Origin of the sequence: Actinomycetospora flava (assembly GCF_037400335.1) — a bacterium.
Taxonomy (GTDB): Bacteria; Actinomycetota; Actinomycetes; order Mycobacteriales; family Pseudonocardiaceae; genus Actinomycetospora; species Actinomycetospora flava.
In genome coordinates, this window is record NZ_JBBEGM010000018.1 from 57,100 (window position 1) to 110,883 (window position 53,784).

Here is a 53,784-nt window from a genome sequence, read left to right on the forward strand (position 1 = left end):
GACACCGCCGCCGAGCAGGCCCTCCTCGACGACCTCGGCCCCTGGAGCGACGGCGGCGCGCTGGTCAACTTCCTCGCCGGGGCGCACGTCTCCGCGTCCGACGTGCGCGCCGCGTTCGACACCGCCACGTGGGACCGCCTCGTCGCGGTCAAGACGACCCGGGACCCGGCCAACGTCTTCCGGATCAACCACAACGTCCCCCCGCGCACCCTCGAGGAGAGCCCGTGACCGAGACCCCTCTCGGCACCGTCGTCGCGATCGACGACCGCACCGTCCTGGTCACCGGCCAGGAGCTCGACGTCGCCCACGAGCAGCCCGACGTGGGCCACGCGCTCGTGCACCGCGCCGGCGACGTCCTCGTGCTCGTCGACACGGGGGTCACCGAGGCGTTCCGCGCGGCGCTCAAGGGCGCCGTCGACCGCGTCGGGCCGTGGTCGCGGCTGCTCCTGCTCACCACGCACGGGCACACCGACCACGTCGGCAACAACGACCTCGTCGACGAGCTCGCGGCCGAGCGCGGGGTGCCCGCGGAGCACTGGGCCCCGGCGCGCGACCTCGAGCAGATGCGCGACCCGGTGAGCTACTGGGAGCACGCCTTCGCCGGCATCAGCGGCGTCGCCCCGCTGCCCGCGCCCCCGGCGCTGTCGGCGAGGAAGGTGGTCTCGCTCTTCCAGCCGATGCACCCCTTCGGGGCCACGACCCGGGCCTACGAGGAGCGCCCGCTCGAGCGCCTGTCGCTGGGCTCGGTGCGGATGACCGGCTGGTCGTTCGCCGACGGCGCGGTCCGGGTGCTGCGCAGCCAGGGCCACACCGCGGGCCACGTGGTGGTGCACCTGCGCGACAGCGCGCTGGTCCACCTCGGCGACGAGGCCAACGGCGGCTGCGGGGCGATGCCGGACGCCGACCAGCTCAAGCTGCACTCGGTGCTCGGGGCCGTCGCCACGGCGGTCGGCGAGGGCGCGGTCACCACCGTGACCCAGGCCCACGACGCCACGGTCCGGCGCGGTCCCGACGCCGTCGCGCACCTCGACGAGATGCTCGACCAGGCCGTCGCGCTGCAGCAGGCCGCGCTCGAGGTGACCGACGCCCGCGAGCCCGTCGACCCCAAGCGCTTCGTCGACGACATCACGGCACGGCTCGCCGAGATCGGGGGTGGCGGGCCGAACCCGAACCCCGTCTTCACCGGGATGATGTCGGTCAACCTGCTCGCGGCGATCGGGCTGCACCCGGCCCGCGGGGAGGGCGACCGGGCTTGGTCCCGCCCGGAGCAGGAGAACCCCGCGCCGGTCGCCGGGATGCCGCACGGTCTCGCGCTCCTGCCCGCGGCCGCCGCGATGGCCGGCTGGAAGCTGCGCGGGCGCGACCGGTGAGCGCGGCCAGGACGGAGCCGGCTGGGGTGGACGCGAAACGGTGGCTCGTGCTGGTCGCCATGACCGGCTCGCTGTCGATGATCATGCTCGACCAGACGGTCGTGTCGGTGGCGCTGCCGACGATGGGCCGCGAGCTGTCGCTGAGCCCGGGCGCGCAGCAGTGGGTGGTCAACGCCTACGTGCTCGCCCTCGCCGCGCTGGTCGCCCTCGGGGGCAAGGCCGCGGACCTGCTCGGCCCGCGGCGGGCGTTCCGCTCCGGGGTGACGCTGTTCTTCCTGGCCTCGGTGGGGTGCGGGCTCGCGCCGGCGGGTCCCGCCGGCGAGGCGACGATCATCGCGTGCCGGACGCTGCAGGGGGCGGGCGCGGCGCTGATGGTGCCGGTGTCCGCGGCGATCGTCATCGCCGCGTTCGGGCCGAGCGAGCGCGGCCGCGCGATGGCGATCTACGCCGGCATCAGCCAGGTGTTCGTGGCGCTCGGGCCGCTGATCGGCGGGCTGCTCACCGAGTACGTGTCCTGGCGCGCGGTGTTCTTCCTCAACGTGCCGGTCGGCATCGCGACGCTCGTGCTCGTGGCGATCGCGCCGGTCCCGGCCGAGCGGGTCCCCGGCACCACCGTGCGCCCGCTCGACGTCGTGCTGGTCGTCGCGGGCCTCGCCGTCACCACGTTCGCGATCCAGGCCGCGGGTGCCGTCGGGCTGTCGGCCGGGGTGCTGGTGCTGCTCGTCGCCGGGGTGGCGGCCACCGCGTGGTTCGTCGTCCGGCAGGTGCGCGCGTCGGACCCGCTCATCCACGTGCGGCTGTTCGGCGACCGCGCCTTCACGGGGGACTCCGCCGTCATGGCGTTCGTCCAGTTCGGGCTGCTCGGGATCGTGCTCTACAGCTCGATCTACCTGCAGGAGCTGCTGGCGTTCGGGCCGATGCAGGCCGGGCTCGCGGTGCTGCCGCTGATCCTGCCGCTGACCGTGGCCGCCCAGGTCGGCGGCCGCTGGTACGACCGTTCCGGCGTGCGCGGCCCCGTCCTCACGGGGCTCGTCCTCTGCGCGGTCGGCACGGTCGTGTGGCTGCTCGCGCTGCCGGGCCTCGACTACGCCCTGCAGACCCCCGGCATGGCGCTGGTCGGCCTCGGTCTCGGCCTGACGCTCTCGCCGACCAACACCGATGCGCTCTCCCGCGTCGGCGCCACCGAGCGCACCCAGGCCTCCGGCGTCGTGCAGACCGTGCGCCAGCTCGGCGGCACGCTGGGGATCGCGGTCATCGGCGCGGTGGTGATCGCCGCGGACGACGACCTGCCGGGCCGGACCGCGGCGCCGTCCGGGATCGCCGCCGGGTTCTGGGTCGCGGCGGGCGCGTTCGCCCTCGCGGCCGTGGTCGGGGGCCTGCTCCTGGCCCGTCGGTCGCCCCGACCTACCGGAACGGTCAAGTTACCCGCTGGTACGAACCCGTCCGTCGGACCCGGGTGAGACATCGCCGACCATGGCAGGATCGCGCCCCGGGGCAGGTGAGAGCCTTCCCCGGGACAGAGTTACTGACACTGGTCGTCGGCAGGAAGGTCTCCACGTGGCGCGCGAATTCGCCCGGGTCGGAGTGGTCGGTCTCGGCACGATGGGAGCCGGCATCGTCGAGGTGTTCGCCCGGGGCGGCATCGAGGTCGTGGCGGTGGAGGTCGACGAGGCGTCGGCCGGCAAGGGCCGCGAGACCCTCGAGGCGTCGACCCAGCGGGCCGTCGACCGCTCGAAGCTGGCCGCCGACGACCGCGAGGCGCTGCTGGGGCGGGTGCGGATCAGCACCGACCTGGACGACCTCGCCGACGTCGACCTCGTCGTGGAGGCCGTGCCCGAGCGCCTCGAGCTCAAGGCCGAGGTCTTCGCGGCGCTGAGCAAGGTCTGCGGCCCCGAGACGATCTTCGCGTCGAACACCTCGTCGCTGTCGATCACCGAGCTCTCGGTGCGCACCGAGCGCCCGCAGCAGGTCGTCGGGATGCACTTCTTCAACCCGGCGCCGGTGCAGGCGCTGGTCGAGGTCGTGCGCACGGTCGTCACCGACCCCGAGGTGCTCTCCGACGTCACCGGCCTCGCGGTCAAGCTCGGCAAGAGCCCGGTGGTGTGCGGCGACCGCGCCGGCTTCATCGCCAACAACCTGCTCTTCACCTACCTCAACCAGGCCGTCGGGATGTTCGAGTCCCACTACGCCGGGCGCGAGGACCTCGACGCCGCCATGCGCTACGGCTGCGGCTACCCGATGGGCCCGCTGGCCCTCATGGACCTCATCGGCCTCGACACGGCCTACGAGATCCTCGACACGATGTACCGGCAGTCGCGCAACCAGCGGCACGCGCCGGCCCCGATCCTCAAGCAGATGATCACCGCCGGGCTGCTCGGCCGGAAGTCCGGGCGCGGCTTCTACACCTACGCCGCCCCCGGGTCGCCCGAGGTCGTCGCGGACTCGCTGACCCCGCCGCCGCCCGGCGAGGAGGGCGGCGACCAGCGCCCGGTCTCCACCGTCGGCGTCGTCGGCACCGGCACGATGGCCACGGGCATCGCCGAGGTGTTCGCGAAGAGCGGCTACCAGGTGATCGTCCGCGCCCGCACGGAGGCCAAGGGCGAGGGCGTCGTCGCCGGCATCCGCAAGTCGCTGGAGAAGGCCGTCGTCAAGGGCAAGCTCACCGAGGGCGCCCGCGACGAGACCCTCGCCCGCGTCCGCCCCACCACGACGTTCGACGACCTCGCCGACTGCGACCTCGTCGTCGAGGCCGTCGCCGAGGACCTCGAGGTCAAGCAGGCCGTGTTCGGCGCGCTCGACGACGTCGTCAAGAAGGGCGCGATCCTCGCGACGACGACCTCGTCGCTGCCGGTGGTCGAGTGCGCGGCGGCCACGCAGCGTCCCGACGACGTCGTCGGCATGCACTTCTTCAACCCCGCCTCGGTGATGAAGCTGGTGGAGATCGTCAGCCCGATCACCACCGCGCCGGACGTGACGTCGACGGTGCGCGCCGTGACGGCGAAGATCGGCAAGCACCCGGTGCTCTGCGGGGACCGCGCGGGCTTCATCGTCAACGCGCTGCTCTTCCCGTACCTCAACGACGCGACCGCGATGCTCGAGGCGAACTACGCCACGGCCGACGACATCGACTCGGCCATGAAGAACGGCTGTGGCCTGCCGATGGGGCCGTTCGCGCTGCTCGACGTCGTCGGGCTGGACGTGTCGCTGGCGATCGAGCGCTCGCTGTACATGGAATTCCGCGTCCCGGGCTTCGCCCCGGCGCCGCTGCTCGAGCACCTGGTCACCGCCGGGCGTCTCGGCCGCAAGACCGGCCAGGGTTTCCGGGACTACTCGAAGAAGTAGGCGTGGTCCGCCGCTCCCGTCGCTCCCAGCCCCCCGCGGCGCCTCCGCCGCTGCGGGGCGGCTGGGTGCGCGACGAGGACGGCTGGCGCGTGCGCTCGATCAGCGGCTCCGCGGCGACCAAGACCTACGTCTGCCCGGGCTGCCACCAGGACATCCCGCCGGGCACGCCGCACGTGGTGGCGTGGCCTGCCGACGAGATGGAGGGGACGGGCGAGCGCAGGCACTGGCACACCGGCTGCTGGCGCCGGCGGCGCTGACTACCGGGAGGGCGCCGCGCTGCGCTGCTCGGGCGCGCTGGCGCCGCCGAGGTCCCCCGACTCCGTGTCGTGCCCGTTGCTGGTCGCCGGCGGGTCCGGCAGCACCGGGCGGCCGTCGCCGGCCTTCTCGTCGGGGAAGGAGTCGACGGTGGGCAGCGCGCCGAGCGCCTGGCGCAGCGAGGACAGCTGCTGGCCGACCCGGTCGCGCAGGCGCTTCATGTCGGCGACCTCGGCATCGGCCTCGCGCAGGCGCCGGCGGGCCTCCTCGGCGGCGTCCTGGACGTGCTTGTCGGCCCGCTCCTTCGACGCCTTCTCGTCGGCCTCGAGCTGGCGCATCGCTTCGCGGCGCCGAGCGGCCATCGCGACCGCGAAGTCGTTCTCGACCTGCTCGCGCGACGCGCGGCCCTCGGTGTCGAGACGGTCGCGCTCCTGCTCGGCCTCCCGGCGCAGGCGGGCGGCCTCGGTGCGCGCGGCGTCCATGACGCCGTGGTGCTCGTCCTCCATCGCGTGGCGCCGGCGCTCGTTGTCGGCGAGCCCGTCGTCGTAGCGGTGGCGGGCCTGGTCGGCCTCGGCCTCGGCGCGCTCGTGGATCTCCCGGGCCTGGGCGCGGGCCTCCTCCAGCGTGCCGCGCGCCTGCTCCTCGGCCTGCTCGACGGTGCGACGCGCCCGCTGCTCGGCCTCGGCGGCCGTCTTGCGGGCGTGCTCGTCGGCGCCGTTCATGGTGCGCCGCGCGTACTCGTCGGCCTCCTCGCGGATGCGCCGGGCCGCGTCGGCTGCCTCGTCGCGCATCGAGCGGGTCTCGTCCTGGGCGAGGCGCAGCATGCGCTGCAGGCGCTCGGAGAGGCCCTCCATGGTGTCCGGCGGGGCCGAGAGCCGGTCGACCTGCGCGCGCAGATCCTCGACGTGCGCGCGGTGGTGGTCGAGCGCCCGGGCGAGCTCGGTGGCCTGGGCCACGGCGGCGTCGCGGTCGGCGGTGAGGATCCGCAGGTCCGCCTCGACGCGGTCGAGGTGCTCCTCGACCTGCCCGCGGTCGTACCCGCGGCGCACGACGTCGAAGCCGGTCCCCAGCGGCAACAGCTCGTGCTCGTCGGACGGCATGCCGGTCACGGTACCGGCGTGACGCAGGGTGCTCCACGGACGGGTGAGTGTGTCGCGCTCACCCGTCCGTGGATCGTAGCGCTGTTGATCAGACGCCCCGGAAGCGGTTGATGGCGTCCAGGTGCTGGGCGCGCTTCTCGGTGTTCGTGACGCCCAGGCCCTCCTCCGGGGCGAGGCCGAGCACGCCGACCTTGCCCTGGTGGCTGTTGTGGTGCACGTCGTTGGCGGCCTCGCCGGTCTGCTCCAGGGAGTAGACCCGCGAGACGGTCGGGTGGATCGCGCCCTGGGCCACCAGGCGGTTCGCCAGGTAGGCCTCCTTGTAGTTCGCGAAGTGCGACCCGATGATCCGCTTGAGGTTCATCCAGAGGTAGCGGTTGTCGTACTGGTGCATGAACCCGGAGGTCGAGGCGCAGGTGACGATCGTGCCGCCGCGCTTGGCGACGTAGACCGAGGCGCCGAAGGTCTCGCGGCCCGGGTGCTCGAAGACGATGTCCGGGTCGTCGCCGCCGGTGAGCTCACGGATCTTCTGGCCGAACCGCTTCCACTCGCGCGGGTCCTGGGTCTCGGGGTCGGACCAGAACTTGTAGCCCTCGGCGGAGCGGTCGATGATCAGCTCGGCGCCCATCTTGCGGGCGATCTCGGCCTTCTCGGGGCTGGAGACCACGCAGACCGGGGTGGCGCCGCCGTTGAGGGCGAACTGGGTGGCGTAGGAGCCCAGGCCGCCGGAGGCGCCCCAGATGAGCACGACGTCGCCCTGGGTCATGTTGGCGCCGTTGGCGCTGACCAGCTGGCGGTACGCGGTGGAGTTCACCAGCCCGGGGGAGGCGGCCTCCTCCCAGGTCAGGTGGTCGGGCTTGGGCATGAGCTGGTTGGTCTTCACCAGCGCCAGCTCGGCGAGCCCGCCGAAGTTGGTCTCGAAGCCCCAGATGCGCTGCTCGGGGTCCATCATCGTGTCGTCGTGGCCGTCGGGGGCCTCGAGCTCGACCGAGAGGCAGTGCGCGACGACCTTGTCGCCGGGCTTCCAGGTGTGCACGCCCTCGCCGGTCTTGATCACGACGCCGGCCAGGTCGGAGCCGACCACGTGGTAGGGCAGGTCGTGGCGCTTGGCCAGCGGCGAGATCTTGCCGTAGCGCTTGAGGAAGCTGAACGTCGACACCGGCTCGAAGATCGAGGTCCACACGGTGTTGTAGTTGATGGCGCTGGCCATCACGGCCACCAGCGCCTCGCCGGGCGCCACCTCGGGGGTGGGCACGTCGTCGAGGTGCAGCGACTTGCGCGGGTCCTTCTCGTTCGAGGCCATCCCTTCGAACATGTCGGCCTCGTCGGCGTGGACGGTGATGCCCCGGTACGACTCGGGCACCTTCAGTCCGGCCACGGCGGCGGTGTCGTCGGCGAGGATGGCGTCGCGGATGTCCTGCACGTTCTGCCTCCGGGTGTGGTGCGGTGGCGCGAGGCTACCGACCGGTAACGGTCCTGGGGACCGGGGTGTGAGGGGGTCGGCGTCCTAGTGGCCGTCGGCGGGCTCGACGAGCTCGACGAGGACGCCACCGGCGTCCTTGGGGTGCACGAAGTTCACGCGCGAGCCCGCGGTGCCGCGGCGCGGGGCGTCGTAGAGCAGGCGCAGGCCCTTGCCGCGCAGGACCTCGGCGCTCTGCTCGACGTCCGTGACGCGGTAGGCCACCTGCTGCAGGCCGGGGCCGTTGCGGTCGATGAACTTGGCGATCGTCGACGTCTCGTCGACGGGGGCGAGGAGCTGCACCGCCGGTCCGCTCTCGTCGCCCGGGGCGTGGAGCATCGCCTCCCGGACCCCCTGCTCCTCGTTGACCTCCTGGTGGGTGGCCACGAGTCCCAGGTTCTCGGCGTACCAGGTGATCGCGGCGTCGAGGTCGGGTACGGCGATCCCCACGTGGTCGATCGTGGTGATCCCGCTCGCGGCCAGGTCGTCGGAAGCCCCGTTCGATGCCATGGCGGGCAGGGTAACCATCTGAATCGAAGTGTCCGCTGCGTGACGCATGGCACGCTCGGTTTCCCAAGCACCCACTCGGGGGGCCCGCCATCGGTAGCCTGCCGCGCCGTGGACCTGGAGAAGCTGGTCGCCGACGCGCGGGACGGGACGCCCCGGGCGGTGTCGCGGCTCGTCTCGCTGGTGGAGGACGGGAGTCCGCGGCTGCGCGAGCTCGCGGCGGCCCTGGCGCCGCACACGGGTCACGCGCGGGTGGTGGGGCTGACCGGTTCGCCCGGGGTCGGCAAGTCGACGACGACGTCCGCGCTGGTCAGCGCCCTGCGCGCCGACGGCAGGCGTGTCGGCGTCCTCGCCGTCGACCCGAGCTCGCCGTTCTCGGGCGGGGCGCTGCTCGGCGACCGGGTCCGGATGAGCGAGCACGCGACCGACCCGGGCGTGTTCATCCGATCGATGGCCACCCGCGGCCACCTCGGCGGTCTCGCCGCCGCGACGCCGCAGGCGCTGCGGGTGCTGGACGCCGCCGGCTGCGACGTGATCCTGATCGAGACGGTGGGGGTGGGCCAGTCGGAGGTCGAGGTCGTCGCCCTGGCCGACACGACGGTCGTGCTCCTCGCCCCCGGGATGGGCGACGGTGTCCAGGCGGCGAAGGCGGGGATCCTCGAGGTCGGCGACGTGTTCGTGGTGAACAAGGCCGACCGGGACGGCGCCGACGCCACGGTGCGGGAGCTGCAGCACATGGTGTCGCTGAATCGCCGGGAGATGTCGGGCCCGGCGTGGCGCCCGCCGGTGGTCCGGACGGTGGCCTCCTCGGGGCAGGGGGTCGACGACCTCGTCGGCGCCCTCGACGACCACCGCGCCTGGCTCGCCGACCACGACCGCCTCGCCGAGGGTGCCCGCCGCCGGGCGCGCGCCGAGATCGAGGCGATCGCCCTGGCCGACCTGCGGGCGCGGATCCGGGAGCTGTCCGGCGACGCGGCGCTGGGCGAGCTGGCCGAACGCGTCGTCGCGGGCGAGCTCGACCCCTACGCCGCCGCCGACGAGGTCGTGTCCTCGGTGCGGGGCTGAGCTACCTCAGGACCCCGGCGGCGGGCAGCGCCACGGAGAGCCAGGGGATGACGACGGCGACGGTCGGCACGACGACGACCGCGAGCGCGGCGAGGTAGGTGCCGGTCGCGAGGGTGCGGCTGCCGCAGGGGTGGGAGCGCACGCGCTCCAGGCGGGCGTTGACCTCGCGGTCCCCGGTGGCGCCGAACGCCTCGAGGGCGCCGGCCATCGCGGTGTCCGAGCAGCGGGCGCGCGCGGCGTCGTCGGCGAGCATCTCCAGCAGCATCCCGACCGCGTCGCGCGCCTGGCGGCTGCGCGCGAGCACGGGGAAGGCCTGGTGCAGGGCGACGAAGCCCTCGCGGACGAGGTCGTGGCGCGCGTCGAGGTGCGCCTGCTCGTGGGCGAGGACGGCGCGCAGCTCCTCGGGGTCGAGGGTGTCGAGGGCGGCCCCGGTGACGACGACCCGCGGCGCCCGGCCCGGCACGCAGTAGGCGAACGGGACGGCGCCGTCGAGCACCCGCAGCACCGACTTCGCCCCGGACCCGCCGCCGATCAGCGCGCTGCGCTCGGCGCGGTCGAGCAGGTCGACCATGTCCCGGTGGCGCGCCCGGCGCCGGCGGGTGCGCACCGCGAGCAGCACCAGCACGCCGAGCAGCCGCAGGACGATGAGCCCGGCGAGCACGGCGGCGATCGCCACGGCGACGACCATCGGCGTGCCCCGGCGCTCCTCGGGGCCCAGCGCGCGCAGGAGCTCCTCGGGCGCGGCGAGGGCGCTGCCGACGGCGGCCAGCACGGCGGCCAGCGCGATCGCCTGCCACAGCACGATGGCGGCGCGGGGCACGCGCTGGGGCCAGCGGGCGCGGGCGAGCATCGAGGGGACGGGGCCCGCCAGCACGAGGGCCAGCGCGGCCAGCCACACCGACGCCATGGGGTCAGTCTGGCGGCGCTGGACACGAAGCGCAGCGGAGCTGGACCATCAGTTCCGGTCCGAGATCACGACTCGGGGGCGCCTTCCTCGCCGTCGATCCGGGGGTGGGGGACCTCCGGGACGACGGGTGCGGCCGCGGGGGGCGCGGCCTGGAGCGCCGCGCGCAGGGCGGCCGCCTCCTCGGGGCCCACCTGGTCGACGAACGCCACCAGGGCGGCCGTGCGGTCCTCGCCGACGTCGCCCAGCGCGTCGAGCATGATCGATGCGGCCAGCTGCTCGCGGGTCGACGCCGCCGAGTAGCGGTAGGCCTTGCCGTCCCTCTCCTGGCTGACCACGCCCTTCTTGGCCAGGCGGCCGAGGACGGTCATCACCGTGGTGTAGGCCAGCTCGCGCTCGAGCCGGTCGTGCACCTCGCGGACGGTCAGGGGCGCCGGAGCGGCCCACAGCTGCGCCATCACCGCGCGCTCGAGCTCTCCCAGGGCCACGTCCCTCATCCTAGCGACCTTCCCCCTTGCCAACGCAAGCCGTCGTACTACGCTTGGTCGTAGATACGACGCTGCGTCGTAGGTGGGAGGGTCGTCGTGACCGCACTGGAGCTGTCCCGACTGCAGTTCGCGGTCGTGACCGTGTACCACTACCTGTTCGTCCCGCTGTCGATCTCGCTGGCGACGCTGACGGCGCTGCTGCAGACGCTGGCGTACCGCAGCACGAAGCGGCGCGGAGCTGCTGCGCCGGAGGCGGACGGCGGCACCGGCGATGTGCGGTGGCAGCGGTTGACGCTGGTCGCGGGCAAGCTGCTGATGATCACGTTCGCGGTCGGGATCGTCACCGGGCTCGTCCAGGAGTTCCAGTTCGGGCTCTCGTGGTCGGCGTTCGCCCGCTTCTACGGCGACGTCTTCGGTCCCACGCTCGCGATCGAGGGGATGCTCGCGTTCTTCCTCGAGGCGACGTTCCTGGGGCTGTGGTGGTTCGGCGCCGACCGCCTGCGCCCCGCGCTGCACCTCGCGACGATCTGGATCGTGGCGATCGGTACGCTGATCTCCGCCTACGTGATCCTCGCGGCCAACGCGTTCATGCAGAACCCCGTCGCCTACACGCTCGACCCCGGCACCGGGCGGGCCCGCCTGGGCAGCTTCGCCGACCTGCTCACCAACCAGGTCGTCCTCGCCGCCTTCCCGCACACGATCGCCGGCGCGTTCGCCGGCGGCGGGGCGCTGCTGCTCGCGATCGGCGCCTACCGGATGCGGCGCGGCGACCCGGACGGGCGCTGGCGCCTGTTCACCCGCGTCGGGGCGTGGACGACGGCCGCGGCCGGCGCCGCCGTCGCCCTCACCGGCGACCTGCTGGGCAAGGTCATGACCGAGGTGCAGCCGATGAAGATGGCCGCGGCCGAGGCCCTGTACGCGACGCAGGCCGGGGCGCCGTTCTCGCTGTTCGCGGTGGGCGCGCCGGGGGCCAAGGGGCCGTTCTTCTCGCTCGACGTGCCGTGGCTGCTGTCGTTCCTCGCCACCGGCGACCCGACCGCGACCGTGCAGGGCATCGACGACCTGCAGGCGCAGTACACCGCCCAGTTCGGACCGGGCGACTACGTCCCGGTCGTCCCGATGGCCTACTGGAGCTTCCGCTTCATGATCGGCTTCGGGGTGCTCGCGACGGTCGTCGCGGCGTGGGTGCTGTGGCGGACGCGGCGGGACCGCGCGCTGGACGACGCCCACGTCGTGGACCGGTGGCTGCTGCGCCTGCTGTGGACGGTGCCGGTGATGCCGGCGCTCGCCGCCACCGCGGGCTGGCTGTTCACCGAGACCGCGCGCCAGCCCTGGCTCGTGTTCGGCCTGTTCCGCACCGCCGACGGGGTGTCGCCGGGGCTGACACCGATCGAGCTGGCGGCGTCGCTGGCCGGGTTCGCGCTGGTCTACGGCGTGCTCGCGGTGGTGTGGGTGCGGCTCGTGCTGCGCGTGGCCCGCACGGCGGGCTCCGATCCCGTGCCCGTCCCCGACGACAGCGAGCCCGAGCGTCCCCTCGTCCCGTCGTACTAGCGGAGGCTGGTCATGGATCTCCCGACCCTGTGGTTCGCCCTCGCGATCACCTGCTGGGTGCTGTTCTTCGTGCTGGAGGGGTTCGACTTCGGCGTCGGCGTGCTGGCCTCGGCGCTGGGCCGCGACGACCACGAGCGCGGCGCCGGCGTCTCGACCATCGGCCCGGTGTGGGACGGCAACGAGGTGTGGCTCGTGGCCGCGGTCGGGGTGACGTTCGCGGCGTTCCCCGACTGGTACGCGGCGCTGATGAGCGGGCTCTACCTGCCGTTCGTGCTGATCCTGCTCGTGCTGGCGGCCCGCGGGGTGGCCCTGGAGTTCCGGGGCAAGGGCGGGACCGAGGCCTTCCGGCGGTGGTGCGACGGGGTGCTCGCGGCGTCGTCGCTGCTGGTCGCGGCGCTGTGGGGCGCGGTGCTCGGGGTGCTGGCGACGGGGCTCGCGCTCGGGGCCGACGGGGAGGTCGTCGGCGGCGGACTGAGCCGGTCGCTCGCGCCACTGGTGTCGGGGCCGGCGCTGCTCGGGGCCGCGCTCGGCGTCGGGGCGGCGCTGCTGCAGGGCGCGACGTTCCTGGGGCTGCGCACGACCGGCCCGCTGCGCCCGCGGGCGCGCACCGCCGCCCTGGTGACGCTGGTGCCGGTCGCGGTGCTCGTCGCCCTCGTGGCGCCGGTCGGGCTGGTGGCGGTGGCCGTGGTGGGCGCGCTCGTGGCGCTGCGCCGCGAGGTCCTCGCGTTCGCCGCGGCGTCGGTCGCGGTGGCGCTCGGGGTCGTCGCGGTGCTCGCGGCGCACCTGCCGGTGGTGCTGCCGAGCACGCTGGACCCGGCGTTCTCGCTGACCGTGGCCGGCGCCGCGGCGAGCCCCGGCGCGCTGGAGCTGATCACGATCGCGGCGGTGGTCGTGCTGCCCGGGGTCGTCGCGTACCAGGCCTTCTCGTACTGGGTGTTCCGGCGGCGGGTCGCGAGCGAACGGGTGGCGTCGTGATGGACCGGCGCCTGCTGGTGCTGGCCCGCGGGGCGTGGAAGGGCGTCGCCGGGCTCGTGGTGGTCGGGGTGCTGCAGGCGGCCTCGACGGTCGCGGCGGCCCTGGCGGCGGCGAGCGTGGTGACGGCGCTGGTGGTGGGCCCGGGCGTCGTGCCCGTCCCCGCCGTGGCGGTGCTGGCCCTCGTGGTCGTGGTGCGGGCGGTCCTGGCGTGGGTGGAGCCCGTGCTGGCCGCGCGGACCGGCGAGCAGGTCGTCGAGCGCGAGCGCGAGCGGCTGCTCGGCCGCCTCTCCCGCGACGACGCCCCCGCCGTCGTGCCGCTGGCCTCGCACGGGGTCGACGCCCTGCGCGGCTGGTTCACCGGGACGCTGCCGGCGCTCGTGCTGGCGGTGGTGCTCCCGCCCGCCGTGCTGGTGGTGCTGGCGCTCGCCGACCCGACGTCGGCGCTGGTGGTGGCGGTGACGCTGCCGCTGGTGCCGGTGTTCGCGGTGCTGCTCGGGTGGGCGGCGCGGGCCCGCGCCCGGCGGGAGTGGGCGGCGGGGGAGCGGCTCGCCGGGCACTTCCTCGACACGGTCGCGGGGCTCGCGACGCTGCGGCTGTTCGGGCGCGGTCCCCGGGCCGTGGCGTCGGTCTCCGAGCTGGGGGAACGGCACCGGGACGCCTCGACGCGCGTGCTGCGGGTGGTGTTCCTGTCGTCGGCCGCCCTGGAGCTGCTCGGGACGCTGGCGGTGGGGCTGGTCGCGGTCGGGGCCGGGGTGCGGCTGGTCGAGGGCGCGATGGCGCTGTACCCGGCGCTCGTGGCGATCCTGCTCGCCGGCGAGGCGCACCGCCCGCTGCGCGAGGCCGGGGCGCGGTTCCACGACAACGCGCGGGCGACGGCGGTGCTGGACGAGCGGGATGCGCTGTTCTCGACGGCTCCTCGCACGTCCCTGGCGCGTGCGGTGACGGCGGGGCCGGCGGGCGTCGTGGTGCGGGAGCTGGCGGTGCGGCACCCGGGCCGGCGCAACGCGACGCCGGCGCTGCCGTCGCTGGAGGCCTCGGGCGGCGAGCTGGTCGTCGTCGCCGGGCCGTCCGGGGCCGGCAAGACGACGCTGCTGCGCGCGCTGGCCGGGACGTTGGACGACGCCGCCGCGTCCTCGGGATCGGTCGACGTGCGCGGGCGGCTCCTCGTGCTCGGCCAGCACCCGCAGCTCCCGCACGCCACGACGGTGGGCGAGGCGCTGGGCGCAGGCTCGCCGGACCTGCTGCGCCGCCTGGGGCTCCCGCTCGACCCGTCGCTGCCGCTCGCCGAGGCCGGGCGCTCGCTGTCGTCGGGGCAGCGGCGCCGCCTGGCGCTCGCCGCGGTGCTGGGTGATGCGGAGGCCGACCCCGCGAGCACCGTCGTGCTGCTCGACGAGCCCACCGCGCACCTCGACCCCGACACCGAGCAGACCGTCGTCGCCGAGCTCCGGGCGCTGGCGGGTCGGGGCGCGCTCGTGCTCGCCGTCGCCCACCGCCCGGCCCTGCGCGACGCCGCAGACCGGGTCGTGGAGCTGGGCGCGCCCGATGCCGCGAGGGACCCCCTGACTGCGCGCCAGGCAGCGAACGACGCCCTCGCGCCACACCCCGACGCCGCCCCCGGTGGCGCGAGGGGCTCCCTGGCTGCGTCCCAGGCAGCGAGGGAGTCCCTCGCTCGCAGACCACGCCGGCCCGGGCTCGGCGCGGCCGTGGTGCTCGGGGCCGGGGCGGCGGTGGCGGGCGTCGCGCTGACAGCGTCGGCGGCCTGGCTGATCGCGCGCGCCGCCGCGCAGCCGCCGATCCTCACGCTGTCGATCGCCGTGGTGGCGGTGCGCGGGTTCGCGATCCTGCGCCCGGTGCTGCGCTACCTCGAGCGGGTCGCCGCGCACGCCGACGGGCTGGCGCGGATGGTGCGGTGGCGCCGGCAGGTGATCGCGGCGCTCGCGGAGCGGGTGCCCGGGGCCGTCGCCGGGCGCCGGGGCCACCTGCTCGCCCGGGTGACCGACGACGTCGACGTCCGCCTCGACGGGCTCGTCCGCGGGGTGCTGCCGCTCGCCGTCGCGGCGCTCGCGCTGCCGGTGCTGCTCGGCGTCACCGCGCTCGCGAGCCCACCCCTCGCGACAGCGCTGCTGCCCGGGCTGGCGCTGGCGGTGATCGGTGCCCCGCTGGCCGCCGCCCTCGCCGCCCGGCGGAGCGCCCCCGGCGTGGAGGGGGCGACCGACGACCTGCGCGCCGCCGTCGTCGAGACCCACGCCGCCCGCGACGAGCTCGCCGCCCGGGGAGCCCTCCACGCACGTCCGCGGACCACGGCCGCGCGGCTCGCCCGGGCCCGTCGCCGCGAGGCCTCCGGCGGGGCCGTCGCGATCGCGCTCGCGCAGCTGGGGCTCGGCGCGGCGTCGGTCGCGGCGGCGCTGGCCGCGCCGGCGAGCACGTCACCGGAGCTCGCCGCCGTCGCCGTGCTCGCACCGCTGGCGCTCGGCGAGACCGTGCTCGCCCTGCCGGCGGCGGCCGCGGCGGTGGTCCGCGGCCGGCGGGCGCGCGCCCGCCTCGCCGCCCTGGAGTCGCCGGCGCCCCCGGCCCGCGAGCCCGAGCACACGCAATCGCCGGCCCGGCGGGACCTCCACCTCCACCACGTCACCGTCGGCTGGGGTGACGAGCCGGCCCTGCGCGGGCTCGACCTCGACCTGCCCGCCGGCCACCGCCTCGGGATCACCGGGGCGTCGGGCTCGGGCAAGTCGACGCTCGCCGCCGTGCTGCTCCGCCTGCTCGACCCCCGCGGCGGCACGGTGACCCTCGGCGGCGTCGACGCCACCACGGTCACCGGCGACGTCTGGCGCCGCGCCGTGGCGCTCGTCGGCGAGCACGACCACGTCTTCGCCACCACCCTGCGCGAGAACCTGCGCTTCGCGGCCCCGGAGGCCACCGACGCCGACCTCCTCGCCGTCCTCGCGCGGGTCCGGCTCGGCGCGTGGTTCGCCGGGCTGCCCGGCGGCCTCGACACCTGGCTCGGCACCGCGTCGATCTCCGGCGGCGAGCGCCGCCGGCTCGCCGCCGCCCGCGCGCTGCTCGTCGACCCGGCCGTGCTCGTGCTCGACGAGCCCACCGAGGGCCTCGACCCCGCCACGGCCCGGGCGCTGGTCGCCGACCTCCTGGACGCGTCCACGGGCCGGACCGTCGTCCTGCTCGCCCACCGGGGCGAGGGCCTCGACCTCGTCGACGAGGTCCGCCACCTGGAGGGCGGGGTGCTGCCGCGCGCTCAGGCGAAGTCGCCGGCGGCGTGACGCACGCGGGCGAGGAGGTCGGTCAGCGCCTGGGTCTGCTCGTCGTCGAGACCCACGAGCCCGAAGTCGATCGCCGTCACCGACGCCGTCGCCGCCGCGCACCGCTCCCGGCCGGCCTCGGTGATCTCCACGAGCGTCGTGCGGCCGTCGGTGGGGTGCGGGCGCCGGACCACGAGGTCGGAGGCCTGCAGCCGGTCGACGATGTTGGTGATCGACGTCGGGTGCAGCTGCAGCCGCTCGCCCATGATCCGCATGGGCAGCGACCCGGCCCGCGCGAACCGCAGCAGCACCAGCGCCTCGTACCGCGCGAACGTCAGCCCGTGCGGGCGCAGCGCGGAGTCCACGGCCTGCTGGAGGATCTGCTGGACGCGCATGATGCTCGTGACGGCGGCCATCGCCCGCGGCTCGCCGATCCGCTCGTGCCACAGCGACGCGGCCCGCGCGATCGGGTCGAACGGCAGCGGCGTGGAAGCGGTCATGACATGGGCGAATCTAACAAAGCCCGCGTGGCAGGCTGGTGCTCGTGATCGTGGCGTTCAGCGTGTCCCCGTCCGGTGTCGGCGTCGACGGGTCCCCGGCCGACGACGGGTCGGTGTCCGAGGCGGTCGCGGCGGCGGTCCGCGTCGTGCGCGAGTCCGGCCTGCCGCACGAGACCTCGTCGATGTTCACCTCGATCGAGGGCGAGTGGGACGAGGTCATGGACGTCGTGCGCCGCGCCACCGAGGCGGCCGGGCGCTACGGCTCGCGGGTCTCGCTCGTGCTCAAGGCCGACATCCGCCCCGGCCACACCGGGCAGATGCAGGCCAAGGTCGCCCGCGTGGAGGAGCGGTTGCAGCGCTGAGTCGCGCGCATCACGCAAGTGGCAGACTTGGGCACGTGGCACGTCCCGATTCCCGCCAGGCGGCGCAGGCCGCGGCACTCTCCTCCGCGATGGCCGGAGCCGTCGACCTGTCCGGCCTGAAGGCCCGGGCCGAGGCCCGGCCCCAGGCGTCGCCGGGCGGCACGCCGAGCCCGGCGGGCCCGCCGGTCGACGGCGCCGCCCCGGCCGGCGCGCCGGCCACCGTCGTCGACGTCACCGAGGCGACGTTCCAGTCCGAGGTCATCGACCGGTCGATGACCATCCCGGTGGTCGTCGACCTCTGGGCCGAGTGGTGCCAGCCGTGCAAGCAGCTGTCGCCGGTGCTCGAGAAGCTCGCCGCCGAGGGCGGGGGCGCGTGGGTGCTCGCGAAGATCGACGTCGACGCGAACCCGCGCATCTCGCAGGCGTTCCAGGTGCAGTCGATCCCGATGGTGGTCGTGGTCGCCGGCGGCCAGCCCGTCACGTCCTTCCAGGGCGCCCAGCCCGAGCCGCAGCTGCGGGAGTGGATCGGCCAGCTGCTCGACGCGCTGCGCGAGCAGATGCCCGGGATCGCCGAGGCCGAGGCGCGCGCCGGGGCGGAGGGCGGTACCGAGCCCGTCGAGGAGCCCGAGGACCCGCGGATCGTCGCGGCCGAGGAGGCCCTCGAGCAGGGCGACTACGCCGGGGCGGCCGCCGCCTACGAGGCGATCCTCGCCGCCGAGCCGAACCACGCCGAGGCCCAGGCCGCGCTGGCGCAGGTGAAGTTCCTCGAGCGCGCGGAGTCGGCGGACCCGTCCGCGATCGCCCGTGCCGACGCGGCCCCCGACGACGTCGACGCGCAGATCGCGGCGGCCGACGCCCAGATCGCCGCGCAGGACGTCACCGGGGCGTTCGACCGGCTCGTGCAGACCGTGGCCCGCACCGGCGGCGACGATCGCGACCGCGCCCGCACCCACCTCGTCGAGCTGTTCGAGCTCTTCGGCACCGACGACGAGCGCGTCACCACGGCCCGCCGGGCCCTGGCCCGCGCGCTGTACTAGGTCCTTCAGACGCCCCGCAGGCAGGCGTCGGTGCCGCCGGTGACGCCGGCGCGGAAGACCCGGATGCGTTCGTAGCCGGTGCCCGCGGCGGCGACGCCGTCGGTGCCGCGGGAGGCGTCGTCCTCGCGCAGGAGCAGCGTCACCGACTCGTCGAGGTCGCCGGGGGACAGGGCGAAGCCGCTGTTGCCCGTGCCGACCGCCGCGCTGTAGGCGCCGGCGAGGCAGAGCGCGGCGCGCCCGCCCTCGGCGCCGGTGGTCGGGCGGTTGAGGGCGGCGAGCGCCGCGGTGCCGAAGCGGGACGCGAGCAGCGTGCCGGTGGCGTAGTCGCCGATGCGGGCGTGGTCGGCGGCGAGGGTGCCGCCGGTGTCGATGTGCACCGCGGCGGGCGTCCCGTCGCCCGGCCCGCACCAGGCGACCTGGCCCTGCACCGGGCCGTCGGCGTCCGGGCACTGCGCCGGGCCGCGCTCGGTGCCCAGCGGCGCCCACTGCCCGCCGCGCTGCCGGACCTCGCCGCCGAACCAGCGGTCGAGGTCGGGGACCATCGCCTCGATCAGCGGCGAGAGCCCCAGGTTGCCCCCGGAGCTCTCGTCGGCCTGCGACCGGAACGACTGCTGGGTGAACACCCGGTCGCGCCCGATCGCCCCGCACACCGCCGGCGTGCCGTCGAAGCCGTCCTGGAACGACGAGACGCGGTCGAACGCGTTGCCGTGCGCCTGGGCGTTGCGCGGCGAGGTGCCCACCGGGTCGCGGAACCCGATCAGCGCGCCCATCGCGCCGTCGATGCCGGTCGCGCCCGTGCGCAGGTCGGGCAGCCCGCCGTCGCGCACCTGGCGCAGGAACACGCCCGCGTAGCAGTCGGCCTGCGCCTCGAGCAGGATCGTCGGCGCACCCCGCAGTGCGCCGGTGCGGTCGAGGCGGCCCTGGATCGCGTGCCCGAACTCGTGGGAGAGCACGACGACCACCGCCGAGTCGCCGAAGTCGCGGCGCAGCTGCGGCAGGAGCTCGCCGCGGTCCCACGCGATGATGTCCGCGCTGGGGCAGTAGAACGCCGTGCCCTGCACCTCCTGCGGGTTCTGCAGGCAGGGCACGTTCGCGGCGCCCGCGCGGTTGCGCGGGTCGACCGAGAAGTAGCCCGCCAGCGGGCGGAACGGCTGCCCGCCGGAGACCTGGGGGAGCTCGCGGCCCCAGTAGCCCTCGAGGTCGCGCAGGGTGGCCGCGGCCAGCCGGTCCTCCTCGCCGCCGTTCGTGCCGCCGATGAACGACGGGTCGACGCCCGCGCTGACCTCGGGCCCGGCGATCGCGCGCCCGTCGACGGGGAACGCGCAGGCCGTCGTGACCAGCACGGCCAGCACCGCACACGTCACGACCAGCGCCCGCACCGATCCCCGCACGCGCGCCATCATGCCCGGGCCGCGTGTGCCGCAGGTGGGGTTCCGGACAACTCGACCGATCACCCGGGCGCGAGCCAGAGGACGCCGTTCGCGGGCAGGGTCACCTCGGCCGAGGCGGGGCGCCCGTGCCAGCTCGTCGACGACGCGATGACGGCCCCGTAGTTGCCGACCCCGCGCCCGCCGTAGACCTCGGCGTCGGTGTTGATGACCTCGCGCCAGCGCCCGGTCGCCGGCAGCCCGACCCGGTAGTTCGGGTGGTCGGACCCGGAGAAGTTGACGACGCAGGCGACCGGGTTGCCCTTCCGGTCGAGGCGCACGAACGACAGCACGTTGCCCGAGGCGTCGTTGGCGTCGATCCAGGAGAAGCCCGCGGGGTCGTTGTCGAGCTCGTACATCGGGGGCAGCGACCGGTAGGCGGCGTTGAGGTCGCCGACCAGCCGGCGCAGGCCGCCGTGGCGCGGGTCGTCGAGCAGCTCCCAGTCCAGCGAGCGCTCCTCGGACCACTCGCGCACCTGGCCGAACTCGCCGCCCATGAACACGAGCTGCTTGCCGGGGTGCGCCCACATGTAGCCGAACAGCGCGCGCACGCCGGCGGCCTTGCGGTTGTCGTCGCCGGGCTGGCGCGTCCACAGCGAGCCCTTGCCGTGCACGACCTCGTCGTGGGACAGCGGCAGCACGTAGTTCTCGCTGTACGCGTAGGTCATCGAGAACGTCATCTGGTTGTGGTGGAAGCTGCGGTGCACGGGGTCGCGCCCGATGTAGTCGAGCGTGTCGTGCATCCAGCCCATGTTCCACTTGAACCCGAAGCCGAGCCCGCCGAGGTGGGTGGGCCGGGTGACCCCGGGCCACGCCGTCGACTCCTCGGCGATCGTCACGACGCTCGGGTGGCTCTTGTAGACGGTGGCGTTGACCTCCTGGAGGAACGACACCGCCTCGAGGTTCTCGCGGCCGCCGTAGCGGTTGGGTGTCCAGCCGCCGTCGGGCCGCGAGTAGTCGAGGTAGAGCATCGAGGCCACCGCGTCGACGCGCAGGCCGTCGATGTGGAACTCGTCGAGCCAGTACAGCGCGTTGGCGACGAGGAAGTTGCGGACCTGGGAGCGCCCGAAGTCGAATACGAGCGTGCCCCAGTCGAGCTGCTCGCCGCGGCGCGGGTCGCCGTGCTCGTAGCAGGGCGTGCCGTCGAAGCGGGCCAGCGCCCACTCGTCCTTGGGGAAGTGCGCCGGGACCCAGTCGACGATGACGCCGATGCCCGCGCGGTGCAGCCGGTCGACGAAGTAGCGGAAGTCGTCGGGGGAGCCGAACCGCGAGGTCGGGGCGTAGTACGAGCTGACCTGGTAGCCCCACGAGCCGCCGAACGGGTGCTCGGCCACCGGCAGCAGCTCGACGTGGGTGAAGCCGGTCTCGGTGAGGTAGTCGGCGAGCTCGTCGGCGAGGTCGCGGTAGGTCAGGCCCTGGCGCCACGAGCCCAGGTGCAGCTCGTAGACGCTCATCGGCTCGGCGTGCGGTGTCGACGCGGCGCGCCGGGTCATCCACTCCTGGTCGGTCCACTCGTGGGTCGACGTGGTGACCACCGACGCCGGCGTGGGCGGCAGGTCGGCCGCGAACGCCATCGGGTCGGCCTTGTCGAGCCAGTGCCCGTCCGGGGACAGGATGCGGAACCCGTAGCGGGCGCCGTCGCCGATGCCCGGGACGAACAGCTCCCAGACGCCCGAGCCGAGCGCGCGCATCGGGGTGGTCGTGCCGTCCCAGCCGTCCCAGTCGCCGCACACGCGCACCCCGCGGGCGTGGGGCGCCCACACCGCGAACGAGGTGCCCTCGACGGGACCGGCGGGCGTGGGCCAGCGGCGGAAGTGGGCGCCCAGGGCGTCCCAGAGGCGCTCGTGGCGGCCCTCGCCGATGAGGTGCAGGTCGACGGGGCCCAGCACCGGCGAGAAGCGGTACGGGTCGTCGTCGATCGACTCGACGGTCTCGCCGGTCGCCTCGTCGGTGCGTCGCGTCGCCAGGCGGTAGCGCGGCAGCGGACCGGGGACGCCGGCGGCGAAGACGCCGGCCGCGTGGACCTCGGCGAGCGGGTAGCGCCCGGCGGTCGGGCCGTCGTCGATGACGACGTCGACCGCGTCCGCGCCCGGGCGCAGCGCGCGCACGATGACCGTGCCCGGCGACTCGGGGTCGCGGTGCGGGCCGAGCACGCCGTGCGGGTCGCGGTGCGACCCCTCCATCAGCAGATGGACGTCGAGGTCCGACGGGGTCGGCGACGCGGGTCCGCGGACTCGGCTACCGGGGACGGACATGCACACACTCCTGCTACGAGACGGGGCCTGCTCCACGCCGACCGCGTCGAGGCCGGTCGACCGTACCGGGGCCGTCCGGGACGTCGGCGTCACCGGTACAGGTACCCACGATCGCCGCCGTGATCGCGTATGGGCCGGGCTCTTCCCGGGCATGCCCGTCAGCGGGCGCCGACCGCCCGACCCTCGGTGGTCACGGCCATCCACCCGTCCGCCGGCGGGTCACCCCACCAGCGGTAGCCGTCCGGGTCGGTCCACTCGAGGTCGTCCGGCGCGTGCAGGACGTGCAGCAGGTTCGAGGCGAGGTGCTCGGAGTCGGTCGGCGCCTCCCACGACGTGCGGTCCCGGTCGAGGCGCCCGAATCGCGCCGCGAGCCGATCCTCGCCGAGGCGGTAGCGCACGAGCACGGCCGGCGCTTCCGACACCCTCAGGTCGTCGATCGTCGGGACATCCGAACCGGCGAAGCGGCGCAGATGGTGGGCGACGTCAGCCGCCCACTCGGCAGTGGCTGCGGTGTAGGTCATGGACATGGCGACCAACCGTCCCTCGTCGATCGCGAAAGCCTCGTTGATCCCATCGGGACACGGGCCCATGAAGCCCAGTGTGGTCTTCGCATTCGCGAACGGCTGCGATGAGGCTGCCCGCCGGACGTCGGCGCGCTCAGCGCTCGCCGCGTCCCGCGGGTGTGAGCAGGCGGCGCATGGAGCGCAGCGGGATCGACACCCAGCCCGGCCGGTTGCGGGTCTCGTAGAGGACCTCGTAGACGGCCTTGTCCAGCTCGTAGGCCCGCAGGAGCTCCGGGGACTCCCGGGGGTCGGTGCCGGTGGCCTCGGCGTAGCCGTCGCAGAACGCCGAGCGGTTGCGGTCGGCCCACTCCTGCGCGCGGCGCTCGAGCTGCGGGTCCGGGTCGTCCGCGGACTGCTCCCACTCGGAGAGCTGGTGGAACGCGGCGTAGTCGAACGAGCGCAGCATCGCCGCGACGTCGCGCATCGGGGAGTCGGGACGCACCCGGTCGGCCAGGGACTTCGACGGCTCGCCCTCGAAGTCGATGACCAGCCAGCCCGTGGGTGTGCGCAGCTCCTGGCCCAGGTGCAGGTCGCCGTGGATGCGCTGCACGGTCGACGGCCCGGCCGTGGTGACCCCGCGCAGGACGTCGGCGATCGCGTCGCGCTGCTCGGCGACGCCGGGCACCGCGGCCGCGGCGCGCTCGAGGCGCTCGAGCATCCAGGCCTCGATCTCCTCGGCTCCCCGCGCGTCGAGCGGGTGGGTGCCCAGGGCGGCGGCCAGCTCGAGGTGCACGGCCGCGACGGTCTTGCCGATGCGGTGGGCCTCGCCGGCGAAGTCGCCGCCGACCTCGTCGGGCCGCAGGTCGGCCTCGGCGAGCAGGTCGCGCACGCTCGCCTGGGCCATCGACCAGCCGTCGGCGGAGTTCGACGCGTAGGTCTGCAGCATCGCGACGGTCATGGGCTCGCCGTCGATCTCGCCCTCGATCGCGCCGAGCAGCGGGGCGACCTCACCGCTGCCCTGCCGGCCGAGCGCCCGGTGCAGCTCGAGGTCCGGGTTCAGGCCCGCCGTGGCGCGCCGGAAGAGCTTCATGATGGCGCGCTCGCCGTAGATCACCGAGCTGTTCGACTGCTCGCCGATCAGCGGCCGCCCCGGCCCCACGATCGGCGCCTCGGTGTCGGGCTCGGCGACGAAGCGCAGCGGCCCGCGCACGGCGTTCTCGGTGATCAGCGCCAGGAACTGGCGGCTGATCCGCCCGTCGGCGAGACCGTCGTAGACGACGTCCTCCCCGCGGCGGCCGATCACCGCGTACTCGACGTCCGCGGGCGGGCTCGCCTGCACGCCCAGCACGAGCTGGTAGCGCTCCTCGGCGCTGCCGCCCACCGGATCCTGGGCAGCGTCGGCGAACGACACCCCGATGACCGCGTGCTCCACCGTCGGCGTCTCGCCGGGCGTGGACACGACGGCGTGGCTCACCGTGCGCAGGCCCGCGACCTGGCGCCCCTTGGCCGGGAACCACCGCTGCTGCGGCAGCCAGGCGAGCAGGGCGTCGTGCAGATCGGCGAGCGGATCGCCGGGGGTGCGGTCGGGCGAGCTCGTGGCGGGCATCAGCGCTCCTCGGCCTCGTGGATGGCGAACCAGTAGAAGCCGTGTCCTGGCAGGGTCAGCAGGTACGGCAGTTCCCCGATCGCCGGGAACGGCACACCCCCGGTGAGCTCCGTGGGTACGCGGTCCTTCCATGCGATGAGGTCGAGCTCCACCGGCTGGGGGAAGCGCGACATGTTGTTCACGCAGAGCACCACGTCGCGGTGGCCGTCGACGTCGACGTGCTCGCGCACGTAGGCGAGCACGCTCGGATTCGAGCCGCCGAGCTCGTGGAAGGAGCCGAGCCCGAAGGCGGGGTGCTGCTTGCGGATGTCGATCATCCGCCGGTTCCAGTGCAGCAGGCTGGCGGTCGAGTTCGACTGCGCCTCGACGTTCACCGCCTGGTAGCCGTAGACCGGGTCCATGATGATCGGCAGGTTGAGCCGGCCCGGGTCGCAGGTGGAGAAGCCGGCGTTGCGGTCGGGCGTCCACTGCATCGGGCTGCGCACGCCGTCGCGGTCGCCGAGCCAGATGTTGTCGCCCATCCCGATCTCGTCGCCGTAGTACAGGACGGGGCTGCCGGGCAGGGACAGCAGCAGCGCGGTGAACAGCTCGAGCTGGTTGCGGTCGTTCTCGAGCAGCGGGGCCAGCCGCCGGCGGATGCCGATGTTGGCCTTCATGCGCGGGTCCTTGGCGTATTCCGCGTACATGTAGTCGCGCTCGTCGTCGGTGACCATCTCGAGCGTCAGCTCGTCGTGGTTGCGCAGGAAGATGCCCCACTGCGCGTTCTCCGGGATCGCCGGCGTCTGCGCGAGGATCTCCGAGATCGGGAAGCGCGACTCGCGCCGCACCGCCATGAAGATGCGCGGCATCAGCGGGAAGTGGAACGCCATGTGGCACTCGTCGCCGCCGACCTCGGGGTCGCCGAAGTACTCGACGACGTCCGCGGGCCACTGGTTGGCCTCGGCGAGCAGCACGCGGCCGGGGTACTCGTCGTCGACGACCTTGCGGCAGCGCTTGAGGAACGCGTGGGTCTCGGGGAGGTTCTCGCCGTTGGTGCCGTCGCGCTCGTAGAGGTAGGGCACGGCGTCGAGCCGGAACCCGTCGATGCCGAGGTCGAGCCAGAAGCGCAGTGCGTCGATCATCGCCTCGCACACGGCCGGGTTGTCGAAGTTGAGGTCCGGCTGGTGGGAGAAGAAGCGGTGCCAGTAGAACTGCCCCCGCACCGAGTCGTAGGTCCAGTTGGACGACTCGGTGTCGACGAAGATGATCCGCGCGTCGGAGTAGCGGGTGTCGTCGTCGGACCACACGTAGAAGTCGCCGTACGGCCCGTCCGGGTCGCGCCGGGACTCCTGGAACCAGTGGTGCTGGTCCGAGGTGTGGTTCATGACCAGGTCGGTGATCACGCGGATGCCGCGGGCGTGCGCCTGGTCGAGGAGCTCGACGAAGTCCGCGACCGTGCCGAACTCGGGCAGCACCTTGCGGTAGTCGCGGATGTCGTAGCCGCCGTCGCGCAGCGGGGAGTCGTAGAACGGGGGCAGCCAGATGCAGTCGACGCCGAGCCACGCGAGGTAGTCGAGCTTGTCGGTGAGCCCGGAGAGGTCGCCGAACCCGTCGCGGTTGGAGTCGGCGAACGCCCGGACGAGCACCTCGTAGAAGACGGCGCGCTTGTACCACTCGTCGTCGACCGGGAGCGTCCGCGCATGTCGGAAGTCGTCGGCGCTGGGCTCCTCGACGGCCGAGGCGCCGTGGTCCTCGGTGACGTCGCGGACATGGTCCTCATCGCTCGGCGCGGCGGTCACGCTCGCGCTGACTCCCTCGTTCATCAGGCGTCACGCTAGTGGTCGGGGGCTCCGGGCCGGTGCCCCGGGCGGGCATCGGCTCAGGTGGTGTCGCGCCGGTCGTCCCGCGCGTCGCCGTCGGCTCCACGGGGCTCCACGACCTCGCCCTCGATGACCGTGCCGCGGAACGACCCCGTGTCCAGCCGGCCCGGGCCCGCGGGCTCGGGGCGGGCACCCCAGGGGCCCGGCCCGCCCGCGCCGACGACGGTGACCGACGGGCCCACGCGCGCGCTGCCGGCGCGCACGGCCCGCTCCGCGGCGCGCCGGGAGAGCGCGCCGCGCACCGGCGGCACCAGCAGGACGAGCGCGGCGAGCGTCGACAGGAGGCCGGGCACGACCAGCAGGACGCCGGCCAGTGCGACGTACATGCCGTCGGCGACCTCGGCCTCGGCGGGCCGGCCGTTGCGCGCCGCGTCGACCAGCGTCGACATCGATCGGCGACCCTCCCGGCGGATGGCCCAGGCGCCGACGACCGCCGAGAGGACCAGCACCCCGAGCAGGCCCCAGAACCCGATCGCCTGGCCGACCAGGACCAGGACGGTGATCTCGACGGCCAGATAGACCGCCAGGGCGACGAGGATGCGCACGGTAGACCTCCCAGGGCTCTCGACCGGTCCAACGCCCGGAGGCCCCGAATCGTGCCCGATGCGCCCGGTTCTCAGGGGGCGCACAGGGTCACGCGTCTCCCTACCGCCGCAGCACCGAGATGATGTGGCAGACGTCGCGCCACGGCTCGATGCGCACGAAGTTGGTCTCGCCCCACTCGAACGTCTGGCCGCTGACCTCGTCGAACGCGCCGAACCGGTCCTGCCACTCGAGGCCCAGCGCAGGCATGTCGAGGTGCACGTTGCCCTCCTCGACGCCGTACGGGTTGAGCGTGACGACGCAGAGCACCGTGTCGCCGGTGAGCGGGTCGGTCTTCGAGTAGGCGAGCAGCGCCTCGTTGTCGGTCTCGTGGAACCGCAGCGTGCGCAGCTGGCGCAGGGCCGGGTGGTCCCTGCGCAGCTGGTTGAGCCGCGTGATCCACGGCTCGAGGCTGCGGCCCTCGGCCAGCGCGCCCGCGAAGTCGCGCGGACGCAGCTGGTACTTCTCCGAGTCGAGGTACTCCTCGCTGCCGGGGCGCACGGGCTGGTGCTCGAAGAGCTCGTAGCCCGCGTACACGCCCCAGCTCGGGGCGAGCGTGGCCGCCAGCGCCGCCCGCAGCGCGAACATGCCCGGGCCGCCGACCTGCAGCGACTCGTGGAGGATGTCCGGGGTGTTGACGAAGCAGTTCGGTCGGCACTCGTCGAGCCGGTCGCGGTGCATCTCGAAGAACTCGCGGAGCTCGTCGCGCCCCGTGCGCCACGTGAAGTAGGTGTACGACTGGCTGAAGCCGGCCTTCGCCAGCCCGAACAGCCGCGCGGGCCGGGTGAACGCCTCGGCGAGGAACACGACGCCCGGGTCGCGGCGGTGCACCTCGGCGATCAGCCAGTTCCAGAAGTTCGGCGGCTTGGTGTGCGGGTTGTCGACCCGGAACACGCGCACCCCGTGGTCCATCCAGTACAGGACGACGCGCAGGACCTCGGCGTAGATGCCCTCGGGGTCGGTGTCGAAGTTGACCGGGTAGATGTCCTGGTACTTCTTCGGCGGGTTCTCGGCGTACGCGATGGTCCCGTCGGGCCGGATCGTGAACCACTCCGGGTGCTCGGCGGCCCACGGGTGGTCCGGTGCGCACTGCAGCGCGAGGTCGAGCGCCACCTCGAGGCCCAGCTCGTGGGCGTGCGCGACGAACGCGTCGAAGTCCTCGATCGTGCCCAGGTTCGGGTCGATCGCGTCGTGCCCGCCGGCGGCCGAGCCGATCGCCCACGGCGAGCCGACGTCGTCCGGCCCCGGGGTCAGCGTGTTGTTGGGGCCCTTGCGGTTGACCGTGCCGACGGGGTGGATCGGCGGCAGGTAGGCGATGTCGAAGCCCATCGCGGCGGCGCGGTCGAGCTCGCGGGTCGCGGTGGCGAACGTGCCGTGCACCGGGCGACCCTCGTCGTCCCAGCCGCCGGTCGAGCGGGGGAAGAACTCGTACCAGGACCCGGCCAGCGCGAGCGGGCGCTCGACCTGGACGTGGTGGGTGTCGCCCCGGGTCACGAGCTCGCGGACCGGGTGCTCGGTCATCGTGCGGTGCACCGGCGCCGACAGCGCGAGCCGGAGACGCTCGGGCAGGTCGGTGTCGGTGTCGCGGAGCTGCCCCGCCGCCCGGGTGAGGGTCCGGGCGAGCTCGAGGGCCGGCGGCATGGCGATCCCGCCGGTGCGCTCGGAGCCCCCCGCCGGCGTCGACGACTGACGCGACGAAGGAGCGCCAGTCGTCGAACCGCCTTGGCGGGATAGATCAACCGGGTCGTCCCCGTCGAGCCGCGGGGTGTCGCGCAGCCGCTGCTGGATGCCCTCGGCGCCGCGCTCGAGCAGGCGCGCCCCGGACTCCAGGTCGTTGGCGAGCTCCGCGGCGCCCTGGCCCGCGCGGGTCTTGACGTCGACGGCGTGCCGCCACGTCGCCCACGGGTCGCTCCAGGCGTCGACCCGGAAGCTCCACAGCCCCTCGGCGTCGGGCACGACCTGGCCGGCGAACCGGTCGGTCAGCGGGCCGGTCGGCGTCATCCGCGTGCTGCGCGGCGCCTCGTCCCCGCAGCCGCCCGAAGAGTGTTGCAGTGCCGCGTCCGGGTCCTGGCCGTGGCTCGCCGCGGAGCAGCGCTGCCACACGACCGTCGCCGCGACGGCGTCGTGGCCCTCGCGCCACACCGTCGCCGCGACCGGCACGACCTCGCCCACGACCGCCTTCGACGGGAACCGGCCGCCGGAGACCTCCGGGGTCACCTCGTCGATCCCGATCCGGCCCTGCGGGAGGGCGTGGCGGTCGACGGCGTCGGCGGGGATGCCCGGGGTGGTCGGCTGGGGGCCGGGGGGTGTGACGGTGGTGAGGGGCGCCGGTTCCTGCTCGGGCGGCTCCGGCTCGGTCGTCGTGACCGTCGGGGCGGCGTCCGGGGCCACCTCGCCCGGGTCGGTCGACGGGGCGCCCGCGGGCTCCTCGGACGGCACGTCCGCGCCGTCCGGGTCGGCGGAGGTGACGTCGCCCGGGGCGTCGCCGGCGCGGGTGTCGTCGGCGCTGCTGTCGGAGCCGGCGGCCCCGGAGGCCCCGAAGGCTGCGGCGCCGACGACCCCGGCCGCGCCGGCCGCCGCCGCGCCGCCGAGGGCGGTCGTGGTCGTCGGGGTGTCGGTGTCGGGCACCTCGTCGCCCGGGGCGTCCGGCGCGATGCTGTGCACGGGCGCGTCCGGGTCGAAGGACAGGGGGCCCACGCCGAGCGGGTCGTCGTCGACGTCGTCGCTGCGCGGGGTGTCGGGGGTCGCGGTGCTGTCCGGGGCGCCGGACGACTCCGGCGACCCGTGTCCCGAGGACACGGGTCGGGGAATGGCGTCGTCGGGCTGCTCGGAGGCGGCGGTGTCGCCGAACGACCCGAGGGACCCGTGTCCCGAGGACACGGGTCGGGAGGTGGAGTCCCCGGGCTGGTCGGAGGCGGCGGTGTCGTCGGACGAGGCCGCGGCGGTGGAGGGCGCCGGGGGCGTCGGGGGCGGCGAGAACGACGAGGGCCGCGCGGGCGGCGGCGCCCAGGGCGTGCTCGGCCGCGGGGTCGCGGTGCCGCTGTCGGAGATGCCGGTGGTGCTTCCGTCGGCGCTGTGGGAGCTGTCGCTCCCGGAGTCGCTGCCCGACCGGCCGAACAGACCGGCGGCGCCCGCCGCGGCGCCGGCCACCCCGAGCCCGGCCGCGCCCGCGGCGGCCGTGCGCCAGCCGTGCCCGCGGTCGGCGTCGTCCTGCCCGGTGGTGGGGACGCTCGCGGTGCCGCCGGACGGCGTCGGGGGGATCGCGGTGGTGACGGGGTCCTCGTCCCGGTCGCCGGTCTCGCTCGCGGCGTGGCGGGAGCCGGTCAGCGGGCTCTCGGCGGCCTTGTCCTCGGCGTCCCCTCCCTGGCCGGCGTCCTCGGCGAACGGGGCGTAGGGCGTGCGCGGCACGAACCACGACGGGTCGGAGGCGGGCGCGGCGTCGAGGTCCTCGGGACGGGGCTCCGGGGCAGACGGCTCCGATGACGACGGCGACGGGGACGACGACGAGGACGACGACGAGGACGACGCCGCCGACGTCTCGGACGGCGCGTCCGGGGTGGTCGCGCGCCCGGAGAGGTGGTCGGGTCCGCGGTCCGGCGTCGAGCTCATGTCCGGTCCGCTACCCGCAACGGGCGTACTCGATGCGAACGGGCGACCGGAGGTCGGCGAGGGGGAGGGCGAGGGGCGGCCGGTGGCGATGCCCCAGGGCGGGGTGGCCGGGCGGCGCCACGGCGGCAGGCTCGGCGCGGGCTGTCCGCCGCGGCCGTCCCGGCTGTCCACGTCGGGCCCGTCGGAGCCGACGGCGCGGAACCCGCGCGACGGGGTGTCGCTCGCCGGCGGGAAGGGGCCGGACGACGGGTGGTGGGCGGGGTCCGGCGAGGAGTACGGGCCGGGCGAGGAGTACGGACCGGCGGCGATCGGCCCGGACGCCGGGAAGGGACCCGACGCGGGCCCCGGGCCGGTGGCGCGTCCGGGCACGCCGAAGGGCCCGGTCGTCGGGCCGTGCGGGCGGGCGTCCGGGGGCGGCGGGGGACCGACCTCGACGTCGTCGGCGGAACCCCAGCCCTGACGCCGCTGGCGCCACGACCCGGAGGACGGGCCGGTGACGATCTCGCCGCGGGGGATCTCCCGGTGCGGGTCGAGGCGGCCGTCGTACCCGCCGTAGCTCTCCTCGAAGGGCGGCGCGCTGGCGCCGTCGGTGCCGACCGCGGGCTGGCCGCCGGTCGCGTCGCGCGGCTCGGTCGGCTGCTCGCGGGGCGCTTCCGCCTCCTCCGTGGCCTGCTTCGACCGTCGTCCGGACCGCCACCATCTCCCCAGCGCGCTCACGCGACGCAGCGTAGTCGGGGGATCGATCCAGTCCAGGTGGGCGGCGCACGGCGCGTCGGGGGTCGCGCCGTAGGCTCCCGGCGCGTGAAGGCTCTGCGTCGCTTCTCCGTCCGCGCCCAGCTCCCGGCCGCGCTCGCGCCCCTGCAGGAGCTCGCCACGAACCTGCGCTGGACGTGGCACGGGCCCACGCAGGACCTCTTCGCGACCGTCGACGAGGCGGCCTGGCGGGCCACCGGCGGCGACCCGGTCCGGCTGCTCGGCGAGGTCCGCCCGCAGCGCCTGGCCGAGCTCGCCGAGGACGCCGCGTTCGTCGGCCGCGTGCAGGAGCGCGCCGAGGACCTCCGGACCTACCTGAGCGAGCCGCGCTGGTACCAGACGCGCGCCGCCGACGGCTTCCCCTCGGCGGTCGGCTACTTCTCGATGGAGTTCGGTGTCAGCGAGGTGCTGCCGAACTACTCGGGCGGCCTCGGCATCCTCGCCGGCGACCACCTCAAGGCCGCGAGCGATCTCGGGGTCCCCCTGGTCGCCGTCGGCCTCCTGTATCGATCCGGTTACTTCCGTCAGTCGCTGTCGCTCGACGGCTGGCAGCAGGAGCACTACCCGGCGCTCGACCCCCAGGGCCTGCCGCTGCACCTGCTCACCGAGGCGAGCGGAGCGACGGGGGAGAGGCCCGACGCGGCGGGCGCCCCGGTGCTCGTCGGCGTCGCCATGCCCGGCGGCCGGACGCTGCGCGCCCGGGTGTGGGTCGCGTCGGTCGGGCGGGTGCCGCTGCTGCTCCTCGACGCCGACATCGAGGACAACGACCCCGACCTGCGCCAGGTCACCGACCGGCTCTACGGCGGCGACGCCGAGCACCGCATCCGCCAGGAGATCCTCGTCGGGATCGGCGGGGTGCGCGCGGTGCGGGCGTTCTGCGCGCAGACCGGCCACCCGGCGCCCGAGGTGTTCCACACCAACGAGGGCCACGCGGGCTTCCTCGGCCTCGAGCGCATCCGCGAGCTCGTCGCCGACGCCGGCCTCGAGTTCGACCAGGCGCTCGCCACGGTGCGCGCCGGCACCGTCTTCACCACCCACACCCCGGTGCCCGCCGGCATCGACCGCTTCCCGGTCGGGCTGGTCGAGCACTACTTCACCCCCGACATGCTCCCGGGCATCGAGCCCGCCCGGGTGCTCTCGCTCGGCCGGGAGCCCTCCGGCGACATGTTCAACATGGCCCACATGGGCCTGCGGCTCGCGCAGCGCAGCAACGGCGTCTCGCAGCTGCACGGCGAGGTCTCGCGCGGGATGTTCCAGAGCCTCTGGGGCGGGTTCGACGCCCCGGAGGTGCCGATCGGCTCGGTGACCAACGGCGTCCACGGCCCCACCTGGACCGCCCGCGAGATCGCCGGCCTCACCGCGGGCGCCGAGGCCGCGGGCAGCCCGGAGCTGTTCGGCGTGTCCGACGCGCTGCTGTGGGAGATGCGCGGGACGCTGCGCCGGCGGCTGGTCGAGGAGGTCCGCCGCCGGGTGCGCGCGTCGTGGCTGCAGCGCGGCGCCTCGGAGCCCGAGCTGGCCTGGACCGAGCGCATCTTCGACCCCGACGTGCTCACGATCGGCTTCGCCCGCCGCGTGCCGACCTACAAGCGCCTGACGCTGATGCTGCGCGACCAGGAGCGGCTGCGCTCGATCCTGCTCGACCCCGAGCGGCCGGTGCAGCTGGTGATCGCCGGCAAGTCGCACCCCGCCGACGAGGCGGGCAAGGGCCTCATCCAGCAGATGGTGCGCTTCGCCGACGACCCCGCGGTCCGCCAGCGCATCGCGTTCCTGCCCGACTACGACATGTCCATGGCGCGCTACCTCTACTGGGGCTGCGACGTCTGGCTGAACAACCCGCTGCGCCCGCTCGAGGCGTGCGGCACGTCGGGGATGAAGTCGGCGCTCAACGGCGGGCTCAACCTGTCGGTGCGCGACGGCTGGTGGGACGAGCTCTACGACGGCCGCAACGGCTGGGCGATCCCGACCGCCGACGGCGTCGACGACCCCGAGCGCCGCGACGACATCGAGGCCAACGCCCTCTACGAGCTGCTCGGCACCACCGTCGCCCCGCTGTTCTACGACCGCGGCGCCGACGGCGTGCCCGACCGCTGGACCTCGCTCGTGCGGCACACGCTCGCGACGCTGTCGCCGAAGGTGCAGGCCACGCGGATGGTCACCGACTACGTCGAGCAGTGGTACGCGCCGGCGGCCCGGTCGGCGGCGCGCGTGCTCGCCGACGGCTTCGCCGGGGCCAAGGAGCTCGCGACCTACCGGGCGCGCCTCGACGCGGCCTGGTCGTCGGTGGCGGTGGCGGAGGTCGACGCCTCCGGCGGCGCGGACACCCCGGTGCTCGGCGCGCCGATGACGGTGCGTGCCGAGGTCGAGCTCGGCGGTCTGAGCCCCGAGGAGGTGCTCGTCCAGGCGGTCGTCGGCCGCGCGGACGACGCCGACGAGCTCTCCGAGTCCGTGGTGCAGGAGATGGCCTCGATCGGGCCGGGCCACGACGGCTCGCACCGCTTCGAGGCGGTCGTCGCCCTGCCGCACGCCGGTGTGCTGGGCTACACCGTGCGCGTGCTGCCGCGTCACGACCTGCTCGCGGCGCCCGCCGAGCTGGGCCGGATCGTCCTGCCGGCCTGATCGTCGGCGAGCGGCACGACGACCCGGAACGTGTTCCCGGGGTCGACGCGCTGCTCGATCTCCCGGAGACGGTCGCGGTCGGCGGGCGAGTAGGCGGAGCGCACCTGCTCGCCGGTGACGTCGGGGCCGGCGAGGAAGTTCAGGCACGCCCCGCCGGTCGCCCACGGGTCCATGGCGCGCAGCAGCGCGTCGAGCGACGAGGTGAGCGCGGCGACCTCGTCGGTGCCGGTGGCCACGCCGCCGGCGTAGAGGACGAACGTGCCGTCGCGACGGGCGAGCGCGCTCGGGACCGCGCCCGGGCGGGCCGCGGCGCCGCCGAGGTGGCGGAGCTCGACGAGGTACGGCGCGCCGGCGTCGGGTCCGGCGTGCTCGAGCAGCGTGTCGACGGCGTCCTGGTCGAGCGCGCGCAGCATCGTGTTCCGGGCGTGGAAGGCGACGGGGGTCGTGGGTTCGGCGTGGATGGTGCCCACGTCGCGGTAGGGCATCTCGCCGACCGTGTCGGTGAGCGGCCCCAGCGCCCGGAACGGCGCGACGAGCCGCTCGCCCTCTGCAGCGTCGCCGGTGAACACGAACCGGACGTGCACCACGGAGCGGCCCCGCAGCTCGTCGGGCAGGAACGGCAGGTCCGGCATGCGGATCAGCAGCACCGAGGAGCCCATCGCCTCCGGGGTGATCGCCGTCCGCTCGGCCCAGGTCCGCAGGACCTCGCGCGCCTCCCCGGCGGCGAAGTGCATGCCGCCGCCGTACAGCCGCGCCACCGGGTGGAGATCGATCTCCACGGCGACGACGACACCGAGGCGTCCCTTGCCGGCGCCGCGCAGGGCCCAGAACAGGTCCGCGTCGTCGGGGTCGGCGGACCCGGCGGTGACCCGCCGTCGGCGCCCGTCGGCGGTGACCACCTCGAGCGCGCGGACGTGGTCGACGGCGTAGCCGAACTGCCGGCTCATCAGTCCCACGCCGCCCCCGAGGTGATACCCGACGGCGCCGACGTCGGGCGCGGATCCGTTGAGCGGAGCAAGACCGTGCTCGGCCGCGGCCGCCACCAGGGCCCCCGAGCGCACACCGGCCTCGAACCGGGCGGTGCGGGCCACCGGGTCGATCTCGATGCCCGCCAGGCGGGACGTGGTGAGGAGCAGGGCCCCGTCGGCGGGCGCGGTGGGGCCGTGGCCGGTGGCCTGGACGGCCACGGGGAGGTCGTGGTCGACCGCGAAGCGCACGGCGGCGGCGACGTCCTCGGCGCACTCGGCCGCGACGATCACCGCCGGGCGGTGGTCGACGGACAGGTTGTAGCCCCGGCGCTCGGCGTCGTAGGCGTCGTCGCCCGGGACGAGGACGGCGCCGACGGTGGTGGGGACGGTCGGTGTGGACATGCCTCGACCCTGCGGTGCGGGCGGCACGCGAACAACGACGACCGGAGCATCGAGCGATAATGTGAGGGTTATGGAACGGCGGGAGATCGAGATCTTCCTGGCGCTGTCCGAGGAGCTGCACTTCGGCCGGACCGCCGAGCGGCTCTACGTCTCGCAGGCCCGCGTCAGCCAGACGATCGCGGCCCTCGAGCGCCGGTTCGGCGTCGCCCTGTTCGAGCGCACCAGCCGCCGCGTCGCGCTCACCCCCGTCGGGCGGCGGCTGGCCACCGAGGTCCGCGCCGGGCACGGGCGGATCCTCGCCGCGGTCGCCGCCGCCGTGGAGGCGGGCCGCGGCATCGACACCGTGCTCACGGTCGCGCTCGAGGCACCGGCGGTCGCCGACCTCATGGCGGACGTCGTCGCCCGGTTCCGCGACCGCTTCCCCCGCGTGGAGGTGCGGTTCGTCGAGGCCGACTTCGCCGACCCGGCGACGGCGCTGGACCGCGCCGACGTCGACGTCCTCGTCACCAACGCCCCGGTCGTCGAGCCCGACCTCGTCGAGGGCCCGGTCGTCGTGCGCGAACCGGCGGTGCTCGCGGTCGCCCGGGGACACGCGCTCGCCGGCCGCGACGAGGTGTCCGTCGACGACCTCGGCGGCCAGGTGGTGCTGCGGGCCGGCCGCCGCGCCGCGCCGTACTGGCATCCCGCCCCCGAGCCGTGGTGCACGCCGGGTGGAGCGACCGTGGAGCGCGGGCCGTCGGCGGCGACCTTCCAGGACCTGGTCGGTGCCGTCGCCCGCGGGGAGGGCGTCTGCCCCCTCGGCGCGCACGCCGCCGACTACTTCTCGCGTCCCACCATCGCGTTCGTCCCGTTCGCCGACGACGCCCCGCCCGTCGCGTGGTGCCTGGCCTGGCGGGCCGGGCGGCCGTCGTCGCTGGTCGACGCCCTGGCACTCGCCGCGAGGGGCTAGGTGCGCGGCCTCGCGCGGAGCACGAGCGCGGTGTGCGCCGGGACCGTGAGCGTCTCCCCGGCGGGCAGCGCGTCGGTGTCCGGCGGGGCGCCGGTGGTCGTGCCGGGGTCGAGCACCGGGGTCCAGGCGGTGTCGCCGAACGCGTCGGGCAGCAGCACGTCCACGGGCGCGCCGCCGGAGTGCAGGACGAGCAGCAGCGCGCGGTCGCCGTCGACGCGGACCACCAGGGTGCGGCCGTGGTGGTGGAAGTCGGGCTCGGTGAGCTCGCGGCCGTCGGGGTGCAGCCAGGCGATGTCCGGGGCGGCGCCGTCGGGGTCGGTGTCCTCGCGGCCGTAGAAGAAGTCGGTGCGCCGCAGGGCCGGGGTGGCGCGGCGCAGGGCGAGCGCGCGGGCGACGAAGTCGACCAGCTCGGGCGACGACCACGACCGCCACGACGTCTCGTCGTCGAGCGAGTAGACGTTGTTGTTGCCGTGCTGCGTGTGGCCGAGCTCGTCGCCGCCGAGCAGCATCGGGGTGCCCGCCGAGAGCAGCAGCGTGGTGAGCAGGTTGCGGGCCTGGCGGGCGCGCAGGGCGAGGATCGCCGGGTCGTCGGTGGGCCCCTCGACGCCGTGGTTGGACGAGCGGTTGTCGTCGGTGCCGTCGCGGCCCTGCTCGCCGTTGGCCTCGTTGTGCTTGCGCTCGTAGGACACGAGGTCGGCGAGGGTGAAGCCGTCGTGCGCGGTGACGAAGTTGACCGAGGCGGCCGGGGTGCGCGCGGGCCAGTAGAGATCCGACGACCCGGCGATCCGCGTGACGATCTCCGAGAGCGGGCCGTGGCCGCGCCAGAAGTCGCGCACGCCGTCGCGGAAGCGCCCGTTCCACTCCGCCCACGGGGCCGGGAAACCGCCGACCTGGTAGCCCTCGCCGGTGGCGTCCCACGGTTCGGCGATGAGCTTGACCTGCGAGAGCACCGGGTCGTCGACGATCTCGCCGAGCAGCGGCGTCGACGGGTCGAAGGCGCCGCCGCGCGGGCGCCCGAGGGTCGAGGCGAGGTCGAAGCGGAAGCCGTCGACGCCCATCGTCGTCACCCAGTGCCGCAGGGAGTCCAGCACGAGGCCGCGCACGAGCGGTGAGCCCGCGTCGAGGGTGTTGCCGCAGCCGGTGACGTCGACGTCGCGGCCGCGGGCGTCGAGCGCGTACCAGCCGGCGGCGTCGAGGCCGCGCCACGACAGCGACGGCCCGTCGGCGCCGCCCTCGCAGGTGTGGTTGAACACGACGTCGAGCACGACCTCGAGCCCCGCGGCGTGCAGGGTCGCGACCATCGCGCGGAACTCCTCGGCCTCGCGGCCCGGGGTCGACGCGTAGCCGGGGTGCGGGGCGAGGTAGGCGAGCGTCGAGTAGCCCCAGTGGTTGCGCCGTCCCCGGGCGAGCAGCGACGGCTCGGAGGTGTGCGCGAACACCGGCAGCAGCTCGACGGTCGTGACGCCGAGGGCGACCAGGTGGTCGACGACGGCGGGGTGGGCGACGCCGGCGTAGGTGCCGCGCAGGTCCTCGGGCACCGCGGGGTGCAGCGTCGTGAGGTCGCGCACGTGGGTCTCGTAGACGACCGTGTCCGCCCACGGCACCTGCGGGCGGGGCGTCGGCGCGGGGCCGAGGTCGGCGGTGACGATCCCGTGCGGCACGACGGCGGCGGAGTCGCGGTCGTCGCGGCGGGACGAGAACGGGTCGGTGCCGGCGAACGGGCGCGCGACGTCGAGGTCGGTGACCGTGCCCGCCACGCGGCGGGTCCACGGGTCGACCAGCAGCTTCGCGGGGTTCGTGCGCACGCCGCGGACCGGGTCCCACGGGCCGTACACGCGCAGGCCGTAGGCGTCGCCGGCGCGCACGTCGTCCATCCGGCCGGTCCAGACCTCGCCCGAGCGGCGCAGCTCGACGCGGCGCTCGCCGTCGTCGCCGGGCAGGCAGAGCTCCACCGCCTCGGCGCTGGGCGCGGCCGGGACGGTGACGTGCAGCACGTCGCCGTCGAGGTGGGCGCCGGGCCGGGGAGCGGTGATGGCCATCGGAGCGAGATCGTGCCCGATCGGCGGGTGGGCCGTCGCCCGTCGGCGGGTGTGATCCGTCAGGATGGCGGCCGTGGTGCAGCCGGAGACCAGCCCGACCGAGCCCGTGACCGACCCGGACACGGTCGTCCGCATGGACCGGGTGGGCGTCCGCCGCGGCGGCTCCGACCTGCTCGCCGACCTGGACTGGACCGTCGAGCTCGACGAGCGCTGGGTGATCCTCGGGCCCAACGGCGCGGGCAAGACCACGCTGCTGCGCCTCGCCGCCGCCGAGATGCACCCGACCACCGGCACCGTCGACCTGCTCGGCGAGCGGCTCGGGCGCGTCGACGTCTTCGAGCTGCGTCCCCGCATCGGCCTCGCCTCGGCGAGCCTGGCCGGGCGCGTGCCGCCCGACGAGAGCGCGTTCGACGTGGTGCGCAGCGCGGGCTACGGCGTGCTCGGCACCTGGCGCGAGCGCTACGACGAGCAGGACGACCGCCGGGCGTCCGGGCTCATGGCGATGATGGGCGTCGCCGACCTCGCGGGCCGGCGCTACGGGACGCTCTCGACCGGCGAGCGCCAGCGCGTGCTGCTGTCCCGGGCGCTGATGACCGACCCCGAGATGCTGCTGCTCGACGAGCCGGCCGCGGGGCTCGACCTCGGCGCCCGCGAGGACCTCGTCGAGCTGCTCTCCGAGCTGGCGGCCGACCCGGAGGGCCCGGCGACCGTGATGGTCACCCACCACGTCGAGGAGATCCCGCCGAACTGCAGCCACGCGATGCTGCTGCGCGACGGCCGCGTGGTCGCGCAGGGCCTGCTCGACGACGTGATGACCTCGGAGAACCTGTCGGAGACCTTCGGCCAGCCGCTCGAGCTGCACAGCCGCCGTCGGCGCTTCACCGCGTTCCGGCGATAGGGTCGCGGCCGTTCGAAGGCCACAGACCCGGACCTACAGGAGGCTTCTCGGTGACGGAGTTCGTGCGGCTCGAGGTGGACGGCGGCGTGGGCACCATCCACCTGGACCGGCCCCCGATGAACGCGATCAACCGCCAGGTCCAGGACGAGCTGGTCGAGGTCTCGCAGGAGGCGACCAGCCGCACCGACGTGCGCGCGGTCGTCGTCTACGGCGGCGAGAAGACGCTCGCGGCCGGCGCGGACGTCAAGGAGATGGCCGACATGACCTACTCCGAGATGGCCGAGCGGACCCACCAGCTCTCGAAGGGCTTCGGCGCGGTCTCGGAGATCCCCAAGCCGACCGTGGCCGCGATCACCGGCTACGCGCTGGGCGGCGGGTTCGAGGTCGCGCTGTCCTGCGACCGGCGCATCGCCGGCGACAACGCGACCGTCGGCCAGCCGGAGATCCTGCTCGGGATCATCCCGGGCGGCGGCGGGACGCAGCGGCTCACGCGCCTGGTCGGGCCGTCGAAGGCCAAGGACATCATCTTCACCGGCCGCTTCGTGAAGGCCCCGGAGGCCCTGGAGATGGGGCTGGTCGACGAGGTCGTCGCGCCGGACGAGGTCTACACACGCGCCCGCGCCTGGGCCGAGCAGTTCGCGAACGGTCCTACGCGCGCGCTCGCCGCCGCGAAGAACGCGATCGACCGCGGCGCGGAGATCGACCTGCGCGACGGCCTGGCCCTGGAGTCGGAGCTGTTCGCGGCGCTGTTCGGCACCGAGGACCAGACGATCGGCATGCGCTCGTTCGTCGAGAACGGGCCGGGTAAGGCCCAGTTCCTCGGTCGATGAGCGCCACGCAGGCCGAGGTCGAGGCGGCGTTCCGGGACCCGAAGCTCGCCAACGTCCTCTACCACGACTGGGAGTCCGGCTCCTACGACGAGAAGTGGTCGATCTCGTTCGACGAGCGCTGCACGACGTTCGCGGTGGACCGGTTCCGGGCGGTCTCACCCGACCCCGGCCCGTTCGAGCACGCCCTCGAGCTCGGGTGCGGCACCGGGTTCTTCCTGCTCAACCTCATGCAGGGCGGGATCGCGCGGCGCGGCACGGTCACCGACCTCTCGCCGGGCATGGTCGAGGTCGCGACGCGCAACGCGTCCGCCCTGGGGCTCGACGTCTCCGGGCGCGTGGCGGACGCGGAGACGATCCCGGTCCCGGACGCCTCGGTCGACCTCGTCGTCGGGCACGCCGTGCTGCACCACATCCCGGACCTCGACACCGCGTTCCGGGAGATCCTGCGTGTGCTCAAGCCCGGCGGGCGCTTCGTCTTCGCCGGCGAGCCGACCCGGCTCGGCGACCTCTACGCCCGCAAGCTCGGGCAGGCGACGTGGTGGGCGACCACCCGGTTCGCGCCGTCGTCGTGGCTGCGCCCGCCGGCCGAGCTCGACGAGTCGTCCCGGGCGGCGGCGCTGGAGTCGGTGGTCGACCAGCACGTCTTCGACCCGGACCGCCTCGAGCGCTACGCCCACGCCGCGGGCGCGGTGGACGTCCGCGTCGTCACCGAGGAGCTCTCGGCGGCGGTCTTCGGCTGGCCGGTGCGGACCTTCGAGGCCGCGGTGCCGCCGGAGCGGCTCGGCATGGGCTGGGCGATGTTCGCCTACCGGACGTGGCAGCGGCTGTCGTGGCTGGACGAGCGGGTGCTGTCGCGGGTGGTGCCGCGCTCGCTGTTCTACAACGCGCTGGTGACGGGGGTCCGGCCGGCGGATCCGGTGTCGCTCCCGAGCTGACCGTGGGCTACGGCTTCACCCTCGACGACGTCGCGTACCTCGCCTCCGCGGCGGGGCGCGACGCCGTGGAGGAAGCCTTCCCCCTCCTGCGTGAGGACCGTCTGCGCGCTGTGGCGACGCTGCGCGCGCGCCTCGGCGACCGGGCCGCGCCCGTGCTCGAGACCGCGCTGCTGCAGGACAGGGCCCGCGGGCGCGTGCCCGACGGCTGGCTGCTCACCGCCGACGCCGCCGAGCAGGCCACCGCCGCGCCGGTCGCCGCGCACCGGGCCGCCCGGCTCGCGGGCCGCGACGTGCACGACGTGACGTGCTCGGTGGGGGCGGAGCTCTTTGCGCTGCGTGCGGTCGCCGGGCGGCTGCTCGGCTCCGACCTCGACCCGGTGCGCCTGGCCATGGCGCGCGTGAACGTGCCCGGCGTGCCGCTGGTGCGGGCGGACGCCCTCGCGCCGCCGTCGCGGGGCACGGTGATCGTCGCCGACCCCGCCCGCCGCACCGCCGCCGGCCGGCGCACCTGGCGCCCCGCCGACTTCGCCCCGCCGCTCGACGATCTGGCGCGCCTGTGTCAGCGTGGCTGCCACGCTGACGTTCAACGTCAGGAAACCCACCACGATCTCGTCGTCTCCACGGCGCCCGGCCTCGATCCGGCGCTCGTGCCCTGGGCCGCCGAGGTTGAGCTCGTCAGCCTCGACGGCCGCGTGCGGGAGGCGGCGCTCTGGTCGGAGGGCCTCGCGACGACCCGCCGCCGCGCCACGGTGCTGTCGGGTCGCGGCCGCGGCTTCGAGGTCACCGACGTCGAGGACGACACGTGCCCCGTCGCCCCGGCCGGGGAGTGGATCGTCGACCCCGACGGCGCGGTCGTCCGGGCCGGCCTGGTGCGCCAGTACGGCGCCCGCCACGGGCTCTGGCGCCTCGACGAGCACCTGGCCTACCTCTCCGGCGACGCCCCGCCGCCCGGCGTGCGCGCGTTCCGCGTGCGCGAGCACGGCCGCTACACCGAGAAGGCGCTGCGCACGACGCTGCGGCAGCGCGACGTCGGGCGCGTCGAGATCCTCGTCCGCGGCCTCGACGTCGACCCGAACGCCCTGCGACCCCGGTTGAAGCTCTCCGGGTCCCAGGAGGCGACGGTCGTCCTCGCCCGCCTCGCGACCGGCCCCGAGGCCTACGTGTGCGAGGCCGTGAGCGACCGGGTATCCGCGCCTTCCGACCGACCCTGAGGAGGCATCACGGGATGGACGCCGAGAAGGCCCGCCGCGCGCTGACCGAGGAGCGCGAGCGCCTGCGCGAGATGGGCTCGTGGTCCCGTGAGCACGAGCCCGCCGTGGCCGTGCAGCAGGAGGGCGCGCTGGGCCAGCACCCGGGGGACTACGGCTCCGAGGTCGAGGAGACCATGGAGCGCGAGGGCCTCGCCGACGAGAGCGATCGCCAGGTCGCCGAGATCGACGCGGCGCTGGGGAGGATCGAGGAGGGCACCTGGGGTCGCTGCCGGGTGTGCGGGCAGCAGATCGACGACGAGCGTCTCGAGGCCCGCGCCCAGGCCGACACGTGCCGGGAGCACGCCGACCGGTAGCGAGCGCCGCGGCCCCGCCCGAGGCGGGGCCCATGGCATGTCACGGGCGGTCGTCGGCCACGCCGCCCGCCGGGTCGACGTCGTCGTCCAGGCGCACCTCCGGACCCTCCAGCTGCTCGTCGGGGTCGCGGCCGACGGCCTGCGCGACGTCCTCGGGGTCGGCGATGTCGTCCTCTCCGATGTCGTGCACGGCGGCCTCCTCCGCGGAGGCGGCACCGCCGGCGATCCCGGTGTCCTGCGCGGCCAGCGAACGCCCCGGCACCTGGTCGGGGTCCGGTTCGGCGGCGGTCAGGCGCCCGCTGCGGGCCTGCCCGGCCTCGGACGCGATCTCGCCCTCGGAGACCTCGGGCCCGGGTGCGGTGGCCGCGCCGCCGGTGTCGTCGGGGATCTCGCGGGTCAGGCGCTCGTCGATCGTCTCGCGCTCGCGCTGGCCTTCGGGAGTGGTGTCGGGGTCGTCCAGGCCGAAGGGCCGGTCGGGGGCCACGACGCCGGCGTCCAGGCCGTCGGTGCCCGGTCGTCCGTCGAGGGTCTCGCCGGACTCGAGCTGCACACTCGCACCCAGGTCGGGCTCGTCGGGGACCTCGTCGCTGTGCTCGGGCTCGGTCATCCGGGCGGCTACCCGCGCGGACCCGGGAGCATGTCGCCGCGCAGCCGCTCCAGCAGCGCGCCGCGCACGCCGTCGACGTCGGTGCCCTCGGGGACGGCGACGTCGACGGCGTGGGCGCCGGGAGCGTGCCCGCGCCGGTCGGCGAGGACGATGCCCCGCGCCGGCCCCAGCGAGCAGTCGACCTCGAGCTCGAGGGACACCGTCGCCAGCGTCCCGGGAACGATCGCCTCGAGCAGCGCGACCGCGTCGTGGATCGGGACCCGGTCGACGCCGAGCCGTTCCCCGCGCGCGTAGACGTCCCGGGTCGCGGCGAGCGCCTCGCCCACCGGGCCGGACGCCGCGAGGTCCTCCAGCCACGCCCGGTCGACCGTCACCACGTGCGTGAGATCCAGCGGCACCAGCGTCGTCGGCACCCGCTCCTCGACGAGCACCCGGCGGGCGGCCTCGGGGTCGGACCAGACGTTGAACTCCGCGGCGGCGCTGACGTTGCCGCCGATCCCGACCGAGCCGCCCATGACGACGAGCCGCCCGATGCGCTCGGTGAGGTCCGGGCGGGTCGCGAGCAGGAGCGCGACGTCGGTCAGCGGGCCGATCGCGGCGAGGACGACGGGTTCGGGGCTCGCCTCGAGGACGGACGCGATCACGTCGAGGGCGCGTCCGGCCGGCTCCGGGCCGAGCGGGCCGAAGCGCTCGGCGACCCCGCCCAGCCCGTCGTCACCGTGGACGTCGGCGGCGCGCTGCGTCGTCGGGTGGACCAGGGGCCGCTCGGCGCCGACGCCGAGGGGGACGTCGCCGCGCCCGAGCATGCCGAGCAGGCGGCGCGCGTTGGTCGTCGTGGTCGGCAGGTCGACGTTGCCGAACACGGCGGTGACGGCGCGCAGGTCGACCTCGGGGGCGTGGGCGGCGAGGGCGAGCGCGTAGGCGTCGTCGACACCCGGGTCGGTGTCGACGATCAGCGGCGTCACGGGACGTCGACCTCCTGGAGCGTGGGGAGCGAGGGCTGGGCGCCGGGGCGGGTCGCGGCCAGCGCGCCGGCGCGGCAGGCGCGGCGCAGGGCGTCCTCGTCGTCGATACCCGTGGCGAGCGCGAGCGCCAGGGCCGCGGTGAAGGCGTCGCCGGCCGCGGTGCCGTCGACGGCGTCGACCGGCGGCGGCTCGACGGTCGCGACGACGTGCCCGCGGCGGCGCAGCTCGGCCCCGGCCTCGCCGTAGGTGATCGCGACGGCGACGAGGTCGTCGACGTCGGCGTGCGCGGCGAGCGCCCCGAACTCGGCGGCGTTGACGCAGACGAGGTCGACGCCGGCGAGCACGTCGCCGGCGACGGGGCGGGACGGGGCTGCGTTGAGGACGGTGAAGCCGGGCGCGGCCATCGCCGTCGCGACGGCCTCGTCGGGCACCTCGAGCACGGTGAGCACGACGTCGGCGTCGAGGTCGTCGTGATCGACGGTGAGGGTGGCGTTGGCGCCGGCGTCGATGACGATCGTCGTCTCGCCGTCGTCGTCGACCTGGATCATGGCGGTCCCGGTGGGGACGTCCTCGGTGATCCGGACGTGGCGGAGGTCGACCCCGCCGGCCCGCAGCAGCGTCAGGGCCTCGCCGGCGAGGGGGTCGTCGCCGACGGCGGCGTGCAGGCGCACCCGGGCGCCGAGGCGGGCCGCCGCGAGCGCCTGGTTGGCGCCCTTGCCGCCGGGCACGCGGGTGACGCCGTGCGCGGTCAGCGTCTCCCCGGCGCCAGGGAGGCGCTCGACCCGGGCGACCAGGTCGAGGTTGACGCTGCCGACGACGGCCACCATCGGAGGGGTCGGCGGGACCCTCGGGCCCTCGTGGGACATCGGGCGATCGTAGGGTCGTCACCGTGAGGTCGGATCCGCGCCAGCCACGACTGCTCACCTGGGCCTCGCTGCGCTGGATCGTGCGCCACCGTGCGTGGACGCCGTACTACCTGGTCCGCTACTGGCGGATGATGAAGGTCCGCGTGCGCCAGCCGCACATCGTGCTGCGCGGGCTGGTGTTCCTGGGCAAGGGCGTGCAGCTCGAGGCGCGGGAGGGGTTCGGGCGCCTGGAGATCGGGCGCTTCGTGCACATCGGCGACAACACCCGCCTGCGGTGCCACGAGGGGTCGCTGCGCATCGGGGACAAGTCGGTGTTCGGCAACGAGAACACCGTCAACTGCTACCTCGACATCGAGTTCGGCGAGGCGACGCTGCTCTCGGACTGGATCTACATCTGCGACTTCGACCACCGCTACGCCGACGTCCACACCCCGATCAAGGACCAGGGCATCGTCAAGACGCCGGTGCGCATCGGCCCGGAGACGTGGATCGGGACGAAGGTGACCGTGCTGCGCGGCGCGCGGGTGGGACGCGGGTGCGTGCTGGGCGCGCACGCGGTGGTGCGGGGCGACATCCCGGACCACGCGGTGGCGGTGGGCGCGCCGGCGCGCGTCGTCCGCGACCGGATGGCGGACTACGAGGCGGCCGCCGCGGACCGCGAGGCGCTCGCCGACATCGCGCGCAAGACGGAGCTGGCGGCGATGCGCTCGCGCGCAGGTGAGTGATATGGGTCGTCGGGGCGACCCAGATCGCTCACGTGCGCGCAGCGCAGAGCACGTTCCCCGTCGGGATCTTGGGACGGCCGAGGTCGCGGGGGGCGCCGGGGCGGGTGGTCGCGTAGATCTCGGCGGTGCGGTCGGCGATCGCGGGCCAGGCGAAGTCGGTGTCGAGACGCGCGCGGGCCGCGCCGGCGCGGGTGCGCGCGGCGTCGGGGTCGTCGAGGCAGCGGATCACGGCGCGCGCCAGCCCGGGGACGTCGCCGGGGTCGAAGGACAGGCCGGTCACGCCGTCGACGACCACCTCGCCCAGCCCGCCCGCCCGTGACGCGACGAGCGGGGCGCCGGCGGCCGCGGCCTCGAGCGCGGTGATCCCGAACGGTTCGTAGCGGCTGGGGAGCACGGCGGCGTCGGTGCGGGCGAGCAGGTCGCGCAGGGTGGCGTCGTCGACGTGCCCGAGCAGCGTCACCGACCGCCGCACGCGCGCGGCCCGGGCGCGCTCGGCGAGCCAGTCGGAGCACGAGCCGGTGCCCGCGACGTCCAGCGTCGTGCCCGGGTGGGCGCGGCGGATGGCGGGCAGGGCGGCGACGAGGTCGTGCACGCCCTTCTCCCACTCGAGGCGGCCGAGGTAGAGCAGGGTCGGCGGCCCCGACCTCGCCGGTCGCGGGGCCGGCCACCCGGCGGGGTCGATGCCGTTGTGGACGACGGCGACGTCGTCGGGATCGAGGTCGAACAGGCCCGAGACCTCGCTGCGCATCGCCTGCGAGCAGGTGATGACGGCGTCGGCGCGGCGGGCGAGCCACCACTCCACGGAGTGCACCTGCTGGTTCAGCGTCTGCGAGAGCCAGCCGCCGTGGCGTCCGGCCTCGGTGGCGTGGAGGGTGGCGACGAGCGGCGCGCCGGTGAGGTCGGCGACGGTGATCGCGGCGTGCGCGACGAGCCAGTCGTGGGCGTGGACGACGTCCGGGCTCCAGCCGCGCAGCAGCGTCCCGGCGGCGCGGAGCATCGCGTGGCCGAGGCCGAGGGTCCAGGCGACGAGGTCGCGGACGAACTCGAGGTGCGGCGGGTCCTCGGCGACCCGCAGGACGCGCACGCCCTCGTGGCGCTCGAGCGTCGTGGGGTGGGTCTGCGCGTCGGTGCCGGTGGGCTGGCGGGCGACGACGACGACGTCGTGGCCGGCGTCCGCGAGGGCGGTGGCGAGCGCGTGCACGTGGCGTCCCAGACCGCCGACCACCACGGGCGGGTACTCCCAGGAGAGCATGAGGACGCGCACTCCCGGTCCCTCCCGTCGATCGAGCGCGTGGCGCTACGGACGTTCAACGTCAGCGACGCCACGTCGCTGACATCAGGCGAGCGACCCTACTCCCGAGTAGATAGGGGCCGTGCGGTGACGGTCACCGCTCGGGTGACGGCGCAGGGCGCGGGCGTCGAGGCGCCCGAACAGATCGTCCTGGGCGGCGAAGGTCGCGGCGCGGGCGGCGGCCTCGGCGTGGCGGCCGGCGGGCAGGAGGTCGGTGAGCTCGCGGACGCGGTCGCGGTGCTCGGCCGCGCGGCGCCGGGCGTAGTGCGCCGCGGAGTCCTTGGTGACCATGAACGCCCAGTCGCTCGAGAGCGCCAGCGCGGCCTGGGCGGCCAGGGCGTCGAGGGTGCCGTCGCGGCCCGCGGTGGGCGCGGCCCCGTCGACGGCGGCGAGCAGGCGGGCGGCGACGTCGGCGTTGTCGGCCACCATGTCCCGTACCGCGAGGCCGTCCCACACCCGCCAGTCCTTGCCCGACCCCCACGACGACGCCGGCAGCACCACCGGCTCCTCGACGTGCCCGGCCTCGACCGCGCCGCGCAGCGTCGTCACCCGCACCCCGGCCTCGGGCAGCGCGGTGAGCACCGCCTCGAGCCACGCCGGGCCCTCGTGCCACCAGTGCCCGAACAGCTCGGTGTCGAAGGCGCTGACGACGAGTCCCGGGCGCCCGCGGCGCGCGCGCAGGTCGTCCAGCCGGGAGCGCACGGTCGCCACGAAGTCCGCCGCGTCCCGGGCGACCGCGGCGGCCGCGCGCTCCGGGTCGTAGGGCTTCTTGTCCGCTGTCGCCACGCGGCGTCCCGTGACCCGCGCGGGCTTGAGGCCGGTGGCGTGGTCGTAGGTGTGGAAGTCGCGGTAGTCGGCGGCGCCGGGGTAGCCCGCCCGCGGCGACCACACCCGGTAGGTCACGTCGAGGTCGCGCGCGAACGCGACGACGTCGGTGCCGTCGACGGGGTGGGCGGCGGCGGTGTCGCCGCGCAGCGCCGGGCCGTCGACCAGGAAGCGCTCGACCCCGGCCGCGGCGTAGTCCTGCTCCAGCCCCGGGGCGTAGCCGCACTCGGGCGCCCAGATCCCCGCCGGGCGCCGCCCGAGGCGCAGCGCGGCGTCGCGCAGGCCCGCGTCCAGCAGGAACCGGCGCACGCGGCCCGGCAGCAGCGGGGCGAACGGGTGGGTGGCGGGGCCGCCGAGCAGCTCGACGACGTCGTCGTCGGCCAACCGCCGCAGGACCGGCGAGCCACCGTGGCGCCAGTCGCGCTCGAAGACGTCGAGGGCGTGCGCGGCGGCGCGGTGCTCGCGGACGGCGAGGGCGAGGTCGGTCGTGTGGGCCTCGTGGGCGCGCAGCTGCCAGTCGGCGAGCCAGGTGTGCATCGCGCGCAGGGCGGCCGGGTGGTCGAGCTGGTTGGCGAGGACGGGGGTGACGCCGAGCGTCAGCAGGTCCCGGTGCCCGCGGGCGGCGAGGCGCCCGAGGGTCTCGACGACGGGGAGGTACGAGTGCGCCCAGGCCTGGTAGAGCCAGTCCTCGCCGACCGGCCATGCCCCGTGGCGCAGCAGCCACGGCAGGTGCGAGTGCAGGACGAGGCAGAACGTGCCCACCGGTTCCCTGCTCAAGCACGCTCCTCTCGTCGGCGCCCGGCGTCGGAGTCTGTCATGGGCGATTCCCCCGAACGGTGACGAGGCATCACGTCGCCCCACCCCGTCTCGTTGACCTGGGCGAACCACTCCTCGACGCCGACAAGGACCAGCATGGGCACGCGCATCCTCGCCGGAGTACTCGCCACCGCCTCCGTGGGCGGTGCCCTCCTCGGACTCGCCGGCACGGCCGGCGCCTCGCCGGTCCCCGGCGTCCCGGTCACGACGGCCGACCAGTGCACCGGCGGCGGCGGCGAGCTCACCGCCGGCGGCACCCACTGCTCCGGGGGCGGCGACACCGGCGACGTCGTCGTCAGCGAGGCCGCCGCGGGCGCGATGCGCCAGGCCCTGCCCGAGTCGGTCGCCGACCCCGTGCTCAAGGCCGCCGGACGGCGCTGACCAGCAGGTCCAGGGACGCGTCGACGTCGTCGACGTCGTCGGCGCGCAGCGCGAAGTCGTCGGCGGTCACGGCCGCCACGTCCGCCGTCAGGGCGTCCGGCCACGGCTCGCCGGACAGCGCCAGCCCGACCTGGGCGTCGATCACCGACCCGCCGTGGCGCGCGTCGATCGCGCGCAGCGCCGTGCCGTGGTGGAGCCCGAGCAGCGACTCGACGTGCAGGCCGGCGTCGGTGACGAGGCCGGCGAGCTCGGCCCCGGTCAGCTCGCGGGTGTGGAACGGGTTGAGCGGGCGGTCGTCGGGCCCGGCGCCGGGGGAGAAGGTCAGCCGGTTGGGCGTCGCGCAGTGCAGGCGCCCGCCGGGCCGCAGCACGCGGGCGCACTCGGCGAGGAAGCCGGGCTGGTCCCACAGGTGCTCGATCACCTGCAGGGTGACGACCGCGTCGACGGAGCCGTCGGCGAGGGGCAGGGCCTGGAGGTCGGCGCGCGCGACGCCGAGGTCCGGGTAGCGCGCGCCGACGTGGGCGGCGACGGCCGGGTCCAGCTCGAGGGCCAGCACCCGCCGGGCCGTCCTCGCCAGGAGCGCGGCCCCGTAGCCCTCGCCCACCCCCGCGTCGACCACGACCGCGCCGGAGCACGCCGGCGCGAGGGCCAGGTAGACGGCCTCGTGGCGCCGGAACCAGTAGTTCTCGACGTCCAGCCCGGGCACGGTGCGCTCGCCGGTGAGGGGCAGTGGGGCGTGGGTCATGGGTCCTCGTCGTCAGGCTGCCGGACCTCGACGTTCTACCCGGACCGCGGGTGTGGCGGGTCCCCGGGGCGCTTCACCGCGCGAGATCGCGAATCCGCTGACGAACCCACTCGAATGTGCGTGTCTCCGTCACCGAGTCATCGATCATGGCCCGCGCCCTCGACGTCCCCGCGGACGGGCGACGCCGGCCCCGACGTGGCGCGAGAGCGAGCGAGCGGGCGGATTTCCTGACGATGAACGACCGTCACCCGCCTCCGACGCGTCGGCTCCGCGTCGCTCGGACCGGCGCCATGTGTGCCCGGAGCGAGGGCGGGGAACCACGATGGACGGCTGTTAGGTTCGCCTATCCATACGGGCAGTCGGCGGAAGGGCACGGACGGTGGCAACGACGACCGCAGGGCGGCCGCTGCTGTCCCGACCCCCCGTGCGACGGCGCAGCCGCCCCGTGCTGGCGCTGGTCCTGGGGCTCGGCGCCCTCGCGCTGGTCGTGGTCCTCAGCGTCGCGGTGGGGGCGGCGCCGACCACGCCCGCCGAGGTGTGGCACGCGCTGTTCTCGCCGACCGGGTCGCCCACCGACATCGTGGTCCGCGAGCTGCGCCTGCCCCGCACGCTGCTCGGGGCGGTGGTCGGCGCCGCGCTCGGGGTCGCCGGGGTGCTCATGCAGGGCCACACGCGCAACCCGCTCGCCGACCCCGGCCTGCTCGGCATCAGCGGCGGCGCGGCGTTCTGCGTGGTGCTCTCGACCACCGTGCTCGGCGTCTCCGACGTCTACGGGTACATCTGGTTCGCGTTCGCCGGGGCCGCGCTCGCCGCGCTGCTCGTGTTCACGCTCGGCGCCGCCAGCCGGGGCGGCCCGACGCCGGTGACCCTGGCGCTCGCCGGCCTCGCGGTCTCGGAGCTGCTGCTCGCGATCACGTCGGGGATGGTGCTCGGCGACGGCCCGTCGCTGGACGCCTACCGTTTCTGGGCCGCGGGCGCGCTCGACGACCGGGGCGCCGACCTCACCTTCCAGGTGCTCCCGTTCATGGTCCTCGGCCTGGTGCTCGCCGCGGCGAACACCCGCGCGCTCGACGTCCTCGCCCTCGGCGAGGACAGCGCCCGCGGCCTCGGGCAGAACATCACGCGCGCCCGGGTCGTCGGGCTGACCGCGGTCACCCTGCTGACCGGGGCGGCGGTGGCGGTCAGCGGGCCGATCGGGTTCGTGGGCCTCGTCGCCCCGCACGTCGTGCGCTCGCTCGTCGGGCCCGCCCACGGGCGGCTGGTCCCGCTCGCCGCGCTGGTGGGCGCCGTGCTCGTGCTCGCCGCCGACGTCGTCGGGCGCGTGGTGGTGCGGCCCGCCGAGCTCGCGGTCGGCATCTTGCTCGGGATCGTCGGGGCCCCGTTCTTCATCGCCATGGTCCGCCGGCGCCGGATGGTGCGCCTGTGACCACCACGGAGGAGAGGACCCGGGAGGTCGCCGGCCGTCGCGCGATGCGGATGGGCCCGGTCTCGGCGGTCTGGCGCCCGCGCACCGCCGCCGTGGTGATCGCCGCGCTGGTCCTGCTCGTGCTCCTGGGCGCGGTCAGCATCGGGCGCGGCGAGTACCCGATCGCCGTCGGCGACGTCCTGCGCGTGCTCGTCGGGGGCGGCAGCCGCGGCGAGACCTTCGTGGTCAACCAGCTCCGGCTCCCGCGCGTGCTCTGCGGGGCGCTGGTCGGCGCGGCGCTGGGCGTCGCCGGTGCGCTCACCCAGGGCGTCGCCCGCAACCCCCTGGTCAGCCCGGACGTCCTCGGCGTCACCGACGGCGCCGGCGTGGCCGCGCTGCTGGTCATCGTGCTCGCCGGGTCCGGCGGCACCGCGGTGGGTCTCCTGGCCGCCGTCGGCCTGCCGGTGGCCGCGCTCATCGGCGGGCTGCTCGCGGCCGCGCTCGTGGTCGTGCTGGCGTACCGCCAGGGCCTCGACGCGTTCCGCTTCATCCTCGTGGGCCTGGGCATCAGCGTGGCGCTGGTGTCGGTGACGTCGTGGCTGCTCGTCATCGCGAACGTCCAGCAGGCGGGGCTCGCGCTCATCTGGCTGCGCGGGTCGCTCAACGCCCGCGGCTGGGAGCACGTGATCCCGATCGCCGTCGTGCTCGTCCTGGTGCTGCCGGTCGCGATCGCGCTGGCCTTCCGCCTCGACGCGCTCGACCTCGGCGACGACGCCGCCCGCGGGCTGGGCGAGCGCGTCGACCGCTCCCGCGTGCTGCTCCTCGGCCTCGCCGTCGTCCTCGCCGCCTCCGCCACGGCGGCCGCCGGGCCGATCCGCTTCGTGGCGCTCGTCGTGCCCCAGGTGGCGGTCCGGCTCACCGGCGGCTCGCGACCACCCCTGCTCGCCTCCGCGTGCGCCGGCGCCCTGCTGGTCGTCGCCGGCGATCTCGTCGCCCGCACGGTGCTCGGCGGCGAGGTGCCCGTCGGCGTCGTCACCGTTGTCCTGGGCGCGCCCTACCTGCTCTACCTGCTCGTCCGTCGCACGAGGAAGGACTCCGCGTGAGCGCCGAGACCGAGGACCTGACGACCGACGCGTCCGTGGAGCAGGTCCGCCTCCGCGCCGAGGGCGTGCGGGTCGGCTACGGCGAGAAGATCGTCGTCGGCGGTCCCGACGGGCTCGATCTCGACGTCGTCGACGGCACCGTCACCGCCGTCATCGGCCCCAACGGCTGCGGCAAGTCGACGCTGCTGCGGACGATGGCCCGTCTGCTCGCGCCGAAGCACGGCCACGTGATGCTCGACGGCCGCCGCCTGGACGTGGTGCCGTCGCGCGAGGTCGCGACCGTGCTCGGCGTGCTGCCGCAGGACCCGACCGCGCCCGAGGGCATCACGGTCGCCGACCTCGTCGCCCGCGGACGCCACCCCCACCAGCGCTGGTTCCGGCAGTGGTCGAGCGAGGACGAGGAGGCCGTCGCGGAGGCGCTGGCGTGGACCGGCATGGTCGACTTCGCCGAGCGCACCACCGACACGCTCTCGGGCGGGCAGCGCCAGCGCGTCTGGATCTCGATGGCGCTCGCCCAGGGCACCGACGTGCTCCTGCTCGACGAGCCGACGACGTTCCTCGACCTCGCCCACCAGGTCGACGTGCTCGAGCTCGTCGAGCGCCTCAACAAGGAGCGCGGCCGGACGGTCGTCATGGTCCTGCACGACCTCAACCTCGCCGCCCGCTACGCCGAGCGGCTGGTGGCCATGCACGACGGCGAGATCGCCGCCGCCGGCGCACCGCACGAGGTGCTCACCGAGGCGACCCTGCGCGACGTCTTCGGGCTGGACGCCCGCGTCGTGACCGACCCGGTCGCCGGGACGCCGATGGTCGTCCCCATCGGACGCCATCGGCACACCGCGCCGTGACGGACGCCGCGTCGGGTTGACCCGAATCGTCCCTTAGGCAAGCCTGCCCTCCAGTCACGGTCCGATCATCGTCGATCCACGGAGAGCCAACATGTCCGTCCGCGTGCCTGCACGCTTCGCCGCCGCCCTGGCCGCGGTCCTCGCCCTGCTGCTCGCGGGGTGCGGGTCGGGCTCGGACGAGCCGGCCCAGGGTGCCGCGGCGCCCGGCTTCCCGGTCACCATCCCGCACGCCTTCGGCCAGACCACGATCCCGGACCGCCCGGTCCGCGTCGTGACCGTCGGCTACAACGACGCCGACTTCGCGCTCGCGCTGGGCACCGTCCCGGTCGGCGTGCGCGACTTCATCGGCGCCTTCGACGAGACGACCCGGCCCTGGGCGCAGCAGCAGCTGGGCGGCCAGCAGCCCCAGCAGGTCGGCGGCAACGAGATCGACATCGAGCGGGTCGCCTCGCTGCAGCCCGACCTCATCCTCGGCGTCTACTCCTACATGGACCGCGCGACCTACGACCGGCTCTCGCAGATCGCGCCCACCGTGGCCGACCCGACCGAGGGCGTCGCCGCGCCGTGGCAGGAGCAGACCCGCATCACCGCCCGCGCCCTGGGCGTGCCCGAGCGGGGCGAGCAGGTCGTCGGGGACGTCGAGCGCCGCTTCGCCGACGCCCGCAACGCCAACCCGCAGTTCGCCGGCAAGGACATCGGCGTCGCGCTCGTCGCGTCCGGCGAGTTCAACATCCTGGGCCGCGACGACGCCCGCTCGCAGCTGTTCAGCGGGCTGGGCCTGGCGGTCGACCCGACCACCCAGACGCTGTCGAGCGAGCAACTCGGGCAGCTGAACAAGCAGGGCATCGCGGTGCTCGGCGTGCCGCCGCAGGCCGCGCTCGCCAACCCGGTGTTCGCCAACCTGCCGGCGGTCCGCGAGAACCGCGTCGCCTACGTCGGCGACGAGGCCTCGCCGGTGGCCGGCGCGCTCGGCTTCTCCAGCCCGCTGAGCCTGCCGTACGCGCTCGACCAGGTCACGCCGGAGCTGGCACGGGTGTACGGCACCACCCCGTAGATCCACGGCGTCCGCACCTCAGCGTGACCGAGCGTCACGCTGAGGTGTGGCATGCCTGACAGCGCCGTCGCTGGGTACTCAGCACTTTGGTTAGCGTCACCTAAGACCGAGCACGGACCTCGAGGAGAGCGATGTCGCGCGAGTCGAGCCACCCCGCCCCCGCGAGCGCCGGGGGTGGTCCGGACGCCGGCG

45 protein-coding genes (1 of these 45 only partly in view) are annotated in these 53,784 nt (G+C 75.1%); 24 read left to right on the forward strand and 21 right to left on the reverse strand.

Annotated elements, in window-relative coordinates; all coding sequences use genetic code 11:
- The 5 genes from WCD58_RS30200 to WCD58_RS30220 form a co-directional block, all read left to right on the forward strand.
- Positions 1 to 228, forward strand: partial view of an FAD-binding oxidoreductase gene (locus WCD58_RS30200; RefSeq protein ID WP_337706834.1) — the 3' portion only. 1,146 nt of this gene lie to the left of the window's left edge; 228 of the gene's 1,374 nt are visible here — the last part of the coding sequence; the start codon falls outside the window, past its left edge; its stop codon occupies positions 226 to 228.
- Positions 225 to 1,370, forward strand: a complete 1,146-nt coding sequence (locus WCD58_RS30205) for an MBL fold metallo-hydrolase (RefSeq protein ID WP_337706835.1) — start codon at positions 225 to 227, stop codon at positions 1,368 to 1,370. Before WCD58_RS30200 ends, WCD58_RS30205 begins: the two co-directional genes overlap by 4 nt.
- Before the next feature lie 26 nt (positions 1,371 to 1,396).
- On the forward strand, positions 1,397 to 2,830 hold the full coding sequence (locus WCD58_RS30210; protein ID WP_337706836.1) for an MFS transporter: 1,434 nt from the start codon (positions 1,397 to 1,399) through the stop codon (positions 2,828 to 2,830).
- A 97-nt stretch (positions 2,831 to 2,927) separates the two neighbouring features.
- A complete protein-coding gene (locus tag WCD58_RS30215) occupies positions 2,928 to 4,712 on the forward strand; it encodes a 3-hydroxyacyl-CoA dehydrogenase family protein (RefSeq protein WP_337706837.1) in 1,785 nt (594 codons plus the stop codon).
- A gap of 2 nt (positions 4,713 to 4,714) precedes the next feature.
- A complete protein-coding gene (locus WCD58_RS30220) occupies positions 4,715 to 4,969 on the forward strand; it encodes an Rv1322 family protein (RefSeq protein WP_337706838.1) in 255 nt (84 codons plus the stop codon).
- Here WCD58_RS30220 and WCD58_RS30225 read toward each other — a convergent pair whose 3' ends face one another.
- From WCD58_RS30225 to mce, 3 genes are all read right to left on the reverse strand, one after another.
- A complete protein-coding gene (locus WCD58_RS30225) occupies positions 4,970 to 6,067 on the reverse strand; it encodes a DivIVA domain-containing protein (RefSeq protein WP_337706839.1) in 1,098 nt (365 codons plus the stop codon).
- An 88-nt stretch (positions 6,068 to 6,155) separates the two neighbouring features.
- The gene (gene ccrA, locus WCD58_RS30230; RefSeq protein ID WP_337706840.1) at positions 6,156 to 7,487 is read right to left on the reverse strand and encodes a crotonyl-CoA carboxylase/reductase; all 1,332 of its coding nucleotides are present in this window, start codon (positions 7,485 to 7,487) and stop codon (positions 6,156 to 6,158) included.
- An 84-nt stretch (positions 7,488 to 7,571) separates the two neighbouring features.
- A complete protein-coding gene (gene mce, locus WCD58_RS30235; RefSeq protein WP_337706841.1) occupies positions 7,572 to 8,033 on the reverse strand; it encodes a methylmalonyl-CoA epimerase in 462 nt (153 codons plus the stop codon).
- A 108-nt stretch (positions 8,034 to 8,141) separates the two neighbouring features.
- Between mce and meaB the strand changes: the two genes are divergently transcribed.
- A complete protein-coding gene (meaB, locus tag WCD58_RS30240; RefSeq protein ID WP_337706842.1) occupies positions 8,142 to 9,095 on the forward strand; it encodes a methylmalonyl Co-A mutase-associated GTPase MeaB in 954 nt (317 codons plus the stop codon).
- Position 9,096: 1 nt separating this feature from the next.
- Here the strand turns inward: meaB and WCD58_RS30245 are convergent, their stop codons facing one another.
- Positions 9,097 to 10,002, reverse strand: a complete 906-nt coding sequence (locus WCD58_RS30245; protein ID WP_337706843.1) for a M56 family metallopeptidase — start codon at positions 10,000 to 10,002, stop codon at positions 9,097 to 9,099.
- A gap of 65 nt (positions 10,003 to 10,067) precedes the next feature.
- On the reverse strand, positions 10,068 to 10,496 hold the full coding sequence (locus WCD58_RS30250; RefSeq protein ID WP_337706844.1) for a BlaI/MecI/CopY family transcriptional regulator: 429 nt from the start codon (positions 10,494 to 10,496) through the stop codon (positions 10,068 to 10,070).
- An 87-nt stretch (positions 10,497 to 10,583) separates the two neighbouring features.
- Here WCD58_RS30250 and WCD58_RS30255 point away from each other — a divergent pair, with 87 nt between their 5' ends.
- From WCD58_RS30255 to cydC, 3 genes are read left to right on the forward strand one after another with little or no spacing between them, the layout of a single operon-like run.
- Positions 10,584 to 12,038, forward strand: coding sequence for a cytochrome ubiquinol oxidase subunit I (locus WCD58_RS30255; protein WP_337706845.1), 1,455 nt, complete (start codon positions 10,584 to 10,586; stop codon positions 12,036 to 12,038).
- Positions 12,039 to 12,050: 12 nt separating this feature from the next.
- Positions 12,051 to 13,013, forward strand: a complete 963-nt coding sequence (gene cydB / locus WCD58_RS30260) for a cytochrome d ubiquinol oxidase subunit II (protein ID WP_337706846.1) — start codon at positions 12,051 to 12,053, stop codon at positions 13,011 to 13,013.
- Positions 13,013 to 16,288: a thiol reductant ABC exporter subunit CydC gene (gene cydC / locus WCD58_RS30265; RefSeq protein ID WP_337706880.1), complete on the forward strand. Its 3,276-nt coding sequence runs from the start codon at positions 13,013 to 13,015 to the stop codon at positions 16,286 to 16,288. The genes cydB and cydC overlap by 1 nt, the downstream gene beginning before the upstream one ends.
- Here cydC and WCD58_RS30270 read toward each other — a convergent pair.
- Positions 16,264 to 16,767 (reverse strand): MarR family winged helix-turn-helix transcriptional regulator, encoded by a 504-nt coding sequence (locus WCD58_RS30270; protein WP_337706847.1) that lies wholly within the window; start codon positions 16,765 to 16,767, stop codon positions 16,264 to 16,266. The genes cydC and WCD58_RS30270 overlap by 25 nt on opposite strands.
- Before the next feature lie 44 nt (positions 16,768 to 16,811).
- Between WCD58_RS30270 and WCD58_RS30275 the strand changes: the two genes are divergently transcribed.
- Both WCD58_RS30275 and WCD58_RS30280 read left to right on the forward strand, forming a co-directional pair.
- Positions 16,812 to 17,129: a thiamine-binding protein gene (locus WCD58_RS30275; RefSeq protein ID WP_337706848.1), complete on the forward strand. Its 318-nt coding sequence runs from the start codon at positions 16,812 to 16,814 to the stop codon at positions 17,127 to 17,129.
- Between the two features lie 89 nt (positions 17,130 to 17,218).
- The gene (locus WCD58_RS30280) at positions 17,219 to 18,166 is read left to right on the forward strand and encodes a tetratricopeptide repeat protein (RefSeq protein ID WP_337706881.1); all 948 of its coding nucleotides are present in this window, start codon (positions 17,219 to 17,221) and stop codon (positions 18,164 to 18,166) included.
- Between the two features lie 5 nt (positions 18,167 to 18,171).
- Here the strand turns inward: WCD58_RS30280 and WCD58_RS30285 are convergent, their stop codons facing one another.
- The 7 genes from WCD58_RS30285 to WCD58_RS30315 form a co-directional block, all read right to left on the reverse strand.
- Positions 18,172 to 19,566 (reverse strand): neutral zinc metallopeptidase, encoded by a 1,395-nt coding sequence (locus WCD58_RS30285; protein ID WP_373696313.1) that lies wholly within the window; start codon positions 19,564 to 19,566, stop codon positions 18,172 to 18,174.
- Positions 19,567 to 19,616: 50 nt separating this feature from the next.
- Positions 19,617 to 21,848 (reverse strand): 1,4-alpha-glucan branching protein GlgB, encoded by a 2,232-nt coding sequence (gene glgB, locus WCD58_RS30290; RefSeq protein ID WP_337706850.1) that lies wholly within the window; start codon positions 21,846 to 21,848, stop codon positions 19,617 to 19,619.
- Positions 21,849 to 22,006: 158 nt separating this feature from the next.
- Positions 22,007 to 22,369 carry a hypothetical protein gene (locus WCD58_RS30295; RefSeq protein WP_337706851.1) on the reverse strand — a complete coding sequence of 121 codons (363 nt, stop codon included), beginning with the start codon at positions 22,367 to 22,369 and terminating at the stop codon, positions 22,007 to 22,009.
- 136 nt (positions 22,370 to 22,505) lie between these two features.
- Positions 22,506 to 23,957 carry a maltokinase N-terminal cap-like domain-containing protein gene (locus tag WCD58_RS30300; RefSeq protein ID WP_337706852.1) on the reverse strand — a complete coding sequence of 484 codons (1,452 nt, stop codon included), beginning with the start codon at positions 23,955 to 23,957 and terminating at the stop codon, positions 22,506 to 22,508.
- Positions 23,957 to 25,759, reverse strand: a complete 1,803-nt coding sequence (gene treS / locus WCD58_RS30305; RefSeq protein WP_337706853.1) for a maltose alpha-D-glucosyltransferase — start codon at positions 25,757 to 25,759, stop codon at positions 23,957 to 23,959. Before treS ends, WCD58_RS30300 begins: the two co-directional genes overlap by 1 nt.
- Positions 25,760 to 25,815: 56 nt before the next feature.
- Positions 25,816 to 26,361: an FxsA family protein gene (locus WCD58_RS30310; protein ID WP_337706854.1), complete on the reverse strand. Its 546-nt coding sequence runs from the start codon at positions 26,359 to 26,361 to the stop codon at positions 25,816 to 25,818.
- A gap of 100 nt (positions 26,362 to 26,461) precedes the next feature.
- The gene (locus WCD58_RS30315; protein WP_337706882.1) at positions 26,462 to 28,675 is read right to left on the reverse strand and encodes a maltotransferase domain-containing protein; all 2,214 of its coding nucleotides are present in this window, start codon (positions 28,673 to 28,675) and stop codon (positions 26,462 to 26,464) included.
- A gap of 2,133 nt (positions 28,676 to 30,808) precedes the next feature.
- Between WCD58_RS30315 and glgP the strand changes: the two genes are divergently transcribed.
- Positions 30,809 to 33,376, forward strand: a complete 2,568-nt coding sequence (gene glgP / locus WCD58_RS30320; RefSeq protein WP_337706855.1) for an alpha-glucan family phosphorylase — start codon at positions 30,809 to 30,811, stop codon at positions 33,374 to 33,376.
- Here the strand turns inward: glgP and WCD58_RS30325 are convergent.
- Complete coding sequence (locus WCD58_RS30325) at positions 33,322 to 34,746, reverse strand: FAD-binding protein (protein ID WP_337706856.1); 1,425 nt, start codon at positions 34,744 to 34,746, stop codon at positions 33,322 to 33,324. The two genes, glgP and WCD58_RS30325, sit on opposite strands and share 55 nt — an antisense overlap.
- Positions 34,747 to 34,816: 70 nt before the next feature.
- Between WCD58_RS30325 and WCD58_RS30330 the strand changes: the two genes are divergently transcribed.
- Entirely contained in the window at positions 34,817 to 35,695 is an 879-nt protein-coding gene (locus tag WCD58_RS30330) for a LysR family transcriptional regulator (RefSeq protein ID WP_337706857.1), read from the forward strand.
- Here WCD58_RS30330 and glgX read toward each other — a convergent pair.
- Positions 35,692 to 37,734, reverse strand: coding sequence for a glycogen debranching protein GlgX (gene glgX / locus WCD58_RS30335; RefSeq protein WP_337706858.1), 2,043 nt, complete (start codon positions 37,732 to 37,734; stop codon positions 35,692 to 35,694). The genes WCD58_RS30330 and glgX overlap by 4 nt on opposite strands.
- A 64-nt stretch (positions 37,735 to 37,798) precedes the next feature.
- Here glgX and WCD58_RS30340 point away from each other — a divergent pair, with 64 nt between their 5' ends.
- The 5 genes from WCD58_RS30340 to WCD58_RS30360 are packed head-to-tail and all read left to right on the forward strand — an operon-like array spanning position 37,799 to position 41,961.
- Complete coding sequence (locus tag WCD58_RS30340) at positions 37,799 to 38,632, forward strand: ABC transporter ATP-binding protein (RefSeq protein ID WP_373696310.1); 834 nt, start codon at positions 37,799 to 37,801, stop codon at positions 38,630 to 38,632.
- A 50-nt stretch (positions 38,633 to 38,682) separates the two neighbouring features.
- Positions 38,683 to 39,462 carry an enoyl-CoA hydratase/isomerase family protein gene (locus tag WCD58_RS30345; protein ID WP_337706859.1) on the forward strand — a complete coding sequence of 260 codons (780 nt, stop codon included), beginning with the start codon at positions 38,683 to 38,685 and terminating at the stop codon, positions 39,460 to 39,462.
- Entirely contained in the window at positions 39,459 to 40,397 is a 939-nt protein-coding gene (locus tag WCD58_RS30350; protein ID WP_337706860.1) for a class I SAM-dependent methyltransferase, read from the forward strand. Before WCD58_RS30345 ends, WCD58_RS30350 begins: the two co-directional genes overlap by 4 nt.
- A 2-nt stretch (positions 40,398 to 40,399) precedes the next feature.
- Positions 40,400 to 41,608 (forward strand): THUMP-like domain-containing protein, encoded by a 1,209-nt coding sequence (locus WCD58_RS30355; protein ID WP_337706861.1) that lies wholly within the window; start codon positions 40,400 to 40,402, stop codon positions 41,606 to 41,608.
- Between the two features lie 14 nt (positions 41,609 to 41,622).
- Entirely contained in the window at positions 41,623 to 41,961 is a 339-nt protein-coding gene (locus tag WCD58_RS30360) for a TraR/DksA C4-type zinc finger protein (RefSeq protein ID WP_337706862.1), read from the forward strand.
- A gap of 40 nt (positions 41,962 to 42,001) precedes the next feature.
- On the opposite strand, the gene WCD58_RS30365 is transcribed toward WCD58_RS30360, so the two are convergent.
- Genes WCD58_RS30365 through WCD58_RS30375 form a run of 3 tightly spaced genes read right to left on the reverse strand, consistent with a single transcriptional unit; the run spans position 42,002 to position 44,399 of the window.
- A complete protein-coding gene (locus tag WCD58_RS30365) occupies positions 42,002 to 42,568 on the reverse strand; it encodes a DUF5709 domain-containing protein (RefSeq protein ID WP_337706863.1) in 567 nt (188 codons plus the stop codon).
- 8 nt (positions 42,569 to 42,576) lie between these two features.
- Complete coding sequence (locus tag WCD58_RS30370) at positions 42,577 to 43,533, reverse strand: nucleoside hydrolase (RefSeq protein ID WP_337706864.1); 957 nt, start codon at positions 43,531 to 43,533, stop codon at positions 42,577 to 42,579.
- Complete coding sequence (locus WCD58_RS30375; protein WP_337706865.1) at positions 43,530 to 44,399, reverse strand: ribokinase; 870 nt, start codon at positions 44,397 to 44,399, stop codon at positions 43,530 to 43,532. The genes WCD58_RS30370 and WCD58_RS30375 overlap by 4 nt, the downstream gene beginning before the upstream one ends.
- Before the next feature lie 23 nt (positions 44,400 to 44,422).
- Here WCD58_RS30375 and WCD58_RS30380 point away from each other — a divergent pair, with 23 nt between their 5' ends.
- Positions 44,423 to 45,124, forward strand: coding sequence for an acyltransferase (locus WCD58_RS30380; RefSeq protein WP_337706866.1), 702 nt, complete (start codon positions 44,423 to 44,425; stop codon positions 45,122 to 45,124).
- A gap of 28 nt (positions 45,125 to 45,152) precedes the next feature.
- Here WCD58_RS30380 and WCD58_RS30385 read toward each other — a convergent pair whose 3' ends face one another.
- Positions 45,153 to 46,388: a glycosyltransferase family 4 protein gene (locus WCD58_RS30385; RefSeq protein ID WP_337706867.1), complete on the reverse strand. Its 1,236-nt coding sequence runs from the start codon at positions 46,386 to 46,388 to the stop codon at positions 45,153 to 45,155.
- Between the two features lie 72 nt (positions 46,389 to 46,460).
- A complete protein-coding gene (locus tag WCD58_RS30390; RefSeq protein WP_337706868.1) occupies positions 46,461 to 48,017 on the reverse strand; it encodes a 1,4-alpha-glucan branching protein domain-containing protein in 1,557 nt (518 codons plus the stop codon).
- Between the two features lie 135 nt (positions 48,018 to 48,152).
- On the opposite strand from WCD58_RS30390, the gene WCD58_RS30395 reads away from it, so the two are divergent.
- Positions 48,153 to 48,437, forward strand: coding sequence for a hypothetical protein (locus tag WCD58_RS30395; protein ID WP_337706869.1), 285 nt, complete (start codon positions 48,153 to 48,155; stop codon positions 48,435 to 48,437).
- Here WCD58_RS30395 and WCD58_RS30400 read toward each other — a convergent pair.
- Positions 48,415 to 49,182 carry a class I SAM-dependent methyltransferase gene (locus WCD58_RS30400; RefSeq protein ID WP_337706870.1) on the reverse strand — a complete coding sequence of 256 codons (768 nt, stop codon included), beginning with the start codon at positions 49,180 to 49,182 and terminating at the stop codon, positions 48,415 to 48,417. The two genes, WCD58_RS30395 and WCD58_RS30400, sit on opposite strands and share 23 nt — an antisense overlap.
- 445 nt (positions 49,183 to 49,627) lie before the next feature.
- On the opposite strand from WCD58_RS30400, the gene WCD58_RS30405 reads away from it, so the two are divergent.
- The 4 genes from WCD58_RS30405 (at position 49,628) to WCD58_RS30420 (ending at position 53,592) form a co-directional block, all read left to right on the forward strand.
- A complete protein-coding gene (locus WCD58_RS30405; RefSeq protein ID WP_337706871.1) occupies positions 49,628 to 50,608 on the forward strand; it encodes a FecCD family ABC transporter permease in 981 nt (326 codons plus the stop codon).
- Positions 50,605 to 51,690, forward strand: coding sequence for a FecCD family ABC transporter permease (locus WCD58_RS30410; RefSeq protein WP_337706872.1), 1,086 nt, complete (start codon positions 50,605 to 50,607; stop codon positions 51,688 to 51,690). The genes WCD58_RS30405 and WCD58_RS30410 overlap by 4 nt, the downstream gene beginning before the upstream one ends.
- Positions 51,687 to 52,538 carry an ABC transporter ATP-binding protein gene (locus WCD58_RS30415; protein ID WP_337706873.1) on the forward strand — a complete coding sequence of 284 codons (852 nt, stop codon included), beginning with the start codon at positions 51,687 to 51,689 and terminating at the stop codon, positions 52,536 to 52,538. Before WCD58_RS30410 ends, WCD58_RS30415 begins: the two co-directional genes overlap by 4 nt.
- A gap of 91 nt (positions 52,539 to 52,629) precedes the next feature.
- Positions 52,630 to 53,592, forward strand: a complete 963-nt coding sequence (locus tag WCD58_RS30420) for an ABC transporter substrate-binding protein (RefSeq protein ID WP_337706874.1) — start codon at positions 52,630 to 52,632, stop codon at positions 53,590 to 53,592.
- Positions 53,593 to 53,784 lie beyond the last annotated feature (192 nt).

Excerpts from the sequence above, each read along its gene's own strand:
- WCD58_RS30225 (WP_337706839.1), bottom strand. The coding sequence starts at position 6,067 with ATGCCGTCCGACGAGCACGAGCTGTTGCCGCTGGGGACCGGCTTCGAC.
- mce (WP_337706841.1), bottom strand. The coding sequence starts at position 8,033 with ATGGCATCGAACGGGGCTTCCGACGACCTGGCCGCGAGCGGGATCACC.
- WCD58_RS30245 (WP_337706843.1), bottom strand. The coding sequence starts at position 10,002 with ATGGCGTCGGTGTGGCTGGCCGCGCTGGCCCTCGTGCTGGCGGGCCCC.
- WCD58_RS30250 (WP_337706844.1), bottom strand. The coding sequence starts at position 10,496 with ATGAGGGACGTGGCCCTGGGAGAGCTCGAGCGCGCGGTGATGGCGCAG.
- cydB (WP_337706846.1), top strand. The coding sequence starts at position 12,051 with ATGGATCTCCCGACCCTGTGGTTCGCCCTCGCGATCACCTGCTGGGTG.
- cydC (WP_337706880.1), top strand. The coding sequence starts at position 13,013 with ATGGACCGGCGCCTGCTGGTGCTGGCCCGCGGGGCGTGGAAGGGCGTC.
- WCD58_RS30270 (WP_337706847.1), bottom strand. The coding sequence starts at position 16,767 with ATGACCGCTTCCACGCCGCTGCCGTTCGACCCGATCGCGCGGGCCGCG.
- WCD58_RS30280 (WP_337706881.1), top strand. The coding sequence starts at position 17,219 with ATGGCCGGAGCCGTCGACCTGTCCGGCCTGAAGGCCCGGGCCGAGGCC.
- WCD58_RS30285 (WP_373696313.1), bottom strand. The coding sequence starts at position 19,566 with ATGGCGCGCGTGCGGGGATCGGTGCGGGCGCTGGTCGTGACGTGTGCG.
- glgB (WP_337706850.1), bottom strand. The coding sequence starts at position 21,848 with ATGTCCGTCCCCGGTAGCCGAGTCCGCGGACCCGCGTCGCCGACCCCG.
- WCD58_RS30295 (WP_337706851.1), bottom strand. The coding sequence starts at position 22,369 with ATGACCTACACCGCAGCCACTGCCGAGTGGGCGGCTGACGTCGCCCAC.
- WCD58_RS30300 (WP_337706852.1), bottom strand. The coding sequence starts at position 23,957 with ATGCCCGCCACGAGCTCGCCCGACCGCACCCCCGGCGATCCGCTCGCC.
- treS (WP_337706853.1), bottom strand. The coding sequence starts at position 25,759 with ATGAACGAGGGAGTCAGCGCGAGCGTGACCGCCGCGCCGAGCGATGAG.
- WCD58_RS30325 (WP_337706856.1), bottom strand. The coding sequence starts at position 34,746 with ATGTCCACACCGACCGTCCCCACCACCGTCGGCGCCGTCCTCGTCCCG.
- WCD58_RS30330 (WP_337706857.1), top strand. The coding sequence starts at position 34,817 with ATGGAACGGCGGGAGATCGAGATCTTCCTGGCGCTGTCCGAGGAGCTG.
- glgX (WP_337706858.1), bottom strand. The coding sequence starts at position 37,734 with ATGGCCATCACCGCTCCCCGGCCCGGCGCCCACCTCGACGGCGACGTG.
- WCD58_RS30340 (WP_373696310.1), top strand. The coding sequence starts at position 37,799 with ATGGCGGCCGTGGTGCAGCCGGAGACCAGCCCGACCGAGCCCGTGACC.
- WCD58_RS30350 (WP_337706860.1), top strand. The coding sequence starts at position 39,459 with ATGAGCGCCACGCAGGCCGAGGTCGAGGCGGCGTTCCGGGACCCGAAG.
- WCD58_RS30360 (WP_337706862.1), top strand. The coding sequence starts at position 41,623 with ATGGACGCCGAGAAGGCCCGCCGCGCGCTGACCGAGGAGCGCGAGCGC.
- WCD58_RS30365 (WP_337706863.1), bottom strand. The coding sequence starts at position 42,568 with ATGACCGAGCCCGAGCACAGCGACGAGGTCCCCGACGAGCCCGACCTG.
- WCD58_RS30375 (WP_337706865.1), bottom strand. The coding sequence starts at position 44,399 with ATGTCCCACGAGGGCCCGAGGGTCCCGCCGACCCCTCCGATGGTGGCC.
- WCD58_RS30395 (WP_337706869.1), top strand. The coding sequence starts at position 48,153 with ATGGGCACGCGCATCCTCGCCGGAGTACTCGCCACCGCCTCCGTGGGC.
- WCD58_RS30400 (WP_337706870.1), bottom strand. The coding sequence starts at position 49,182 with ATGACCCACGCCCCACTGCCCCTCACCGGCGAGCGCACCGTGCCCGGG.
- WCD58_RS30420 (WP_337706874.1), top strand. The coding sequence starts at position 52,630 with ATGTCCGTCCGCGTGCCTGCACGCTTCGCCGCCGCCCTGGCCGCGGTC.